The sequence below is a fragment of the Bacteroides sp. D20 genome (assembly GCF_003436255.1).
Taxonomy (GTDB): Bacteria; Bacteroidota; Bacteroidia; order Bacteroidales; family Bacteroidaceae; genus Bacteroides; species Bacteroides uniformis.
In genome coordinates, this window is the sequence record NZ_QSOO01000012.1 from 1 (window position 1) to 57,671 (window position 57,671).

General features: G+C 46.4%; 61 protein-coding genes, 2 tRNA genes and 1 pseudogene (1 of these 64 running past the window's edge). 13 read left to right on the forward strand and 51 right to left on the reverse strand.

What is annotated here, in order from left to right; all coding sequences use genetic code 11:
• Positions 1–516 precede the first annotated feature (516 nt).
• The 29 genes and pseudogenes from DXD78_RS12850 to istA form a co-directional block, all read right to left on the reverse strand.
• Entirely contained in the window at positions 517–765 is a 249-nt protein-coding gene (locus DXD78_RS12850) for a hypothetical protein (RefSeq protein WP_226790325.1), read from the reverse strand.
• Entirely contained in the window at positions 711–1,097 is a 387-nt protein-coding gene (locus DXD78_RS12855) for a hypothetical protein (protein WP_009038455.1), read from the reverse strand. The genes DXD78_RS12850 and DXD78_RS12855 overlap by 55 nt, the downstream gene beginning before the upstream one ends.
• 259 nt (positions 1,098–1,356) lie before the next feature.
• Positions 1,357–1,911: a hypothetical protein gene (locus DXD78_RS12865; protein WP_009038457.1), complete on the reverse strand. Its 555-nt coding sequence runs from the start codon at positions 1,909–1,911 to the stop codon at positions 1,357–1,359.
• A 4-nt stretch (positions 1,912–1,915) separates the two neighbouring features.
• A complete protein-coding gene (locus tag DXD78_RS12870) occupies positions 1,916–2,311 on the reverse strand; it encodes a hypothetical protein (protein WP_009038458.1) in 396 nt (131 codons plus the stop codon).
• Positions 2,308–2,604: a hypothetical protein gene (locus DXD78_RS12875; RefSeq protein WP_009038459.1), complete on the reverse strand. Its 297-nt coding sequence runs from the start codon at positions 2,602–2,604 to the stop codon at positions 2,308–2,310. Before DXD78_RS12875 ends, DXD78_RS12870 begins: the two co-directional genes overlap by 4 nt.
• Positions 2,601–2,900 carry a hypothetical protein gene (locus DXD78_RS12880; RefSeq protein WP_009038460.1) on the reverse strand — a complete coding sequence of 100 codons (300 nt, stop codon included), beginning with the start codon at positions 2,898–2,900 and terminating at the stop codon, positions 2,601–2,603. The genes DXD78_RS12875 and DXD78_RS12880 overlap by 4 nt, the downstream gene beginning before the upstream one ends.
• Positions 2,891–3,214 carry a hypothetical protein gene (locus tag DXD78_RS12885; RefSeq protein ID WP_009038461.1) on the reverse strand — a complete coding sequence of 108 codons (324 nt, stop codon included), beginning with the start codon at positions 3,212–3,214 and terminating at the stop codon, positions 2,891–2,893. Before DXD78_RS12885 ends, DXD78_RS12880 begins: the two co-directional genes overlap by 10 nt.
• Positions 3,211–3,525: a DUF6706 family protein gene (locus DXD78_RS12890; protein ID WP_022400898.1), complete on the reverse strand. Its 315-nt coding sequence runs from the start codon at positions 3,523–3,525 to the stop codon at positions 3,211–3,213. Before DXD78_RS12890 ends, DXD78_RS12885 begins: the two co-directional genes overlap by 4 nt.
• 12 nt (positions 3,526–3,537) lie before the next feature.
• Positions 3,538–3,903: a hypothetical protein gene (locus DXD78_RS12895; RefSeq protein WP_009038462.1), complete on the reverse strand. Its 366-nt coding sequence runs from the start codon at positions 3,901–3,903 to the stop codon at positions 3,538–3,540.
• Positions 3,904–3,960: 57 nt separating this feature from the next.
• A complete protein-coding gene (locus tag DXD78_RS12900; protein ID WP_009038463.1) occupies positions 3,961–4,311 on the reverse strand; it encodes a hypothetical protein in 351 nt (116 codons plus the stop codon).
• A gap of 11 nt (positions 4,312–4,322) precedes the next feature.
• Entirely contained in the window at positions 4,323–5,444 is a 1,122-nt protein-coding gene (locus tag DXD78_RS12905; protein ID WP_009038464.1) for a hypothetical protein, read from the reverse strand.
• Positions 5,445–5,455: 11 nt separating this feature from the next.
• Positions 5,456–6,052 (reverse strand): head fiber protein, encoded by a 597-nt coding sequence (locus DXD78_RS12910; protein ID WP_009038465.1) that lies wholly within the window; start codon positions 6,050–6,052, stop codon positions 5,456–5,458.
• Positions 6,053–6,054: 2 nt separating this feature from the next.
• Complete coding sequence (locus DXD78_RS12915; RefSeq protein ID WP_034529785.1) at positions 6,055–6,690, reverse strand: hypothetical protein; 636 nt, start codon at positions 6,688–6,690, stop codon at positions 6,055–6,057.
• A 169-nt stretch (positions 6,691–6,859) separates the two neighbouring features.
• Positions 6,860–7,222 (reverse strand): type II toxin-antitoxin system HigA family antitoxin, encoded by a 363-nt coding sequence (locus tag DXD78_RS12920; protein WP_009038467.1) that lies wholly within the window; start codon positions 7,220–7,222, stop codon positions 6,860–6,862.
• Between the two features lie 11 nt (positions 7,223–7,233).
• On the reverse strand, positions 7,234–7,533 hold the full coding sequence (locus DXD78_RS12925; protein WP_009038468.1) for a type II toxin-antitoxin system HigB family toxin: 300 nt from the start codon (positions 7,531–7,533) through the stop codon (positions 7,234–7,236).
• A gap of 148 nt (positions 7,534–7,681) precedes the next feature.
• Positions 7,682–9,169, reverse strand: coding sequence for a phage portal protein (locus DXD78_RS12930; RefSeq protein WP_009038469.1), 1,488 nt, complete (start codon positions 9,167–9,169; stop codon positions 7,682–7,684).
• Between the two features lie 11 nt (positions 9,170–9,180).
• Positions 9,181–10,449 (reverse strand): PBSX family phage terminase large subunit, encoded by a 1,269-nt coding sequence (locus DXD78_RS12935; protein ID WP_009038470.1) that lies wholly within the window; start codon positions 10,447–10,449, stop codon positions 9,181–9,183.
• A complete protein-coding gene (locus tag DXD78_RS12940) occupies positions 10,446–10,961 on the reverse strand; it encodes a hypothetical protein (protein WP_009038471.1) in 516 nt (171 codons plus the stop codon). Before DXD78_RS12940 ends, DXD78_RS12935 begins: the two co-directional genes overlap by 4 nt.
• Positions 10,962–10,966: 5 nt before the next feature.
• The gene (locus DXD78_RS12945; protein WP_034529787.1) at positions 10,967–11,149 is read right to left on the reverse strand and encodes a hypothetical protein; all 183 of its coding nucleotides are present in this window, start codon (positions 11,147–11,149) and stop codon (positions 10,967–10,969) included.
• A gap of 3 nt (positions 11,150–11,152) precedes the next feature.
• Positions 11,153–11,893 (reverse strand): annotated as a pseudogene (locus tag DXD78_RS21495) (ParB N-terminal domain-containing protein).
• A gap of 220 nt (positions 11,894–12,113) precedes the next feature.
• On the reverse strand, positions 12,114–12,791 hold the full coding sequence (locus DXD78_RS12955) for a phosphoadenosine phosphosulfate reductase family protein (protein ID WP_009038474.1): 678 nt from the start codon (positions 12,789–12,791) through the stop codon (positions 12,114–12,116).
• Positions 12,792–12,994: 203 nt separating this feature from the next.
• Positions 12,995–13,384, reverse strand: a complete 390-nt coding sequence (locus DXD78_RS12960; RefSeq protein ID WP_009038475.1) for an ASCH domain-containing protein — start codon at positions 13,382–13,384, stop codon at positions 12,995–12,997.
• A gap of 32 nt (positions 13,385–13,416) precedes the next feature.
• Positions 13,417–13,490, reverse strand: a tRNA-Val gene (locus DXD78_RS12965).
• A 71-nt stretch (positions 13,491–13,561) separates the two neighbouring features.
• Positions 13,562–13,771 carry a DUF3873 family protein gene (locus DXD78_RS12970; RefSeq protein ID WP_008656488.1) on the reverse strand — a complete coding sequence of 70 codons (210 nt, stop codon included), beginning with the start codon at positions 13,769–13,771 and terminating at the stop codon, positions 13,562–13,564.
• Positions 13,772–13,780: 9 nt separating this feature from the next.
• The gene (locus DXD78_RS12975) at positions 13,781–14,068 is read right to left on the reverse strand and encodes a hypothetical protein (protein WP_034529790.1); all 288 of its coding nucleotides are present in this window, start codon (positions 14,066–14,068) and stop codon (positions 13,781–13,783) included.
• The gene (locus tag DXD78_RS12980) at positions 14,061–14,411 is read right to left on the reverse strand and encodes a hypothetical protein (protein ID WP_034529792.1); all 351 of its coding nucleotides are present in this window, start codon (positions 14,409–14,411) and stop codon (positions 14,061–14,063) included. The genes DXD78_RS12975 and DXD78_RS12980 overlap by 8 nt, the downstream gene beginning before the upstream one ends.
• A 5-nt stretch (positions 14,412–14,416) precedes the next feature.
• A complete protein-coding gene (locus DXD78_RS12985) occupies positions 14,417–14,620 on the reverse strand; it encodes a hypothetical protein (protein WP_009038477.1) in 204 nt (67 codons plus the stop codon).
• Between the two features lie 168 nt (positions 14,621–14,788).
• The gene (istB, locus tag DXD78_RS12990; RefSeq protein WP_009038478.1) at positions 14,789–15,541 is read right to left on the reverse strand and encodes an IS21-like element helper ATPase IstB; all 753 of its coding nucleotides are present in this window, start codon (positions 15,539–15,541) and stop codon (positions 14,789–14,791) included.
• A 16-nt stretch (positions 15,542–15,557) separates the two neighbouring features.
• Positions 15,558–17,093, reverse strand: coding sequence for an IS21 family transposase (gene istA / locus DXD78_RS12995; RefSeq protein WP_034529844.1), 1,536 nt, complete (start codon positions 17,091–17,093; stop codon positions 15,558–15,560).
• A gap of 527 nt (positions 17,094–17,620) precedes the next feature.
• Here istA and DXD78_RS13000 point away from each other — a divergent pair.
• Positions 17,621–17,818 (forward strand): hypothetical protein, encoded by a 198-nt coding sequence (locus DXD78_RS13000; RefSeq protein WP_009038480.1) that lies wholly within the window; start codon positions 17,621–17,623, stop codon positions 17,816–17,818.
• Between the two features lie 117 nt (positions 17,819–17,935).
• On the opposite strand, the gene DXD78_RS13005 is transcribed toward DXD78_RS13000, so the two are convergent.
• A tRNA-Arg gene (locus DXD78_RS13005) sits at positions 17,936–18,009 on the reverse strand.
• 288 nt (positions 18,010–18,297) lie between these two features.
• Between DXD78_RS13005 and rpiA the strand changes: the two genes are divergently transcribed.
• Positions 18,298–19,002 carry a ribose 5-phosphate isomerase A gene (gene rpiA / locus DXD78_RS13010; protein ID WP_009038481.1) on the forward strand — a complete coding sequence of 235 codons (705 nt, stop codon included), beginning with the start codon at positions 18,298–18,300 and terminating at the stop codon, positions 19,000–19,002.
• On the opposite strand, the gene DXD78_RS13015 is transcribed toward rpiA, so the two are convergent.
• The 3 genes from DXD78_RS13015 to DXD78_RS13025 are packed head-to-tail and all read right to left on the reverse strand — an operon-like array spanning position 18,977 to position 25,499.
• The gene (locus DXD78_RS13015; protein ID WP_009038482.1) at positions 18,977–20,428 is read right to left on the reverse strand and encodes an AbgT family transporter; all 1,452 of its coding nucleotides are present in this window, start codon (positions 20,426–20,428) and stop codon (positions 18,977–18,979) included. The two genes, rpiA and DXD78_RS13015, sit on opposite strands and share 26 nt — an antisense overlap.
• Positions 20,421–21,149, reverse strand: coding sequence for a DUF5932 domain-containing protein (locus DXD78_RS13020; RefSeq protein ID WP_005829066.1), 729 nt, complete (start codon positions 21,147–21,149; stop codon positions 20,421–20,423). Before DXD78_RS13020 ends, DXD78_RS13015 begins: the two co-directional genes overlap by 8 nt.
• A gap of 3 nt (positions 21,150–21,152) precedes the next feature.
• Positions 21,153–25,499, reverse strand: coding sequence for a DUF5113 domain-containing protein (locus DXD78_RS13025; RefSeq protein WP_034529794.1), 4,347 nt, complete (start codon positions 25,497–25,499; stop codon positions 21,153–21,155).
• 124 nt (positions 25,500–25,623) lie between these two features.
• On the opposite strand from DXD78_RS13025, the gene DXD78_RS13030 reads away from it, so the two are divergent.
• Positions 25,624–26,562: a ribose-phosphate pyrophosphokinase gene (locus DXD78_RS13030; RefSeq protein WP_005829068.1), complete on the forward strand. Its 939-nt coding sequence runs from the start codon at positions 25,624–25,626 to the stop codon at positions 26,560–26,562.
• A 92-nt stretch (positions 26,563–26,654) separates the two neighbouring features.
• On the opposite strand, the gene DXD78_RS13035 is transcribed toward DXD78_RS13030, so the two are convergent.
• The 5 genes from DXD78_RS13035 to DXD78_RS13055 form a co-directional block, all read right to left on the reverse strand.
• Positions 26,655–27,818, reverse strand: a complete 1,164-nt coding sequence (locus DXD78_RS13035; protein WP_005829069.1) for a phosphatidylinositol-4-phosphate 5-kinase — start codon at positions 27,816–27,818, stop codon at positions 26,655–26,657.
• A 74-nt stretch (positions 27,819–27,892) separates the two neighbouring features.
• Positions 27,893–29,182 carry a pitrilysin family protein gene (locus DXD78_RS13040; RefSeq protein WP_009038484.1) on the reverse strand — a complete coding sequence of 430 codons (1,290 nt, stop codon included), beginning with the start codon at positions 29,180–29,182 and terminating at the stop codon, positions 27,893–27,895.
• A gap of 12 nt (positions 29,183–29,194) precedes the next feature.
• Positions 29,195–29,950, reverse strand: coding sequence for a 3-deoxy-manno-octulosonate cytidylyltransferase (gene kdsB, locus DXD78_RS13045; protein ID WP_005829071.1), 756 nt, complete (start codon positions 29,948–29,950; stop codon positions 29,195–29,197).
• Between the two features lie 82 nt (positions 29,951–30,032).
• Positions 30,033–30,398: a 2-amino-4-hydroxy-6-hydroxymethyldihydropteridine diphosphokinase gene (locus tag DXD78_RS13050; protein ID WP_005829072.1), complete on the reverse strand. Its 366-nt coding sequence runs from the start codon at positions 30,396–30,398 to the stop codon at positions 30,033–30,035.
• A 71-nt stretch (positions 30,399–30,469) separates the two neighbouring features.
• Positions 30,470–32,800, reverse strand: a complete 2,331-nt coding sequence (locus tag DXD78_RS13055) for a transglycosylase domain-containing protein (RefSeq protein WP_005829073.1) — start codon at positions 32,798–32,800, stop codon at positions 30,470–30,472.
• 611 nt (positions 32,801–33,411) lie between these two features.
• Between DXD78_RS13055 and pyrB the strand changes: the two genes are divergently transcribed.
• From pyrB to glyA, 5 genes are all read left to right on the forward strand, one after another.
• Positions 33,412–34,359 (forward strand): aspartate carbamoyltransferase, encoded by a 948-nt coding sequence (pyrB, locus tag DXD78_RS13060; protein ID WP_005829081.1) that lies wholly within the window; start codon positions 33,412–33,414, stop codon positions 34,357–34,359.
• A gap of 26 nt (positions 34,360–34,385) precedes the next feature.
• Positions 34,386–34,850 (forward strand): aspartate carbamoyltransferase regulatory subunit, encoded by a 465-nt coding sequence (gene pyrI / locus DXD78_RS13065; protein ID WP_005829083.1) that lies wholly within the window; start codon positions 34,386–34,388, stop codon positions 34,848–34,850.
• Entirely contained in the window at positions 34,847–35,413 is a 567-nt protein-coding gene (locus DXD78_RS13070) for a flavin reductase family protein (protein WP_005829084.1), read from the forward strand. The genes pyrI and DXD78_RS13070 overlap by 4 nt, the downstream gene beginning before the upstream one ends.
• Positions 35,414–35,436: 23 nt before the next feature.
• Entirely contained in the window at positions 35,437–36,207 is a 771-nt protein-coding gene (locus DXD78_RS13075) for a porin family protein (RefSeq protein ID WP_008663573.1), read from the forward strand.
• A 102-nt stretch (positions 36,208–36,309) separates the two neighbouring features.
• A complete protein-coding gene (gene glyA / locus DXD78_RS13080; protein WP_005829088.1) occupies positions 36,310–37,590 on the forward strand; it encodes a serine hydroxymethyltransferase in 1,281 nt (426 codons plus the stop codon).
• A gap of 105 nt (positions 37,591–37,695) precedes the next feature.
• Here glyA and DXD78_RS13085 read toward each other — a convergent pair whose 3' ends face one another.
• Positions 37,696–39,366 carry a formate--tetrahydrofolate ligase gene (locus DXD78_RS13085; RefSeq protein WP_005829089.1) on the reverse strand — a complete coding sequence of 557 codons (1,671 nt, stop codon included), beginning with the start codon at positions 39,364–39,366 and terminating at the stop codon, positions 37,696–37,698.
• Between the two features lie 115 nt (positions 39,367–39,481).
• Complete coding sequence (locus DXD78_RS13090) at positions 39,482–41,635, reverse strand: outer membrane beta-barrel family protein (protein ID WP_117652784.1); 2,154 nt, start codon at positions 41,633–41,635, stop codon at positions 39,482–39,484.
• 201 nt (positions 41,636–41,836) lie between these two features.
• Between DXD78_RS13090 and DXD78_RS13095 the strand changes: the two genes are divergently transcribed.
• From DXD78_RS13095 to DXD78_RS13115, 5 genes are all read left to right on the forward strand, one after another.
• Positions 41,837–43,408, forward strand: a complete 1,572-nt coding sequence (locus tag DXD78_RS13095) for a sensor histidine kinase KdpD (RefSeq protein ID WP_009038487.1) — start codon at positions 41,837–41,839, stop codon at positions 43,406–43,408.
• A gap of 73 nt (positions 43,409–43,481) precedes the next feature.
• Positions 43,482–44,201 carry a response regulator transcription factor gene (locus tag DXD78_RS13100; protein WP_008663566.1) on the forward strand — a complete coding sequence of 240 codons (720 nt, stop codon included), beginning with the start codon at positions 43,482–43,484 and terminating at the stop codon, positions 44,199–44,201.
• Between the two features lie 21 nt (positions 44,202–44,222).
• On the forward strand, positions 44,223–45,029 hold the full coding sequence (locus DXD78_RS13105) for a hypothetical protein (RefSeq protein ID WP_009038488.1): 807 nt from the start codon (positions 44,223–44,225) through the stop codon (positions 45,027–45,029).
• A gap of 100 nt (positions 45,030–45,129) precedes the next feature.
• Positions 45,130–45,726, forward strand: coding sequence for a hypothetical protein (locus DXD78_RS13110; RefSeq protein ID WP_005836999.1), 597 nt, complete (start codon positions 45,130–45,132; stop codon positions 45,724–45,726).
• A 25-nt stretch (positions 45,727–45,751) separates the two neighbouring features.
• Complete coding sequence (locus DXD78_RS13115) at positions 45,752–46,654, forward strand: SDR family oxidoreductase (protein ID WP_009038489.1); 903 nt, start codon at positions 45,752–45,754, stop codon at positions 46,652–46,654.
• A 52-nt stretch (positions 46,655–46,706) separates the two neighbouring features.
• Here the strand turns inward: DXD78_RS13115 and DXD78_RS13120 are convergent, their stop codons facing one another.
• The 11 genes from DXD78_RS13120 to galE form a co-directional block, all read right to left on the reverse strand.
• Positions 46,707–48,923: an AAA family ATPase gene (locus DXD78_RS13120; RefSeq protein ID WP_009038490.1), complete on the reverse strand. Its 2,217-nt coding sequence runs from the start codon at positions 48,921–48,923 to the stop codon at positions 46,707–46,709.
• Positions 48,924–49,090: 167 nt separating this feature from the next.
• Positions 49,091–49,981: a F0F1 ATP synthase subunit gamma gene (locus DXD78_RS13125; protein WP_009038491.1), complete on the reverse strand. Its 891-nt coding sequence runs from the start codon at positions 49,979–49,981 to the stop codon at positions 49,091–49,093.
• Positions 49,982–50,102: 121 nt separating this feature from the next.
• The gene (atpA, locus tag DXD78_RS13130; RefSeq protein WP_085929908.1) at positions 50,103–51,686 is read right to left on the reverse strand and encodes a F0F1 ATP synthase subunit alpha; all 1,584 of its coding nucleotides are present in this window, start codon (positions 51,684–51,686) and stop codon (positions 50,103–50,105) included.
• Positions 51,687–51,826: 140 nt separating this feature from the next.
• Positions 51,827–52,387, reverse strand: a complete 561-nt coding sequence (locus DXD78_RS13135; RefSeq protein ID WP_005829118.1) for a F0F1 ATP synthase subunit delta — start codon at positions 52,385–52,387, stop codon at positions 51,827–51,829.
• An 11-nt stretch (positions 52,388–52,398) separates the two neighbouring features.
• Complete coding sequence (atpF, locus tag DXD78_RS13140) at positions 52,399–52,905, reverse strand: F0F1 ATP synthase subunit B (RefSeq protein WP_005836994.1); 507 nt, start codon at positions 52,903–52,905, stop codon at positions 52,399–52,401.
• Between the two features lie 95 nt (positions 52,906–53,000).
• Positions 53,001–53,258 carry an ATP synthase F0 subunit C gene (gene atpE, locus DXD78_RS13145; RefSeq protein WP_005829122.1) on the reverse strand — a complete coding sequence of 86 codons (258 nt, stop codon included), beginning with the start codon at positions 53,256–53,258 and terminating at the stop codon, positions 53,001–53,003.
• A gap of 56 nt (positions 53,259–53,314) precedes the next feature.
• Positions 53,315–54,385, reverse strand: a complete 1,071-nt coding sequence (gene atpB, locus DXD78_RS13150; protein WP_009038492.1) for a F0F1 ATP synthase subunit A — start codon at positions 54,383–54,385, stop codon at positions 53,315–53,317.
• On the reverse strand, positions 54,369–54,788 hold the full coding sequence (locus DXD78_RS13155) for a hypothetical protein (RefSeq protein ID WP_005829126.1): 420 nt from the start codon (positions 54,786–54,788) through the stop codon (positions 54,369–54,371). Before DXD78_RS13155 ends, atpB begins: the two co-directional genes overlap by 17 nt.
• 41 nt (positions 54,789–54,829) lie before the next feature.
• A complete protein-coding gene (gene atpC / locus DXD78_RS13160) occupies positions 54,830–55,078 on the reverse strand; it encodes an ATP synthase F1 subunit epsilon (protein WP_034523421.1) in 249 nt (82 codons plus the stop codon).
• 19 nt (positions 55,079–55,097) lie between these two features.
• A complete protein-coding gene (gene atpD, locus DXD78_RS13165) occupies positions 55,098–56,633 on the reverse strand; it encodes a F0F1 ATP synthase subunit beta (RefSeq protein ID WP_005829130.1) in 1,536 nt (511 codons plus the stop codon).
• A 610-nt stretch (positions 56,634–57,243) separates the two neighbouring features.
• Positions 57,244–57,671 carry the end of a UDP-glucose 4-epimerase GalE gene (galE, locus tag DXD78_RS13170; protein ID WP_005829134.1) on the reverse strand. 607 nt of this gene lie beyond the right edge of the window, so 428 of the gene's 1,035 nt are visible here — the last part of the coding sequence; its start codon lies off the right edge, out of view; the stop codon is at positions 57,244–57,246.

Sequence of the window (57,671 nt, forward strand, 5' to 3'; positions counted from 1 at the left end):
TTAGCAAAGTTAATACTTTATTCCTTGCTGACACAGTTTAATTTACATCCTCGTTTTAAATTCTTCTGTGCTATCTTTAAACTCTTATGGAACATACTGCTTAACAAATATTTCAGATATATACCACGAGGCAGAAAAAATTAAATTCTTTGATTCAAAAGAAGATGCGGAAAGCTACATTCTACAAAATAAACTTTCCCCAGTCACCATATTGGAAATTTTCATATAATAGTAAAGCCGGATTCCTCCGGCTTTAACTTTACTTTACCCATTAGCATTTCCCATATAAGTCTTACGAGAAACCTGCTTATTCCAACTCGTTCCATTCTTGTTGAAATTTCCCAAGTACCGCCCTGTAATCCGATTCACAAGATTATTAGGATTACTTGCATCACTTCCATAACGTCTTTCTGCGATTCTATTCGCTTGTCGGGCTATTTCCCAACCTGATTTAGTTTTTCTTCTTTTGATTCAGCTTTTAATTTCAAAAAGTTAAACAATATAATTTCGCCATATCTATTTCTTTTTCCTACGATTAGCCAATTCCTTACCACTGATTCTATTCACCTTCTGACCACCATATACTGCGTGTAATTTATCCCGTTGCATCATCAGCAGATTCCGATAAGGGATAATCTCAAACACTTCTGTATAACTCAGATGCAGCGTGTCAATCAAATGGGCTATCTGCCCGAAGAACGTTGTGTTTCCTACTGTTTCGGTCTTGCTGCCAGCATCGACACGTTCCTCATCGAGCTGACACACTGAAAAGCCGAAATATCCATCATGGAAAAACACACTTCCAAAGCATTCCTAACTTCTTCAAAAGTCCCGTTCTCCAAATTATCAGCCAGTTCCTCACTGCCACAGATGAAACAAGAAATGCCTTTCAGCATATCTTCAGTAGCTTCAGGAAGCTCTTTAATAGCTTCCATGACATTATCTCCAGTCATGCCGATATTGGAAAAATGATGAATGGCACGACAGATAATTTTAATTGTAGGAGGTTTAATGGTATAAACCATCCCTCCTATCTCCACATTCATGAAATCCAGCCCTAACAAAGCATCAGAAACCGTTTTTGCTGCTTGATTCATATTCTTAAACTAAAAGGGGGAATGGTATATATCCATCCCCCGGTTATCACTCTTGTGCTTTTACCAATGTTATCTCTTTTTTAAGAGTGGTATCAACTTCAGAAGGAGTGGTTTTAATATCTCCTGACTGAGTGACGTACCCCACTTTCGACACTTCATAGTGAACGGTAGCCCCAGCATTCACCTGCTTTGACTTGACCGTTGCACCGTCCAGCTTTACGGTCGCATCGGAAGGAGTAGGTACAATGGTTACTGTAGTTCATGCCTGCAAAGCTTTAATCTGCCCCTCTTCGTAGTTATACTCAGAAGAAACGCCTTCAATTCCCGGTTCCTGCACCAAGCCTTTTACAGCGATTGCAATTGCCTTATCCGTATTGGCTTCACGGGAAACAATACGGCATTTTGGGAAGATGAACCAGACATCATCATCGGTCAGACAGAACAATGCTTTGTTGATAATAACTTTATCCAAAGCACGCTTCCAACCCACATCTTTAGATGTTGCCTGAATAACATCGCCACCCATGAACGCTTTCTTTGTCTTCCAGTCATATTGTCCGATAGAGAAAGTTGGTGACACTTCTCCCGGCACATCATCGTAACGGTAATTCTTTCCCGTTAATTGGTTCTTGTACCCAGTGACGGAGGCTTCCGTCTCCTCAATCTGCCACGTTTCCCCGTGTACATTCAAGACCTCATCTTTGGCAGCGATGGCTGCTTGAATCAAAGTTTTTGCAATTTCGGGGGTAATGTCTGCCGTTACCTTATCAATGTCGGCAAACAAGATTCTTTTAATTCCTACTGCTGAAATCATAATCTTATAGTTTTACATTTAATACTTCAAATAAAATTCTCACATTCACATAATGACATTTCAAAGCTGTGTCCGCTTCCGTACCAATTGATTCAATAGAGTAACGATAGGTTGTACTGTCATAGGTGCTTACTACATCATCAAGCAGCTTGCCAGCCTTTCTTTCAAGTTCGTTAAGCCGGATTGTGTTCGCTTCATTCTCGCTTAAATTGGGTACACATAGATTCACTTCTGCGAAAGACTTCTTCCAATACTTTCCCGGCTGTTGTTTCTTTGTGTGGATAACGATTCTTTCAGAGGCCAATTCACCCGTCAGCGTTTCTCCTGCTGGCACTATGCATATCTCGAAAGCCTTGCAATCCCGGTAGAGGATGTTTCCTATGTCGGTGGTTACTATCATACTATCAAATATTGGACGTTTTCGTCATATTCGAGAAATACGTGACAAACCAAATCTCCAAGTTGAACCGTTCCGGCAAATCTTTTTCCAGCCAAATCTGCATCTGATACGTGTTGCCCCGTTCCGTACATATAAATATCCACAAAGCACAATTCTTTCTGATATTCATCTACGATAGCCCACAAGCAAACAGTACCTCGTTGTACTTGAACAGACAATATCCTCGCCCCGATAGGCAGACATAGTTTTGAATGGTCTGCAACAATCAATTCATACTTGAATATTCTTTTCATTTTTCAAATTCTTCTTTTAATCGTTTCTCCGCATATAAAGCAGCACTACTCAAAACATCATACCCTTTAGATTCTACGAATGAAGCGTATTCCGCTTCGTTTTTCAGCGTCAAACCGTCTTTATCGACATCGTAATCATTGGACGTTCTCAAAGTGAGTGTATGGTCTTGATAATCGCCATTTTCCTCTGCGTACTTCACGGCTTCATCGCCTACATCAATCATCTTCTTTTCGACCTCCCATTCTCCTTCATCGAAAAAGGAGTCGACATCTGAGAAATCGAAATCTACATCCATAATTCCGAGTAGTTAAAGTAGTTTGTACTCTTTATCGTGTAGACTTCGCCTTGACCTCTTACGCCATCACCATCCATGCAACGTACTTCATCACCAGCCTTGACAGTAATTCTCTTCTCACACACCACATGATAATTCGGACGATACACAGAGCCGTTATCAGATGAAAACTCTTTGGTAGTGTTATCATCACAACGGCACTTGCATACCTCCTGCCAGTATTCACCACCTGTTCCAGGAATAGGTCTGCCAAACTCATCCTTATCCATCGGGGTGATAACTTTTACCTGCAATATGTGTGGAGCGAATATCATAAAAAAGTCACTTTAGGTTTGTTACTCAGTTCGTCTTTCAAGCCGTACTGCTTACACAGCCATGAGTACAATTTCATTAGGCTATCAACATAATTAGACCAAGACACAGAAAATCCGCTTTCGCTGACCGAAGATGGATTTTGTATCATCCACGGAATTTGCTTTGCACAAGCGACCTCTAATCTTGCCCGATTTTCCTCGGCAAAAGGTTCTTCACCATCCAATCCCGTTCTTGAAAGTATATTTTCAACTACAAGATTAGACGGGGTGTTCTTATCAAATACGCTTAATACAAACTCCTTGTTACTCATGGCTGATATCATTCAATATGGTGTAATCAGTTTACTATATGCGGTATAGCTATAATGCGTACAATGTTTAGATTTATAGATGTATCTGAACGGACATTTGGGAACATTAATTCGTATCCCTTGAATAGCCGCTTCCTCTTTCATCGAACACATCATAGCCGGGTTATTTGCAACCAAGAAGACGGGAGGTGTCATGGTCAGTACAACACAATCAGCCGGAGCCGTTTCCAAAGTGATAAACTGAATATCCGGCAGACCAACATCAACCGATGGATTCACGTATTCACGCTTAGGAGATTCCACACTTGATGCCTGCACGCTCAACGAAACCAAAGACATCATTAAAAAGCCACACATGGCAAAAATAAAATTCTTCATTCCTTTTCTGATTTATAAAATTAGACAATGGAAGGGTAGAAGCACTACCCTATCCTTTTACTCGATACCTAATGCTTCTTTCAGTTTGGCTGTTGATTCTTCATCTAGTTCTGCAACCTTAGCCAAAAGAGTTTCCTCTTTCATGTTGCCGGAAGCCTGCGCACCGATAGACCTCAAAGCGTCAACCAAAGTCTTCTTCTCAAACTCCTTTTCAAAGAGGGAGATTTTCACCTCCTTCTTTTCTTCAGGGGCTTTCACTTCGGGATTTTTTGCCTCAATCCGTTCAGCAAGTCTGCGGCTTTCCATATCCAGCACACGGGCTTCCTCACCGACTTCAATCACTTCACCGGGAGTATAATACTTTCCGGTGAACTTGTCGCGGAAAACTGATATAACCTTTACTTTCATATCCTACCTCCTTATGCTGATTGGATGGATGCAATTTCGCTCAGGTCGAAATTGGTAATCAAGTCCGGGTTGGAAATCTGCGGAATCCACTCGGCCGTATATTCCATGTAGCGACCGTTTTTGTCACGGTAGTTAGAGATAAGCATCTGCCCCTCTGACGGGATATAAGTACGTCCTTGTACCGGGTCTGTCGCTTCATATGGGGTATGATGGCGCATATAACCGATTTGGTCAGAAGGCAACAGAGTAATACGGTTATCCGCGTAAATCTGCACATTCTTTCCCGTCTGGTCTTTCACGTAGTCTTCCTTGATTTCGATGCGAGGCAGACCGATGCCGGTGAACACTTCGGAAGCCAAAGAAGAGGAAACCAATCCCGTACTCAACTTCATTTCGTTGCTGCCGAGAATCATCTTGTACTGCTCACCAAATTCAGATGAACCAAGAATAAGTTTGTTGAAAGATGCACGGGTCATTATCATCTTGGCATAAACGCCATAGTCCGGTGCCAAGGAATGAAGTTTCTCTCTCAAATAAGAGATAAACATATTCTTTCCGTCCACAACCACATCTCCACTTTTCGGCTTGATAAAATTGAACGGAAGGGTAATCTCCAGCAGTTTATTATTGGTCTGACCGGAAGTGATTGCAGCGTCTTTGTTGTAAACGGTGGCTTCACCAAGCATCAACAGCGCACCGACAATAATATCCATACGCTTGTGGGCGGCAAGGGTAATCTGACGGTAGTCGTCTGCCAGGAAGTTTACAATCTCTTCCATTGCAGCCTTTTGGTCGGCTGGCTTAGCTGCATTGAACTTGTCAATCAAATCCTGCAATTCGGAAAGACGGTCAATAGACATCTGATAAGCATCACCCAAATAGGCAATCTCACCATATCCGGAACCGATGTTCCGACGCTCACGGATGGGTTTCTCTCCAAAACGTGAATTGATAGAGCCGGCCATAACTCCGGTTACAGAACCGATATAATCCTTGAACACACGAGTAGTCACTCTGCGGAAAGTAAGATACTGCTGCCAATAGATTGTGTCCTTGCGTGTCTGGTTCACACGTCTGATGATAGCGGAAACAATGTTCGCATCATCGAATAATGTTTGAATCGTTAAAAACATATCCTACCTCCTTACTCGTTAAATTCAAACCATCCCTTCATGTTGGCTTTATCGTTCTCGGAGAACGGTATAACCAATTTTGAGGGTTCAATTTCTGCGGCTGTACGAAGCAATGAAACCAATGTGACTCCGTCCTCAACCTTTGTACGGTTAAACAGAGCCGAATTAGCTACATGCTTTTGTTTTAAACCATCAACTGCAACCGCATTGAATAATACAGCATCTTTGGCGATATTCTCACCAAAAGCAGCCTTGATTGTCAAGACATCATAATTTGCATTTGTCTTGTCGATAGCCGAAACTTCCGCGCCTTTCGTACCGCTTCCGAGAAACATGCCAACGTATGCAAGGGAGTTCTTTTCTACCTTGATAGATAACGCCGTGTCACCGGTTGCGTATGCTTCTACTACTCTCACATTGATTACCGTGTATGCGAACTTATTTTTCAAGTCCGCACAAATCGGTGTAAATCCGGGAAGAAAACTTCCCACTACCAGGTTCTGCGTGTCGAGTTTGAACGGGCCACGTCTACGAATACCGGTCTGGACATCGTAGCGTTCCTCTTGCTCAACGGGCGGAACCAAATCGTACTTAAATCCTGCTGACATAATTAATTCTTGTTTTGTTCAACAATAGTTTTCGTTCCCTCGTCAATCATCTTAGCGATAGATTCAGATTCTTTCTCAATCTTCTTTTCCGCTGATTCGGGAGGGGTTACGCCCTTGAAGCCGTCATTTGCGAACTCCTGCTTCAAGTCCTTGAAATATGCGTCCAAGTCCTCATCGTCCTTGATGGCGCATCGTTTGGCGTAGTTTTCGGGAATACCATACTCCTTTGCCTTTGCCATAATCTGCTCCTGCCGGGTAGCTTGTAACTTCTCTGTCTCGAATTGAGCGAGCTTATCAGAAAGAGGTTTAACGGCTGCACTCACTGCGTTAGCAATAATAGCCGCCATGTCGTCCGTCTTATCTTCCAGCTTCGGATTAGGGTTCTCAATTGGCTTACCGTCTTTAAGGTTATGTTTCTTCTCGTAGTTGGAAACTGCGGTCTTGGAAGCATCCCCGGCACGGAAATCACCATAGGAATTTAGCACGTCCGAGAAGCTGATACCCTCAACAATGGAGTTTACCTTTGTCTCGTCCGTTACACCCTCTGCCTTCTTAGTGGCAATTCGGGTTAAGATAGCAGTGTCCACCCCAGCGAATTTCTGTTGCAGCCCTGCCAAAATTTGTTCTAAGATTGTCATACCGTATGAATTTGATTTATAAATTTCTACGGTAAATTTCGTTATTAATAAAGAAGGTGAGAAATAATCAGATAGGTGATACACGACAATGAAACGATTGTCGTAAAATGGTATAAAAAAGGCGTGAAACCGAATGGAATCACGCCTAAATATTCTTCTTATGAACTAATCAGAAACCCAACATCGCGGCTGGAGGTATATTCAGCACTCGACATAGCAACCTCGCAATTTTGAGGGTCGGTTCCGAACGTCCGGAGATATAGTCATTCACTCTTGAAGGACTTATTCCAATCTCACCAGCAAGTTGCTTTTGACTCATCCCTTTCTCTTCAAGGAATAGCTCTATCAATTCCGCAACGGTCGGTTTTTCTATCGGATAATGTTCTTTTTCGTATGCTATCACAATATCGGACATAACTGTAAGCTCCACCGCATTCTTATCATTTGAAGGCGTATTGTCATCAACCAATGGCAGAAGTTCCTCCACTCTCGCCAAAGCAAATTCATACTGTTCTTTCGTTACTTTATTCATACTTCTATCTCTTAAATGGTTGAACAATCTATCTTATCGTAATCTTTATGAGTACCAACCCAGCGAATGAAGACGTACCCAATTGTAAACTTAACAACGACAACCAACCGATAGTTGTTGCCTCTGATATTGAATACATAGTGTTGATTGCCTACATAATCAACTGAAAGAAAATCCACTTTAATGTCTGATAGATTCTTCCATTCAGCTTTTTCTGCTATATCATACCAACGTTCCAAAGCTATGCGTGAATCTTCATAACCTTTCGTCTCGTAGAATTCCTTCAATTTTCTATGTGATACAATTCTCATACCTCTTTTATTTAATGCAAAAATATGAATTAATTTTGAATTATAAAATTTTTCCAGAAAATATATTCTATAATATAGAATTTAGTAATAAAAAAGCGGAACTAAATTAGCTCCGCCCAATAGTACTATAAAAACATGAAGCAATGAATTATCCCTTGGGGTTAGGAGACGCTGCATTGTTATTCTTTGCCGCTTGCTCCTCCTTGATTTCTGCAAGCTCCTCTTCTACCCTATCAGCATTCCCGGCAAACATGATTCCTTCACGCGTTGACCAGATGCCACCACTGACAGCGGAAACGGCAGTAGTTACCTTATCGTTCAAATCGTCAATCATATAGGGAACCAGTTTTGTTTCTATGTCAATGGTCTGTGATGCCTTGCTGAACTCGGTCGGATTAATTTCCCCTAAAGCAGAAACAATGAAATTTACCCTCCGTTGCAGGAACTCACCGATAACCTCGCCGTGATTTTCCACCGCCATGTGCGCTCCCATAAACATGAAGCGGAAAGCAGTGCCGGAAGCCTTGCCTATGCCTTTCAATGTCTCAAAAGAGATACGTGGAGTGTTTGACATGTCGTAAGCCATGTTAGTAAGCGTTTCCGCTTCAAATTTAATAGTATCAGGCACCTGCGACCACGTCAGATACTGCGCATCCGCACCTTCTCCCGTCAGTTTCACCATCCGGTCTTTTGTTTTCCCCATGAAGCCCTCCACATCGCCAATCAGCTTCAGCAACGGGAAAAAATGGTAGTCGATGCAGTCGGCATAATTGGAAAGAAGTTTCTCCAGCCGGACACGAAAAGTCTTAATCTTACTACAATAGGGTTCGGGACGGTAAGCATAAATAACCGGTAGCTTTCCAAATCCGTGGGCGAAAGAGGTTCTTTCCTCGTAGCCTTTAGATAAATCCCATTGATAGACCTTCTTGTCCGTGATAGTCATAAAGCAGGTGACTTCCGAACCGTCCATGAGTTTCTTCTTGTACTCACGGGAGAAAGCGACCAAATCACCCTCATCGTTGAAGAATGGATAGAGCTTGTCCCCACGGAACGGGGACCATAGTACGCTTTTCAGTTTTTTAGTAGGCTTCACTTTGCCGCCAAAAGCAGTTTTCACCTTCTTCCAAAACTTAGTCCAGAACGAATCATCATCAACCACATACCAGTATTCAGCCACCTCCTGCTCAGATAACCAAGAACGGACAACCTTCTTGTTCTGATATTTGATTTTGTTGGATTTAAATACAGCCTTTACCGCATCCAGTAGCTTCTTTTCATCATCATCAGTTGGAGTGCAATCCATAGACGGTTCTGTGCCGACCGTGAAAGCAGTTTGAATGTTCACTATATCCTGTTCCAATGGAATGGAGATACGGTTCACTGGTTCTGTTTTATACCTTGCTTCGATTTCATAAGTCTTACCAGTTTTTTCATCGAAGTGCTTCTCAGCTTCTTTTTCAAGAACCTTTCTGTCCGGATACTTCTTTTTGTCAACCATAATTTCATGGCGTTCCGGATTCCAATCGTCCCAAAGTTTACAACAGTCGGGAAGTTCAGTCTTCCTACCTTTCTTCAGGTAGTTTATCTTCTGCCCGATATCGGGTAATGCTAATATTTCTTCTAAATTCAATGGCATAGCTTATATTTTTAGTGTGTGAATATTCCAGTTAAATCTTTCGGCTTCTGAATCTTACCAAGAAGCTCACCCAATACATAGTAACGTACAGCATCTATTCCGTGATTATCATGGTCTTCCGGTTCGTTGATATAGCTCCCGTCCTTATCCTTTGCCCAAACATACTTTCTGAACTCGCTTTGCAAGTTGTACGAGCGTTTGGTTATATAAATCTCCATATCTTTCATTTTGTCAATTCCGGCATTGATAGAGCCTGCACCTTTCTCTACGGCATATATCTTGATTCCTCCGTTGTGTATCTCTTGAATCAAACGTGGGTCTGCGCTGTCGGCAATGACTTTCAATCCCCACGGGCGAAGAGTCTTGATGATGTCAGAAGAAAGCAATCCAGTACGGTAATCCACTTCATCCAAGTAAAGGGCGTTATCAACGATACCACAACGAATGGAAGCAGACGGGTCATGCGTATAACCGAAGTCTTGCCCGAAAGCAACTTTCTTTGCCCAAGCCGGGAACTCGTCAACAATTCCCCACTTCTTGAACACAGCACCTTCTGCAACGTCAGCCCAGCGACCGATAACCACATGAGCATACTTTTCAGGATTACTCACCTTCATATCTTCCACCTCTTTCAGGAACTCAGGAGAAAGGTTATCCAAGTTATCAAAATACGTAGTATGGATATGGAGCACATTCGGATGAGTGGAAATCTGAACCTGCACACCGTCAATCTCTACCAGCTTGTGAGTTTTCTCAATGTATTTCTTGTAGATGAAGTGATTGGAATCGCATGGGTTCATTATAATGATAATCCGGTTCTGAATACCCTTCTTGCGAATGGAGAGCATTATCTTGTCGAACTCATCTTCGCTTGTCCACTCTTCCGCTTCATCGCAGACGAAAGTCGTAATGCCTTGAATGGATTTCAGTTTTGCTGTCTGGTTCCCGGAAGAAGTCTTGATACCCCGGAACATGATACGGCTCTTAGTCATCTTATTGACTATATCCGTCTTTGTGGTCTTGAAATATTTCGTGGTTCCGTCCAAATCTATCTTCTCCATCATTTCGGGGATGATAGACATACCGGCAGAAACCATCGTGTAACGGGTGTAAAGAATCTGATGAACTATCTTCTCTACGGGAGTCATTTCAAAAGTCAACCGCTCAATAAAGGTAGAAGCATTGAAAGACTTTCCGCTACCACGCCCACCGGTGATAAGAATTATAAATTTTTCCTTATCCTCGTATAATGGATGGTAAATTTCTTGAGGTACTATCATTTCAGCTTGTCTTTAATCCAGGAATCAATGTTGATGCCATGCTCTATGTCTGTTGGAATATCAGCGTCTTCATCTTGTTTGCGTTCAATCTTTCTCCAATCTTCATCATGGTGGTACAGCCAAACGGACATTGCTTGCAAATTAGGAGCCAACTCGCTTTCGCTTACTTGTAATTCATCTTCGCCCGTCAAATTCCCTTCTGAATCACGGAGCTTTCTTACCACGGTGCTTTTGGTTTTTATGCCACCGAGAGCCATTGCAAGGAATTTAGCCCTTACAGTGGCATTGATTGTCGCACGCCCACGCGCTAAGACTTCGGATATTTCGGTGTACTCACTTTTCTTTTCGCAGAAAGTTTGTGGTAAAATCCCTATGGCATAAGCAATTTCCTTGTCAGTGAGCCCCTTTTTGGCATACGACTCTACGAGAGAAAGAAAGTCCTCGCTTGTGTAGTCAAACTTGGGCTTTCTTCCTCCTTTGCCTTTTCTGTTTTGAGATTCACTATTGCTCATATTACTTATTCACTCCAAGGATTTTCATCTTCTTCCTCAACGTAAATCCGTTTTAGTCTATCAGATACTTCTTTCAATTCATGTTTCATCTGCTTTACATGAAATTCGGCAGGCATGGGAATTTTCATTGCGCCTAATAGGTTATCTATCGTGTCGACAACTTCCGTAAATTCATCTGGTGCAATCACATATCAATCTATTCTTTCTATTTGTTCATCAAATACTTCTCCCTTTATGAACTTCATATCCGGTCCATAACCGAATCGTTCACAGAAAGCGGCTTTCGCCTCATAGGTATCAAAAGACAACATCACATAGGCATCCATGTTCTCGGCTTGCTTCTGTGCATTCTCCTTTACCTGTTGTTTGACTTCCTTCATGTGGGCTACCTTTTCGGCACGTTCCAACTGTTTGGCGGCCTTATCGGCTTCTTTCTGTTCGGAAACCGGGGTCATCATATCAGACAAAGCATCCGCAATAGAGTTTTCCCCTTCGGTCTGCAAAAGATAGTCGACACCAATCATATTCAAGTCTGCATCGGTCAGACCTGCATCTTTCCAGTCAATATCAGGAACAATACGGGCAAGAGCGTCAAAATCCCATGTCCCTTGTGCATTAGGGTTGTTCATTAGAATGTTTAACTCCTTTTCCTGCTGCTCGTCCACGTCTATGACATCGACACGAATGCGGTAGTCGTTATCGGGAAACTTTTACAATTCGTCCATGACAGACAAACGCTGGTGCCCGCTGACTACGGTAAGACCTGTACGCTTGTTCACGACAATTCCACCGACTAAACCAAACTTCTTGATGCCACGTTTCAGTGTCTTACGTGATTCATCGGAAAGTTTCCGGGGGTTATAATCTGCAAAGTGAATGGCAGAACGATTAAGTTCCATCGATTCACTCTTTATGTATTTTGACAATTCCATATCATCCATTAGTTAAACCCATATAAATTCTTCGAGATACTTTTCTTGCGCCATCTTGTTGTTTCCCCTCGTTATACCCAAAGGTTCGTTCAATGTATCGAATATACTTTCTTGCAATAGAGTTTACTCTGTTCAGCCTATTACCCGTTAAAGTACGAGATAGTCTGTATCTTTGCTCTGCAATATCATCAATTGATTTTCTTCTGACTCGGCTTTCCTTCTATTGCTTTTGTTGATTATTATACTCCCAAAGCACCCTTTCAGCCATTGGGAAAACTTTGTAAATTCTCTGTAAATCTTGTGGGTAATTATTCTCCATCCAAAGCATACAATCAAGATTGAAACCTACTCCCGAACTGGCTTTCAATGAATATCGAACTGGTTCGGGTAAATTGTGCTGCCTCATATAAGCAAGAATATCCTTTTGTGTCCAATCAGCCAAAGGATAAACCATACCGTTATTCTCGTAACCGTTTACCTCATACCCTTTCAGCATAAGCCTGCGGTTCATACCATCGGCTTTTTTCATGCCTAAAAATGTGTAATAAAGCCCATAAGTAAGCTGCATAGCCTTTACCACATCTGCCAACTTCAATAGTTTCACTTTCGGATTAGGCACGCAATACATACCTCCACGAAGAATATAAGTAAGATTCCAGTGAGGCACTTGCACAAACTCAATCTTTGGATATTTGACTTTAGTCCAGCCAATCCATCGGTTAATGTGCTCCAATTTCTTGACGAAGTACATGAACACACAAACAATCCGGTCAAACTTCGGATAGATTAAATCAAGCAGAACAAGCGAATCTTTGCCAAGTGATAAAAACAGTAAAGCCTCATTCGATTTTACCCGAATGAGGTCTATATACCGGTTCGCTTGTTCTACCTTGCTCATAGCTAACCACCACTTAAACCAAATGAAGTACGAAGGTCACTATAACGCTGTCTGCGTGACCCCAACTGTGATGTACCAGCTTCACCGCCACGTCTGGCAACCAATCTACCACCAGCCCCTGCACCGTTCATATTTCTGCGAGGCCCGGCTACTCTGTTAATTCTTCTTGCGACTCTGCTTTTTAATTTTAAAAGTTAAACAAATCAATCTATATGTCTCTCTAATATCTTGCCCAAAGTATAATCCATTTGTGCAGCAAGATACTCTTCGCCTTGATGTTCGTAAACAATATCATTACCGTTTTCATCTGTGAGAATAACTGCTTCTGCTACTTTCACTTCAACGATAATATAAGGACGTTTACCTGTATATGCACCTGTCAGAAGCTTGATTGCATCGTACTTGATAGGCTTTAATTCTATTTCACCTTCTTCAGGCAGTTCTGCATCAGCCGGATATTCTTTGCCGCCACATAGGTAAGTGATATACTTCTTAGCGTTAGTTGGTCTGATTTCACGGTATTCGTGGGTTTTCTTTCCTGCCAAGATTTCATCGAAATACTTCTGTTTGATACTTAATGTAAGAATGTTCATAATCGTGTCAAATTTAAATTAATACTCAATAGTTGCGGAAACAGGACTCGAACCTGTGACCACCGCCAAGTCAAAGCGGTAAGCTAACCAACTGCTCCATTCCGCGATAGTACCCCAAAGATACTACCACAACCAAAGATAACGAAATATCTTCAATCGTTATACACGACAATCGGCTTATTGTCGTGAACTAAGCCATTTATCCCGTCTTTCTCTGCATGCCTCTAAGGTAGGCGCACAACAAGCAAACAGTTCGCCACTTTCAGTACGATAGTCATATTGGTACATTCTTACTCTCTTACCTTTCAATTTGGTAGTGTAAGTGCAATAGTTCTCTTTACCGGGCTGGCATACGCTACAACCTCTTTCGTCGTTAATTGAGTTCATAATCATTTATCAATACTTACTTAGTAATTTGTAAAACATTCGCCTTTTCTCTATGTATTTAAGACCATTTCGTCTAAGACCTCGCTTTGATTTTGATACAGTCATTTGGCAACCTGCAACGCCAACGCAGATGTAATTTGAATGATGCCTTTTAGCTTCTTTGAAAGCCCACCAAATCGCTTCACGACAATATCTATAGCTATCATTTTGAACACCCTCGTATCCTCTACTCAAAATGAAGTGGCCTATTTCATTTGCTTCTTCTTCTGAATAGCATATTGTGAATATATTATTCATCCTTTCTTTGTTTTACTTGTTCAACCAAAAACTTTTTAAAATCATTCTTGTACTGGCTGTGAATGATTTTATACTGGTGGGATAGGTTAGGCAATTGTTTGTAACCTTTGCTATACAAGAATTTGGCTACAAGCTCAATTTTTGCACGGTTACTAAATCCTCTGTCTTTGCACATGTTAGTTATACAGACATTCGCCTTGCTGGTAGGCTTCTTTTCAACTGGTGGCATGTATTCATGTCTGTCATAAGCGTGCGTTCTTGGATAGCCAACTTCTTCACCTAAATATTCACCTGTGATGCAATCAAATTCACCACTAATTAAACTATCTGCTATTTCACCCATAATAATCAATATTTATGTTTCACATTCAATCTTTCTTCACTCGTATAAGCCACTACAAGCCCAGTTTCATCATGCTGTATGGTGATGTACTTTTCGCCCCTCTCTATGGTGGTAAAATCGCACATACTACATAGCTTACCTAACACTTTGCCCAGTTGCTTCATTAGTGGGGCTTCAGGACTGATAACTAAAACTAAATCTGCTTTCATAATCGTGTATATTGTGGTAGCCCGAAAGCTGGAAAATCCACTCAAAGTAGCCCCCTTAATTCAGAGCAATTTGACCCCTGTTAAATTTTTCCATTCTTTCATTCTGTTCATTCTTGTTTTCTTCGTATTCTTCCTGTCAGTTATGCCGGGTTCTACATTAAATTTCGTTTATAAATATAACGATTCTTTTTTACTTTTACATTTGCGTAGCGACTCTCCGAAGAGCTCTATACGTATAGCCTGATGTACAATTCTGTCCAGAACGGCATCGGCAATCGTCTTTTCTCCAATAACGTCATACCAATCCCTTACCGGGACCTGTGATGTTATGACGGTGGATTTTTTACCATGCCTGTCCTCTATGATATCCATCAGGTTCATCCGCCCTTGGGAATCGAAGGGTTGTATGCCAAAATCATCCAGTATAAGCATGTCTAACCTCTCGATTTTCTTGAGTTCTTGCAGGATTGTACCTTTCGCCTTGGCAACCTTAAGCATCCCCATAAGTCTGGATGTGTTGGCGTATAGTACTTTATATCCTTTCTGGCAAGCCTGGAAGCCAAAAGCGGTTGCCAGATAACTTTTTCCTGTTCCGGCACTTCCGGTAATAAACATGTCTTTGCGTTCCCTGACAAACGTCAGGTCAGCCAAACGCTGGGTAAGATTCTTGTCCAGCCCCCTTTCCACTGAGAAGTCTATTTCTTCAATGGTGGCCTTGTATCTGAAGGAGGCCTGACGGATAGCTCTCTCTACCGCGCGGTTTCTGCGGTCATCCCATTCACTTGAGACCAGCCATGAGACGAACTGGTCGGTAGTCATGCTCTCTGTCCGATGTGTTTCCAAACTTGTTTTAAAGGCATAATACATACCTTTAAGATTCATTCCTAACATCTTTTCCAATGTGTCCTGATTCATTTCCATATTGCATCTGGTTGGTTTATTGATAATATTCTTTTCCTCTGATATTCTCATGGGAAGGCATCTCCGTTTCTTGCCCGGCACTGTCTTCCAACGGGAACTCATCCTGCCGGTTGTTAAGGATGCGCTCGATGATGGGATAATTGTACAGCCCGTAACTTGTAGCCCAACGGCAGGCATTGGTCAACCGGGTGTTGCCGACCCTGCGTGCGAAGCTAAGAATGCCCTGACACGATTTATAGGCTTGTTCCGGATGCTTTTTCTCTTCCATAACCTGACGGATATATGCCTCCACATCCGGATGGATAGCCGCCGCTTCACGTATAAATTTGTCCGGGTTCCATTCCGTGATATAGCGATGGTGTGAAGCCAGGTGCTCTTCCAGGGTCGTGTACCGGCAACGGGCCCTGTTGCGGGTATGGGAAGCAATCAGCTCGTAACCGTAATAGATGCATACCTCGCGTGAGGTATATAACAAGATGACCTTCTTGCCTATATAGCCGCAAGGCACACTGTAGTAATGGGCATCTTCCCCCAGGCGGACATGGCCGTTTTTCATCACGGTAGCCCTGTAATGCTGTTTGAGTTCAAAACGGATGGGATTGAGCTTGCGTAAAGAATCACGTTCTATCTCCTCGAACTGTTCCCGCCGACTGTATTTACGGTCTGTGAGCGGAGTGTTGTTGTGGAGTTCCAAGGCGACACGGATAGCCGCGTTCAGTGAATCAAGGTCATAAAACTCTCGTTCCTGTATCTTTGGATAGATACTGCGATAGATCAGTTTAACGGCACCCTCGACCAGTGCCTTGTCACGTGGCTTGTAAGCCCTGGCGGGAATTACGGTACAGCCGTAATGTTCGGCAAAGGCTGCAAAGTCCTCATTCAGGATGGCCTCGTATTTACTGCTCTTGGTAACGGCGGACTTGAGATTGTCCGGGATGATGGCAGAGGGAGCCCCCTGGTAGTATAACAAGGCGTTTTCCGAAGCACAGATCAAGTCCTCCTTTTTCTGGCTCATGACCGCTTCCACATAGGTTAACTGGCTGCAGGGCAGAATTGCGACAAAAACCTCCACCGGGATGATTTCGCCCGTGTCAAGGTCGATGATGGAGAGTTTGTCACCGGCGAAGTCTATGAACACTTTATCACCGGCCTTGTGTTCAAGATACATGATGGGACGGCTGCAGGCTATATGCTGCTGAATCAGAATATAGAAGCGGGTGCGTCCGTAACCATCCGGATGGGAAGAGAGGTACTCGCGATGTAAAGCCTCACGGGTAACACCTTTCTTCTGAAGCCGCTTGCAATATTCGGGCAACAACGACTTTAGTTCTTCCATCCGTTCGCTTTCTGTCTTTACTCTGGTCTTTTCGTGGAATAACTCCGAGAGTTCCTGGTCCGATAGAGACAGTACTCCTTCATAATCCAAACCGCTGCGCTGAAATACCTGTAAGTATTTCTTGACCGTGTTGCGCGAAACGGTTAACATACTACTGATACTTTTGGTCCCATAACCCTGAGAGTAACAGCGTAACACTTGACGAATCTTTTCCATTCCTAATTGTTTATTGGACATAACTGACTTTTATTTGTTTTTAACAAACAAAATAGAATTATAAACCGGGTAAACAAGAATGAAACTCACTTTTTAGGGGGGCATTTTAAAGTGAATTTAAGGGGTCACTTTCGAGTGAATTTGGGGGATCACTTTAAAGTGAACGGAGGGGGGCAATGGTGAGTGAATTTTCCACAAAAAGGTCATAAATAAAGCAACTACAAGAGAACAAAAGCTCTATCAAAGAGACAAAAATAGAATAGCTGAATATTATACTCAAAGCATCAAAGAAGATGCTAAAGTCATAGATATTCAGCTGAATCTTCATGGATATACTAATCTAAAAAAATAATCAAAAACTCATTTTGCTAAATTTGTTTTTATCGTTTTATACAATAAGATATGCCCCTTTATTTATATGAAAAAGCAGAGCTTTGACCGAGACAGTTATAAGAAATACTACTGGGGAGAACTTGAAAATCCCGATGTGTTCAACGAATTAAAGAACAAACTAAATATCTAAGATTATGATTGACTTTCTAACCATCATACTCCTAATATTCGGAGTACTGCAAATCATCCTCTTCTTCAAGGTATGGGGAATGACGAATGACATCAAAGAGATAAGGAACAAGTACCTTAAAGACGAGGATGAGAAACGAAGACAAAAAGCAGAATACGACCCAACTCCCAAAATCAGCGGTGGGGTTAAAACAACAATATAGCCGGAATTATTTCCCGGCTTTTTCTTTCCCTATTCGCGAGTTGTGCAAATGTTGTGCAACTATCATAAAAAGAAAATGCTAACAAGTTGTCAATGAACCTATTAGCATTTTTTCTTGTGATTCCGTTGCGATTCGAACGCAAGACCCACGCCTTAGAAGGGCGTTGCTCTATCCAGCTGAGCTACGGAACCAGCCTTAATTGCGGTGCAAAGGTACGCTTTTTTACGAATATTGCAAATTTTTGTATCACCTTTTTTCGTTACCTATGTATAAAAGGCTCATTTGCTACATAAAAAGTAATGATTAGTTACCTTTACAAACAAGATACACGGTATTTATATACAGATGTATTAAAACATTTTGCAAATTATCAATGTTACTAATTATAAAAAGTAAAAATATGGAGGAATATTCAAGTAGGAAAAGTAGCATTGACCCGAAAATGAATGAAAGAGTAATAACAACTAAATTTTAAAGAGATGGAATGGGAAAATCAGTTGATACAGGAATTGCAATGGTCAAATAAAATCAGCAATAAGGCGAGTAAGGAATTGGTAGCCCAGGAGATTGCCGGACTGGCCAAAGACGGTGATGTCATAGGAGCAGGCTCCGGCTCTACCGTTTATCTCACTTTGTTTGCATTAGCTCAACGAGTTAAACAAGAATCTTTGCATATAGAAATCATTCCGGCATCTGCCGAAATTTCGATGACATGTATACAGCTTGGCCTGCCGCAAACTACTCTGTGGAATAAGCGTCCGGATTGGACATTCGACGGTGCAGACGAAGTGGATCCGCATAATAACCTCATCAAAGGACGTGGTGGAGCCATGTTTAAGGAGAAGCTCCTAATTAAAAGCAGTGGTAAGACTTACATCATTGTCGATGAGAGCAAGCTTGTCAGCAAACTGGGGAGCAAATACCCCATACCGGTAGAAGTATTTCCACATGCTCTCTCCCATGTGGAAAACGAGATACGCTTATTGGGAGCTTCAAAAATCAGCCTACGTCTTGCAGAAAGAAAAGACGGTCCGGTATTTACCGAAAACGGTAATTTCATTCTTGACATTCATCTCAGCAACATTGTTCCTGATTTGGAACAGAAACTGAAAGCCATTACCGGGGTTATCGAAAACGGGCTGTTCATCGGTTATGATATTACAGTCCTAATGGCAAACCGCTGATGTACCAAAGTACAAATAAGGCAGTCCATGCCAATAGAATGACTAAAGAATATCTCCAAGTATACTTCAGCAGTGAACCATAAGTGGATTGCCTATCATATTGCTGCATATAGGTCAAGACAAGTGGCATGTAGAACATAAAAGGTGTTATGGCATTTGTTGCACTGTCACCTATACGGAACGCACATTGGGTCATATCCGGCGAAATGCCCATACTTGCCAATACCGGAACAAAAATGAAAGACATGAAAGCCCATTTAGCTGTGGCAGATACCATAAAGAGATTGACCAGCGCCGTAAAAAGAATGAAGAGAATCAATATCCATAAACTACTCAAAGAGGCGGAGGACAGCAGATTAGCGCCTAAAATGGCAATGCACTTGTCCAAGTGGGAATATTCAAAACAAGCAAACATCTGTGAGGCAAAGAAAGCTATCACAAAATAAACGCCCAGCAGTTTCATCGGCTGCGTAAGTCCTTCTATCACATCACCGTCCGTACGGTATCGGCCGGAGGCAAAACCATAGACCATCCCCATCAAACCTATTCCAAACGAAAGCAAAAACAGAATACCAACTATAAACGGAGAACGAATCAACCCACCATTGACACTCCGCAATATCCCCCATGAAGAGAATGTAGCCCACAGAATAATGGCAATATACAGCAAGCCTGCAAATACAGCTCCCAACATAGCTCTCCGTTCCTTGCGGGACAGTTGTTTGTAGCCATTAAAATGAATATCCCCTGCATACATTCCCAAGTGCGGCAACAAGCTCCTGCGGGTAATATGATAAATGATGAATGCAAGCAGGAACGTGGAAACAAAGAGAAAATAATAATTGCACAGCGGTCCAGTCTGCCCCGGAGCAATATTCATCCTATCAGCCGCTTCTTGCGTTACAGAGGCAATCATGGGGTCTAATGTACTCAAAAACACATTAGCGCTATAGCCACAAGAGACTGAAACATAAGCTGTAATTATACCTCCAATGGGGTGCAGACCGACAGACTGGAACAAAGTTGCAGCTATCGGCAACAGAATGATATATCCTGCATCTCCCACTATATTGGACAACACTCCTAAGACAATGACCAGCAGAATAATGCGCCAAGGATCACGTGGACGTCGTACCCCCCTGCGAATACATGCATCGATGAAACCCGAATGCTGTGCCACCCCTATTCCGAACATAGCCACAATCACCAGCCCTAATGGAGCGAATCCCGTAAAATTGGTTATGACATGGCGCAGCAGCCAGCGTATGCCCTCCGGACTCAGCAGGCTCTGCACCCGTATTTCTTCTCCAGTCTGCGGTTGCAGCACGCTCAGGCCATAGACATCGAATATCCATGAAAGGAGGATGACTGCCAGCGTCAGCAGGAAGAACATCGTAGCGGGATGTGGCATTCGGAGTTTACTCATCGTCGGCTTCCAGATTGTCTATATTCAAGATTCGAAGTTCCAATGCACGCACCACCAGACGAGTGGCATTCACCCCCACCCGTTCACTAGGCGGGAAAAGACGGCCGACCAAGTCATTCTGCCGTTTCTCCAGCGACTTGACTCCAAAAGGCATTCCCCTAAGATTGGCAATCATTTCTTTGGTATAGCCCAATGCCAAATGACGGAGGAAACGCTCGTCATACTCATCAATATCATAGCTTATGATTGCTTCCTGACGTTTTGCATCATTCAGGACAGATTTCTTGAAGCGTTCCACTATCTTCTCCAGTATCGGATAGTTAAAGACCAGCTTCTTGCCGTCCATCACTGCCTGCACATCGGTTTTGGTCAGCAACTCTCCGGTTTTCAGGATAATGCCGTCGGCACCGGCCTCAAGTACGTCCACCCATAACTTCTCATTCAATATTTCTCCCGTGAATATCAGCACATGTACTCCCGGATAACGCTTGAAGATATTCCGGCAGATGTCCACCCCGATTGTGGTCGAACCTCCCAGTCCCAAGTCCAGCAGAACAAGATCCGGCACGCCGGCTTCAATCAATGTCCAGAACTCCTGCTCAGTCATAGCAGTACCTATTACCTCCGCATTGGGAATTTCATGGCGGAAAATCTCTTCCGTCCCTTTCAGCTCCAACTTGACATCTTCAACGATGATTACTTTAAATTTTTTGTCTTCCATATTTCATTTTTTCGGTAGCGTAAAATATATTGTAAAACCTCCTTCCTTTCCCGGTTCGGCATTGATACGGCATCCCCGGCGTCCGGCAAACTCGTCATGGTCGCGGATAATCTGCTTGCACACCAGATATTCCGTACCATACAGTTCTCCTTTCTCACCGGCCGTCATGCGGGACAAGTCGGGATAGAACAATTGGTTCAATTCTTCACGGGTCTTTTCCCTGCGCATATCTGTAAACAGAAAACGTATAAATTCCCCATCTTCCCGGGCCGACAGACAGACAGCTCCATCCAGAGTTACGGAGCAAGCCTCGTCTATCAGGTTTTCAAGCAGGAAACGCAACTGGTTCCAGTCACCGGTAATCCGTCCTTCCAACGGTTGTATCTTAAAATCAATATGCGCCTTGTTTCCCTTATACACTTTGCGGAAATATTTCCCGGCAGTAGCCATAAGTTCCGGCACAGATATTGTCGCACGCCTGAAAGTCACCTCTTCCAACTGGCGGGAAGCGCATGAACTGAGTGTCGTAAAGATACCTTTGTAATACTCTATCAATTCGCTGATGGCAACCACCGTTTCCCGCTCCTCCGCTTCTGTCTGTTTGCCGGACCGCAGTTTCCCTATCAGCTGCTTTATCTTGTTCGGATAATAAATCGTTTCATGCTTGATGGTCGAGAGACAATTATCCAGCACCATGTTCTGTACATGCAGCAAACTGTCTTCCCAGGAAGCTCGCCGGGCTTCATCTTGAGCCACTTCGATGTCCCGGTATTTCGTAGCCAACTTAACCACTGCATTGAAGATTACAATGGAGACATAACGGGCTATCAGTTCCAAAAGCAAATGGTCGGTCTCCTGCTCCGTACCTTCCCTGCGTTCCAGACACAGCACACCTATGCAACGACACATATTTCCCGCATCCACAACAAGCGGCAATGTTTGTATACCCTTTTCCGATATGTACTCTTGCTGCTCAAAGCAATTCTCCATATATTTCCTCCAGATAGGCAACTCGTCCACGGCGGTATCTTCCACTGGATTGGAAGTGTATTCCAGCTTATGTGTAGTCTCGTTGTATACAGCTATGCTTAACCGGTCGATACTCAAAAGTTCGTTCACTGCATCAAAAGCGGAACCTACAATCTGCCGCGGGATTTCCTTCAATGTATCCTCCTCACGCTGCAACATTTCCTCCGTATCCGAAACCGGCAACAAGGAGGCATTGAACACCTTTCCATTAATTTCCAGTACTTGCTCCAGATTCCAGCGGTTCACCAGACGTTTACGGAAGTAGAGTATGTAATATCCCAACAGCAATACGAACAGCAAAATCACCGCCAGCAAAATGCCCACCATCTTGTTGTTGGTGGAACGCTCCAGCTGCCGGCAATATTCTTCCAAGGATTGGTCTTCTCCCAACAGTTTGTACAAGGTGGTGTAGGCAGCATTATTATAACTATAGTCATCCCATTGCTTCAATGCAAGAAATGAGACTGCCGCTTCATTCCTGATATCCAGAATTACATGGAAATCCGAATTGAACATCTGGTTCCACCAATCCAGTTCCGCAGGCGTCCCGTCTCCGGTCAGCGTCATATAGCGATGTATAGGATGGGCGTATTGCTTGTAATGTTCGTTCAGGCAATACATTGCCGAATCTATGTATTGTAAAGCCAGTTCGTATTCTCCGTCCACATTGCAGTAATAAGCTTCATTGGCATAATCGGAGGCTTCGTCCAGCAAAGCTTCGTATTCATTCTGTGCAAGCAGTGCCAAAGAATCCGGCAACACCTCTCCGGAAGCAGTCTGTTCCACAGCATGCCGGCAGGATGACATGCACAAAAACAACACGACGAGCAACACCGACACGGACTTACGGATACCGGCAGGCAGACGGAAATAAAAACGGCTGCCTTTTCCCAGCCCGCTCTCCACATTGAACAGACAGACCTTGAACAAATCATTCGTCTTGCGATATTTTTCAATGATGCCCTTACAGTTCATCAGTCCAAAGCCACTTCCTTTGTTCTTCCTCAATTCCTCCTTGTCGGGAGCGTCACTCATACCGATGGCTTTCGAGTCATATACTTTTTCTCCCACGATGCGGGCTACATCTTCCGGTGACAATCCACAACCATTATCCTCTACCGAGATTTCCACGTAATCCTCCTCCTGCCGTGCATATACTTTCACCATACCGCCCTGAGGGGTATATTTACGGGCATTCTCTGCCAGTGTATTTATCATAAACAATGTAAGGGCTTTGTCTGCCTTCACCCGGATATCCGTAGGCTGCACCTCCAACGACTGTCTCTTCATCTCGAATGTACGGCTTCCTTTCCTGAGCAGCTCGAAAAGTTCATTCAATTCGAACGTCTCTATGTTCAGGCTAAGGCTTCCTTGCTTCATCTTTATCCAAAGGGCAAGAATATCATTGTATTCGTTGATGGTAGTAACCAACTCGTCGATATACTGGTATTTCTCCTCCTTTATCCGTTCCTCTTTGATGAATCCTTTTTGAGTCAGTTTCTGCACTTCGTTGATGATACGGTCTATGTACGGATGAATCCCGTTGACAATAGCCATACATGCTTTCTTTATCAGATTTTGCCGTTTGTTCCCCGCGATGTGCTGCTCGTAAATGTAGCGTTGCTTTTCCAGTCTGCGGCGCTCATCCCCAAGGGAGATGGACGTCATGCCGTTGTCGATTGCCCATTGGATATAGGGGGTTATCACCCGTACCATCGCCTGCTCATCCTTGCTCATCCGACGCGGGAACACTAATTGCCCGTTGTCTATGCGGATGTCCTTCACTCCAAACAGCTTTTCCAATTCCGGGCAGACAGCCGTCCGGATAGAGTCGATGATTTCCTCCTCAGTCTGTGCATCTGCCGGAATGGATGCCGTTATCTTCTGACAGATATCCAGCATCAGCTGCAGACGGCGGAGATGCACTCTGTTCCGGTCTTTGGAACGCTTGTTGAAAAACCAGAAAAAGAGGGATACAAGCACGAAGCCCACAATGACCAGTGACAACACGACGTTGAGCTGCCCCGCCTCCTTTTCCAATGCTTGATAGCGGCTTTCCAGCTCTTTATCCTGGCGTGTATCTTCAAGGATATCCAGGTAAATATTGCGGTTATAGTCTGATTTTTCTTTCATCCCGAGTCCTGCATACGAAACGCTCAACTGTTCACGAATACGTGAAATCCACTCGGGCACGGTTTTCAGTTTCTGCTCCATCCATGCCTTCTCCGCACAAATCGTATCTCGACGGTCAAATGCTTTCAGCCAGTCCAAACTATCGTGGCAGTCATAGAAAAGGCGGTGATGGTCATTTACACATTCCAGAGCAAGTTTTAGCGTGTCAAGAGCTTCTGTATAGTGACTGTGGGCATTCAGGTATTTGCCGATAGATACATATGCACCTGCTATCTGATACAAATCCTTGTATTGGCTGAATTTTTGCAATGCCAACTGCCCCAGACGCATGGGAAGCAGCGAATCTACCGGTACTCCAAAACGTGTCAAGGCATGGGAGCGGCGGTCTTGAAAAAATGCGTAATTATCCGGTGAAGCCATCAAGTTGGCAAGTCCCTGCACTCCATTGCCCTCAAAGTAAAGATAGCCCTTGCGCGAAGCCAACTGCCATGCGGTATAGAGCTCATCAAATTCTCTCAGTCTTCGCTCATCCGGTGTCTCACCCTCGCATAAGGCAGCAGAACCTTTGATGTAGTGATAATACAACAGCTGATTGGTATCTGCCAGCAACTCTTGTTTTTTAGTAACTTCATTAATAGAGGCTACAGCTTCCGGACGCTGTTGCAAATAATAATAATACACAGCAGATACAATATAAAATTCCGAACGGGCATAATTCAAACGCATTTGCTCGTGTTGGTCCACAAACAGATTGTCATCCTCCGCTATTCTTTTCATACGGTGCAAGGCACTATTGCGATAATCGTAGAACTCCTTGTTCAACGCCGTCCGCTGATAAATCTTCATCAAACCGATGTCGGCAATAAGGAGTTCCAGTTCATTCTTGGTCAGATTATAGACATCCATATGAAACTTTTCGGCCTGCTCAAAATCCATGCGCATAAAAGCACAAAAGCCCAGATTATTGGATGCTTCCGCTTTTCCTTGTTTATAGAGGCTGACTTCACGGTAGGCCCTTGATGCCGCATGGCAGGATGAATCCAGGTTTTTATAACGAAAAGCATAAGCCACCTGGTTTAGAGAGTCGATAAGGCGTACTTCCTTCATGGGTGCCGTTCCCACACACGAAACCATTGTTGTACAAAGGCACAACAACCCCGCAAACCATATAAAAGAAAGTCGTTTCATAAAGCAAAGCTACGAATAAATCCGGGAAAGAAAAATAATTTTTATACAATAACTCTTGTTTTATGTAACGGGAAATTCCTACCTTTGCATGCAAATTAACAAATAGGTAACATCTATTACACAAATGAGCGAAAAAGCACCCTTTATGGTATTCTCCGGAACAAATTCGAGATACCTTGCAGAGAAAATCTGCGCTAGCCTTGATTGCCCTCTGGGAAAGATGAACATCACCCATTTTGCAGATGGTGAGTTTGCAGTCTCTTATGAGGAATCTATCCGTGGCTCGCATGTATTCCTGGTTCAATCAACCTTCCCTAATTCTGACAACTTGATGGAACTTCTGCTGATGGTTGATGCTGCTAAAAGAGCATCGGCAAAAAGCGTTGTAGCCGTTATCCCTTACTTCGGTTGGGCACGTCAGGACAGAAAAGACAAACCCCGTGTTTCCATCGGCGCCAAGCTGGTGGCCGACCTGCTCTCTGTTGCAGGTATCGACCGTCTGATTACGATGGACCTTCATGCAGACCAGATTCAAGGTTTCTTCAATATTCCGGTGGATCATTTGTATGCATCAGCAGTATTCCTCCCCTATATTGAATCCTTGAAACTGGAAGACTTGGTAATCGCCACCCCGGATGTCGGCGGTTCAAAACGCGCCAGCACATTCTCCAAATACCTCGGTGTACCCCTGGTATTGTGCAACAAGACACGCGAAAAAGCAAACGTGGTTGCCACCATGCAAATCATCGGTGATGTAAAAGACAAGAATGTAGTATTGGTAGACGATATTGTAGATACAGCAGGAACCATTACCAAGGCTGCCAACATCATGCTGGAAGCAGGAGCCAAATCTGTCCGTGCCATTGCCAGCCACTGCGTAATGTCCGACCCTGCTTCTTTCCGTGTACAAGAATCCGCACTAACGGAAATGGTATTTACTGATAGTATCCCCTACTCTAAAAAATGTGACAAGGTTAAACAGTTGAGCATTGCCGATATGTTCGCCGAAACCATCAAGCGGGTGATGAACAATGAATCAATCAGTTCACAATACATTATCTAACCGCGGAGCGGTTAGAAATTAAAAATTAAAGGCTGCGCAATGTTCACTTCAGAACCGCGCAGCCTTTAATTTTTAATTTCTAATTTTTAATTCTAATTCTCCAGCCTTCCCATCTTGTAGGTTCCTTTTCGTATCACCTTTCCGTTCTTGTCTGTTTCTACAAACGGACCGTGTTTCTTGCCTTGTTTGAAGAAGCCTTCATAACGGTTTCCGTTCTTGTCCTCCTGGATACCGCTACCTTCTTCCATACCGTTCACAAAACCGCCTTTATATTTGGTTCCATCGGTCTGAATCAGGGTACCTTGGCCGTTGAACTTATTGTCTTTCCATTCACCTTCGTAAGAGTCACCTACATTCCATTTGTAAGTACCGTATCCGTCACGTTGGTTATCTTTCCAATTACCTTCGTAAACGGCGCCGCTTGCCCACGTAAATGTGCCGTGGCCTTCCTGCTTTCCATCCTTGAAGCTGCCCACATACTTGTTGCCGCTGGCATGGTAATAAATGCCCTCTCCGGTACGTTCACCTTGAACATAAGAACCTTCGTAACGGTCGCCGGTATGGAAAAAGTAAATACCTTTGCCATGCTGCATGTCGTCCTTCCAGTCACCTACATATTTGTCGCCGTTGGCATATTCAAAAGTTCCTTTACCGTCCCGGACATCATTTTTCCACTCCCCGTCATATTTGGAACCGTCATTCCAGGTCAGTGTTCCTTTGCCGTCTTTCTTGTCATTCTTCCACGAGCCTACATACTTGGAACCGTTCTTCCAGGTATACGTTCCTTGGCCTTCGCGTTTATCATTCACCCAGTCGCCCTCATAAATATCACCATTGTAATAGTACATGGTTCCTTTACCGTGCTGGTAATCCTGAAACCACATGCCGTCATAACGGTTGTTATTCATAAAATAGTAGATACCCCTGCCATGCTGCTGGTCTTGAAACCATTGCCCCTCATACTTTTCACCGTCGGGAAACATATATGTACCGTAGCCTTCACGCTTGCCCTTCACATACTCACCCTCGTAGACGTCGCCGTTCTTGAAAACGGTCTTCCCCTTTCCATTGGGCTTGCGGCCTTTTATTTCACCGGTATAGACGGCCCCGTTATCTTTGAACGTATAGGTACCTATCTTTATCTCCGAAGAGAATGTACTTTTCACTTTATCGAAAAAGCCGCTTTTTTTTTCCTGGGCAGTGGCTCCACCTTGGCATAAGAAAGCCAGAATGAGTGCAGTATATAGATATTTCATTAATTGATAATTGATAGTTGATAATTGACAAAGGTAGGATTTATCCGGTAAAATGATGCGATAACTCCCGCTTTTTATGACATTTTTTTGCCGCACACTATTTCTTTTAATTTCTCTTTGCATAAATGCCGCCCTGCAAGTTCACGGATTTCTTGTGGAGTAACCTCCTTGACAGCATCCAGTGCTTCGGCAAAGTAGGTATCCTGCAAGCCCGATACCTGCACAAAAATCCAGGCATCTGCCAACGAGAATGCAGATTCATAACTACGGCACATGTCTCCCAACATATAGTTCTTCACCATGGAAAGCTCTCCATCGGAAGCCAGCTCGTTCTGAAGGCGGTCTATTTCATGATAAACCTCACCGATAAGAGGCTCCACAAATTCGTTGGCGGCTTCGGCACTGACCGCCAACACTCCCTGCCCCGGATAGGGCATGATGGCTGCGGAGATACCGTATGTGTATCCTTTATCTTCCCGGATATTGGACATCAGGCGACTGCCAAAATAACCCCCGAACAGTGTGACCAGTACGCGGGCCTTCAAGTAGTCCGGATGATTACGGTCCAGGGAAAGCATGCCCATACGGACGGCACTTTGCAGGGCGTCCGGACGTTCGATGAAGATACGTTTTCCGGAGGTGGTAACCGGATGGAATTCAGTCTTCTCCGGTTTGCGGAAATCCGTACCGAAAGCCTCGCAGCCAAACAAGGACTCTATCCTGTGGATGCAATCACCGGTTACCTTACCCGAGAGATAGATGCTGCAATTATTGGAATGATAGTAACGGTCATAAAACTCGCGTAGCACCGCAGGAGTGATGCGCCGATAATCCTCTTCCTGCACCAGACGTCCACCGGGATGCTGCCCGCCGTACAGAGCCTTCACCAATCCGCGGTGCGCCAGAAAGTCCACCTTGGAAGAGTTGACAAGAAACTGCTGGATATTGTTGTCTACAATCACTCCCAGCTCTTTCTCGGGAAATACCGGCTCTTTGACGATAGACTCCAATATGTCAAGCGTTTGGGGAAGGTATTTATTCAGAGAATAAAGGGTGACATAGGCATACTCGGATGCACTGGACAATTCCAGCCAGGCTCCGTAATAGTCCAGCTTTTCCGCTATCCGGGCGGCATCGTAGCGTCGGGTGCCCTCGCGAAGCATGCGGTTCGTAAACAACGCCTGCAAGGGCTGTTTCTGTTGCCATCGGCCGCCTGCCATGAGGAGATCGATACGTGTCACTTCATTGTCACCGGCATTGAGCACACTCAATGGCACGCCATTAGGCAACTTGATACGTTCCGGCCTTTGCACCACCAGTTGTTCCGGTTCAAGAATCCGGGGTTGGTCACTTCGGTTCAGCATGGGCTTTCTAGTTTACAGCCCATGGCTTTTAAGAAATTCTTCTGCCCGTTCCAAATCTTGAGGAGTATCTATGCCGATAGTTTCTACATCCGTGATACCTGCTTTGATAGTGTATCCGTTTTCCAACCAACGAAGCTGTTCCAATGATTCGGCAATCTCGAGGGATGACTGCGGAAGGGCGGTTATCTCTTTCAGTACCTCTACGCGATAGGCATAAAGGCCGATATGCTTATAATATGTATGATTCTCCAGCCAGTCTTCCTTCGCCGCATTGCGCTGGTAGGGAATGATGGAACGGCTAAAATAGAGGGCATTCCTGTTTTTGTTGAGCACAACCTTCGGAGAGTTCACATTTTCCAGTGCCTCGAAACCATTATCTACCGTAAAGGGTTTCACCAGAGTGGCTATCTGGGTGGCCGGATCGTCGAAACATGCTTTGACGGCTTGTAACTGCGAAGGCTGGATGAAAGGCTCATCCCCCTGGATATTCACCACGACATCAAACTGTCCTCCTATTTTTGTACAAGCTTCCTGACAGCGGTCGGTGCCGCTTTTATGTTCGGTGGAAGTCATTACCACCTTTCCTCCGAATGCTTTTACTGCGGCTTCAATACGCTCATCGTCCGTAGCCACGTATGCATCGTCCAAGATTCCTGCCACTTGCTCGTATACTCGCTGTATCACGGTTTTTCCACCTAACACCGCCAATGGTTTGGCTGGAAAACGCGTAGATGCGTAACGGGCAGGTATGATTCCTAAAAATTTCATTTTCAATCTTCGTTTTTTAAAATGAGAGTGTGTCCGAAAGTGTTCATATACTATCGACCCATCTCCTTATATTCTTTATTAATTATAACAGTTGTTTCAATCCTCGCAGGATATAATCACGTTTCAAATCTTTTGGCTTATAGACAGTCCCGTCACAAGACAACAAGTCTATATCCAGCCGTACAATTTCCTGCTCCTTCTCCTCGGGCTTCCTTCCGGCTTCCCGTTCGATGGCTTTCAGGCAGGCGGTGACTTCCTCTACCGGATTATCGGAAGCAAAGCATGCCACCTGATTGGAGAACAGATTCGGACGGTGAAAGAACAAAGGTACCGTCTCCTCCTCTTCCGAGAAACGTATTCCCGAAAAAAGTTCCGTCAAGCGTCTGCGAGCCAGTTCCATGTTCTCCCTCCGCTGCTCGTTGCTCCCAATACTAATCGTATAATCCATTTTTTTAAGGTGAAAGGGGAAAAGGGGAAAATTGAAAGTTTACCTTTCCACTTTCAATTTTCACCTTTCAACTAATTAAACAGTTCGTCGAGTCCCTCTATCGGTTCTTCTATATGGGTGTCTCCTTCCAGATTCACATCATCCTTGCACGGGTCATAGCCTTCGGGCAACTGGAATGTTTCATTTTCATCATATCCCAGAGATTTGTCACCGAGCACTTTCACCATGTATTTGGTCCAGATAGGCAATGCCATGGAAGCACCTTGTCCGTGAAGCATCGTATCGAAGTGGATGTCGCGGTCCTCACCGCCCACCCAGCAACCGGACACAAGCGAAGGCGTGAAGCCCATAAACCAGCCGTCGGCATTGTAGTTCGTCGTTCCGGTCTTGCCGCCCATGTCGGCTTTCACACCTAGACGGCGCACACGGCCTCCGGTACCTTCGTTGACAACGGCACGCAGCATGACCAGCATCTTGTAAGCGCTGGATACACTGATGACTTCCTGCATTTCGGGAGCAAAGGTCGCCAGCACGTTTCCATCATTGTCCTCGATGCGGGTCACGAACAGCGGAGCTACCCGGATACCCTTGTTGGGGAATGCGGTATAGGCACTTACCATCTCGCCGACGGAAATCTCGCACGGGCCCAGACAGAGTGAAACGGAAGGTACTATATCACGGTTGCGGACACCGAAAGTATGTATAAGACGTTTCAGATTATAGGGATTCAGCTTGCTCATGAGATAGGCCGTAATCCAGTTGTCCGAGTTTGCCAGCCCCCACTTCACAGTCACCATGTCACCAATCAGCTTTTTGTTGGCATTACGCGGCGTCCACGGTTTTCCGTTTTCATCAATCAGCGTGTATTCCACGTGGCGCACTTCGTCGCAGGGAGAAAAACCGTTCTCCATAGCCAATGTATAAAGGAAAGGCTTGATGGTAGAACCTACCTGGCGGCGTCCCACCATGGCCATATCGTACTGGAAGTAATGGTAGTTCGGTCCGCCTACGTATGCCTTGACATGTCCGCTGCGCGGGTCCATGGACATGAAACCGGCACGAAGGAAGAACTTGTAGTAACGGATGGAATCCATCGGGGTCATAATGGTGTCTTTCTCCCCTTCCCAACTGAATACGGACATCTCCTCCGGGGTATCGAAGGCTTTCTTTATTTCAGCTTCGGTGGCTCCGGCTTTCTTCATAATGCGGTAGCGGTCGGACAACCTCATGGCACGTCCCAGAATCTCGTCCACCTGCTCCTGGGTCAGACGGAAGGTGTAGGGAGCTTTCTTGGCCCCTTTCTTTTCCTTGAAGAAGTAACCTTGCAGTTCCTTCAGATGCTCTGTCACGGCATCCTCGGCATACTGCTGCATACGCGAGTCGAGCGTGGTATAGATTTTCAGCCCGTCGGTGTAGAGGTTGTATTTGGTACCGTCTTTCTTGGTGTTCTTTTCGCACCATCCAAAGAGCGGGTTGTTCTCCCAGTCGAGTGAATCCTCGTAGTATTTCTGCATCTGCCAACCGCGGTAGTTGGCCTTGTCGGGCTTCTTGGCGGTGAGCACGCCGCGCAGGTATTCGCGGAAATAAGTGGCCAACCCTTCCTTGTGGTCCACACGGTTGTACTTCAGTTTCAGAGGCAATGCCTGGAGGGAGTCGCGCTCGGCTTCCGTAATATATCCCGCTTTCCGCATCTGGTCGAGCACCACATTGCGCCGTCCGCGGGAACGTTCATTGTAGCGCACCGGATTATAGAGAGACGGATTCTTGCACATGCCCACCAACGTAGCCGCTTCCTCAATCTTCAAATCTTTCGGTTCGCAACCGAAGTAGGTAAAGGCAGCAGTCTTGATGCCTACCGCATTGTTCAGGAAATCGAACTTGTTGAGATACATGGTGAGGATTTCCTCTTTTGTATAGTAACGCTCCAGCTTTACGGCAATCACCCATTCGATGGGCTTCTGGAACAGACGTTCCATCACATTGTCGGCACTGGGAGAATAAAGCTGTTTGGAAAGCTGCTGGGTGATGGTACTGCCACCGCCGGCATTCTTCTGCATCAGGATACCGCGCTTCACTACGGCACGCGTCAGGGCGTAGGCGTCAATGCCCGAATGTTCGGCAAAACGTACATCTTCCGTAGCTATCAAGGCGTTGATGATATTGGGCGACAAATCATTGTATCCCACAAACACGCGGTTTTCCTTACTATAGGAATAAGTACCCAATACTTTTCCGTCCTCGGAAAAGACTTCTGTGGCAAATTTGTAATTCGGATTTTCCAGGTCTTCCACCGGAGGCATATAGCCTATCCAGCCCTTGGCTATGGAAAAGAATATAAAGACACACACCAGCGAAATCAGTGCGATGAAAATCCATAGGATTTTGACGACTTTCCTTATCATGTTTCAGTTGCTAAAATCAAAGTTCAATAATAGGGCAAAGGTACGGAAATATATTGGATGTGCCTATGCTTTTTATATCTTTTTCAGGATAAGATTTCCGGCATTCACAAAAAAAACGCCCGTTTATTTTAATGGAAACTGTCAGTGAAATGCAAAACGATTGCAAAATAATTAGAAAACTTGAAGAAAAAATCGGAAAGGAAAAACACATCGTAATGAGCTATAATACAGATTGAAACAATGAAAACTTGCCCTCGCGCGCGTAAGAGGAGATAAGATAAGAAGAGAAGAGAAAAAAACGACGTTGTCGTTAAAAAGAACGACGGCGACGGCGTAAAGAGATACCACACTTCACTGTCCGGAATGCCACACTTCGACAAGGCAAACGCCGCACTTGACTAAGGCAAATGCCACACTTGAACATTCGCGAAATGCGGCATTTACTTTGTCGAAGTGTGGCATTTCGGATGATGAAGTGTGGCATTCCGGACAACAAGCCACACGGTTAAAAAAACAGCCCATATTTCGCAAAAAACTTCCCCGCATATTTCCGTAGCCCGCATATTTTCCGTAACTTTACACTCTCGAAAAGTATAAATGAATTCAACGATATGGAAAACAGAAGTTTAGTCACCATTGCCGAGCATAGCCGGGAAAAAATCCTCTATATGCTCGAGATGGCGAAAGAGTTTGAAGCCCATCCCAATCGGCATATATTGGACGGGAAAGTAGTTGCCACCTTATTTTTCGAGCCTTCCACCCGTACACGCCTCAGTTTCGAGACTGCCGCCAACCGGCTTGGAGCACGTGTCATCGGGTTCAGCGACCCAAAGGCCACCAGCTCATCCAAGGGCGAGACGCTGAAAGACACCATCAAGATGGTGAGCAACTATGCCGACATCATCGTGATGCGCCACCACCTCGAAGGGGCCGCACGCTATGCCAGTGAAGTCACCACCGTGCCCATTGTGAATGCCGGAGACGGTGCCAACCAGCATCCCTCACAAACCATGCTCGATCTCTACTCCATCTACAAGACACAAGGCACACTGGAGAACCTGAACATTTTTCTGGTCGGCGACTTGAAGTACGGCCGTACCGTCCACTCCCTGCTGATGGCCATGCGCCACTTCAACCCCACTTTCCACTTCATCGCTCCCGACGAGTTGCGGATGCCCGAAGAATACAAAATCTACTGCCGCGAGCACAACATCAAGTACGTGGAACATACGGACTTTACGGAAGAAATCATTGCTGATGCCGACATCCTCTACATGACCCGTGTGCAGCGCGAGCGCTTCACCGACCTTATGGAGTACGAGCGGGTGAAGAATGTCTACATCCTGCGCAACAAGATGCTGGAACATACCCGTCCCAACCTGCGCATCCTGCATCCGCTGCCCCGTGTCAACGAAATAGCCTATGATGTGGACGACAATCCCAAGGCATACTATTTCCAGCAGGCACAAAACGGACTGTATGCCCGTGAAGCTATTCTGTGCGATGTACTGGGCATCACGCTGGATGAGGTGAAAAAGAGTAAAGGAGTAATTCAGTAGAATCGTCTAATAACTAATATTTCAAGATGTTAAGCGAAAAGAAACAGGAATTGCAGGTTGCTGCTCTGGAAAACGGCACTGTAATAGACCATATACCCTCCGAGAGACTGTTTACCGTAGTCTCCCTGCTCGGACTGGAACACATGAGCAACAATATCACCATCGGCTTCAACCTCAAGAGCAAGAAGCTGGGCACGAAAGGCATCATCAAGATTGCCGACAAGTTCTTCTGCGACGAAGAGATAAACCGTATCGCCGTGGTGGCTCCCAATGTAAAACTGAACATTATCCGCGACTACGAAGTGGTGGAGAAACGCGAAGTCCGCCTGCCCGAAGAGCTGCGCGGAATCGTGAAATGCGCCAACCCGAAGTGCATCACGAACAATGAGCCTATGCCTACGTTGTTTCATGTCGTGGATAAGGACAATTGCGTCATCAAATGTCACTACTGCGAAAAGGAGCAGACCAGAGAAGATATTGAGATTATATGAAAGAAGACTGGAAACCCGGAACCATGATTTATCCGCTGCCCGCCGTACTGGTGAGCTGCGGAAGCACTCCGGAGGAATATAACATTCTGACTATCGCATGGACGGGGACGATTTGTACGAACCCGCCCATGTGCTACATCTCCGTACGCCCCGAACGCCACTCCTACGACATCATCAAGCGGAATATGGAATTCGTCATCAACCTCACCACGAAAGATATGGCACGGGCCACGGACTGGTGTGGCGTACGCTCCGGAAAGGACTACAACAAATTCGAGGAAATGCATCTGACACCGGGGAAAAGCACCGTAGTCAGCGCGCCTCTTATCGAGGAATCACCGCTTTGCATAGAATGCCGGGTAAAGGAGATTATGGCTCTCGGTTCGCACGACATGTTTATAGCGGATGTGGTAAATGTACGTGCCGATACCCGTAATCTGAACCCTGAAACCGGCAAACTGGAACTGGCGGAAACGAATCCCTTGGTCTATGTGCACGGTGGATATTATGAGCTGGGAGAAAAGATAGGCAAATTCGGATGGTCAGTAGAGAAAAAGAAGTAATAATGCGATAAAGGTTTTAAGAGATGGAGTTGCGACGAATCTTGATGGGCTTATATCTGTTGGCCTTCCCCGCCATGATGTGGGGACAGACTCCGGTTGTGCCCGGTACTGCCGACGAAGAGCATTCCGGACACCGCAAGGAAACTCCGGTCAATTTCGGTTTCAAAGGCGGTTTCACCTCTTCCTTGTTCCTTGTATCCCAGTTCAGTGTCAACGGAGTACCCATTGACGAAGTGCAGAACAATTACAAGATAGGATATTTCGGTTCCCTTTTCATGCGGATAAACTTCGACCGCCACTTCCTGCAACCGGAAATATCCTACAACATCAACCGGTGCAACATCACCTTCGAGAAACCTCTGCCCGAAGACGCCGCATCAGGAGCCCGGCTGGAGGAAGCCTCCATTACATCGTCCATCCACAGTATAGACATCCCCGTCATCTACGGATACAACTTCATCAAGGAGGGGCCGTACAGCCTTGCCGTCTTTGGAGGACCCAAAGTGCGCTATATATGGGACAGGAAAAGTGACATCGACTTCGAGAATTTCGACCAGGTGAATATCCGTGAAAGGCTGCGTCCGCTCAATCTCAGTTTCACCGTCGGCGTATCCGTCACCATCTCACGCGTCTTTTTCGACTTCCGTTACGACATGGGGCTGCACAACATCTCCAAGAGCGTGACATACGATATTCCGGCCGACAACAACGCTGCTGACGAAAACACGAAAAACGAAATCCGTTTTCACCGCAGGGACAATGTGCTGAGTTTTTCTTTCGGAGTGTTCTTTTGACAGTAAATTTCTTCCTTTTCTTTCAATTTATTCATTTATTTCCCGTAAATTTGTGCGCTTAATAAGAGAACACAGATTTATCAAACTTATCTAATAAGCAGAATGAAAAGAGATGATTTAATTTTCGAACTTATCGAAAAAGAACACCAACGTCAGCTCAAAGGCATTGAACTGATTGCATCAGAGAACTTTGTAAGTGACCAGGTTATGCAGGCAATGGGCTCCTGCCTCACCAACAAGTATGCTGAAGGATACCCCGGCAAGCGTTACTATGGTGGTTGTGAGGTAGTGGACCAGAGTGAGCAGATTGCCATCGACCGCTTGAAACAGATTTTCGGCGCAGAATGGGCCAACGTACAGCCGCACTCCGGTGCACAAGCCAATGCAGCCGTATTCCTCGCCGTGCTCAATCCGGGCGACAAATTCATGGGACTGAACCTTGCACACGGCGGTCACCTCTCCCATGGCTCACTGGTCAACACTTCCGGTATTATCTATACTCCCTGCGAATACAATCTGAACCAGGAAACCGGACGTGTGGACTATGACCAGATGGAAGAAGTTGCCCTGCGCGAGAAACCCAAAATGATTATCGGCGGCGGTTCTGCTTATTCCCGCGAATGGGACTACAAGCGCATGCGCGAAATCGCGGACAAGATAGGTGCCATCCTAATGATTGACATGGCTCATCCTGCCGGACTGATTGCAGCCGGTGAACTGGATAACCCCGTGAAATATGCCCACATCGTGACCTCCACTACCCACAAGACTCTGCGTGGTCCTCGCGGTGGCGTTATCATGATGGGTAAGGACTTCCCCAACCCCTGGGGCAAGAAAACTCCGAAGGGAGAAATCAAGATGATGTCCCAGTTGCTGGATTCAGCCGTATTCCCCGGTATCCAAGGTGGTCCGCTAGAACATGTCATCGCAGCCAAAGCCGTTGCCTTCGGCGAAATCCTGCAACCGGAATGGAAAGAATATGCCAAGCAGGTGAAGAAAAACGCCGCTGTCCTGGCACAAGCCTTGATAGACCGTGGCTTCACCATCGTTTCCGGCGGTACGGACAACCACTCCATGCTGGTAGACCTGCGCAGCAAATATCCCGATTTGACCGGTAAGGTTGCCGAGAAGGCGTTGGTATCTGCCGACATCACCGTAAACAAGAACATGGTTCCGTTTGACAGCCGCTCGGCTTTCCAGACTTCCGGTATCCGTCTGGGTACTCCTGCCATCACAACCCGTGGTGCCAAGGAAGACCTGATGCTCGAAATTGCCGAGATGATTGAAACCGTTCTGTCCAACGTAGACAACGAACAAGTCATCGCAGAGGTACGTGCACGCGTCAATGCGAAGATGAAAGAATACCCGCTGTTTGCTTATTAATAAGCAAACAGAATTAAAAATTAAGAATTAAAAATTAAAGGCTGCGCAATGTTCGCTTTGAACTGCGCAGCCTTTAATTTTTAATTCTAAACGCGCTCCGCGCGTTTAGCTCAGCCCTTCTATATTTCCGTCCACAATATCAATGTGTTCGGCTTGTGGTTTCTTGGGTAATCCCGGCATACGGAGAATTTCACCGGCGATGGCTACAATCATTTCCGCACCGTTATTGACCACAATATCCTTGATGTGGAACTCAAAGTTGTTGACTGCACCGTATATCTTCGGGTCGGCAGAGAAGGAGTACTGCGTCTTGGCGATACAGACGGGGTAATGGCTGATACCCATCTGCTCTATCAGTTTGATAACCTTGCGGGAGTGGAGACTGTAAGTCACTACGCTTGCCCCGTAGAGGTTGCAGGCTACCTTTTCTATTTTACGTTCCACGCAATCGCTCTCTTCGTAGGTGAAGGTCAGCGGTTCGGATGGTTTGTTCTCGATAGTATCTACTACCAGATTGGCAAGGTCAACGGCTCCCTCTCCTCCTTTGGCAAAGGCGTTGTTCACGGCAAAACCTACCTCAAGCTTTTCTTCGCAATGGCGGCGGATAGCTTCCACCTCCTCGTCCGTATCACTGGCAAAACGGTTGAATGCCACGATGACCTGCTGGCCGAATGAACGCAAATTGCGTACATGCTTGTCCAGATTGCCGAAGCCCTCTTTCAGTCCTTCCATATTGGGTTCCTTGATGCGGTCCAGACTGACACCGCCATGCATCTTCAGTCCTTGTGCGGTAGCAACGATTATCGTCAGCTTGGGCTGTAGGCCGCTCTTGCGGCACTTGATGTTGTAGAACTTCTCCGCACCCAGGTCAGCCCCGAAACCGGCTTCCGTCACTACATAATCGCCGAATGTCATGGCCATTTTTGTGGCAAGAATGGAGTTGCAACCATGGGCAATATTTGCGAACGGTCCTCCATGAACAAAAGCAGCAGAGCCTTCGGTAGTCTGTACCAAGTTGGGGTTGATAGCATCTTTCAACAGTACGGTAATGGCACCGGCTACTCCTAACTCCTTCACTGTGAAAGGAGTACCATCGAAACGGAATCCCAGAATAATATTTTCAATACGGCGACGGAGGTCGTCGAGGTCCGTTGCCAGACAGAGAATAGCCATAATTTCGGAAGCCGGGGTAATATCGAAGCCCGACTCCTCGGTAATGCCGTTGGTGCTCGGTCCCAATCCGGTGACAATGCTCCGCAAGGAACGGTCATTCACATCAAGTACGCGCCGCCAGATGATTTCTTTCAGTCCGAAGCCGTCTGCCTGATGCTGGTACAAGTAATTGTCGAGCAAAGCGGAAATCATGTTGTGTGCGGAGGTAATGGCGTGAAAGTCGCCCGTAAAGTGCAGGTTTATCTTCTCCATGGGCAGCACCTGGGCATATCCTCCACCGGCAGCACCGCCTTTCATGCCGAAGCAAGGACCTAACGAGGGTTCGCGTAAAGCCACAATCGCTTTCTTGCCAATCTTGTTCAGCCCCAATGCCAGCCCGATGGACACGGTTGTTTTACCGATACCCGCTTTCGTAGCCGTGATAGCCGTCACCAGTATCAGATTGCTCTTCTTCACTTTCTCTTCATCAATCAGATGCGTAGGAATCTTGGCTATGTAACGGCCATAGTTCTCTACTTCGTCACGCGGGATATCCACACTTTCAGCCACCTGCTTTATCTTCTTCAGCTCTATGCTGCGGGCTATTTCAATGTCCGATTTCATACAGAGTCTTTTCTTTAAATAACAACTTTAATGTTTTGAAAGTTGCAAAAGTACGAAAGATGTGGCAAAGTACAAAGGAATACCGTATTTTCACCTGACCACCTGCATCTTCTATCTATTTGAACCGCGACGTATCCACTGCCTCCCGTTGCTTCTCCTTATATCCACCGAATTTATAGGTGAACGATACGCCGAATTCGCGGAAGCATGAGTAATGATTCGTCACATTCTGCGTCTTGAAACGGATGCGGGGAGAAATCTGTCCCGTCTCAAAAATATCGTTGCAATAGAGGTTGAGAATGGCTTTGTTCTTGGCGAAGCCGTAGCGCAGGGCAATATTCACATTGCCCGACGTAGGCAGGTCGTAGATGCCCTGAATGGCTTTACTATGCACAAATCCGGTCACCGTCAGCTTCAAGTCGGGTTTGGTGGAGAGAGTAAAAGTATTGTTCATCTGGGCAATGCCATAGCATTGCTTTCTATCGAAAGGAATATCCCAGAAATCACCATCCTTTTCGCGATGCCACAAGCCGATGAGGGTAAGACGAGAATTCAACCAATTCTTCACCTTAAACGGTATAGAGGCTTGTATACCTGCTTGTTGCTGATAATCAAAATTGAGTGTCTTGTAGATTTCAACCAGACGTTCGGAAGATTGGTAGAGCGTCTGTACGGAGTAGTCCTTGGTATGGTTGAACCAAGCGCTGAAGATGTATTTGCTCTTCAAAATATAGGTCATTTTAAGCTCATACTCTTGCGCCGGTTTCAGCAACGGATTACCATGCAGCTCAGAGTATCCGCCACCGATGTAAGAGACGGCATCCTGCACCGCCCAGTAGTCGGGATAGTCCTTGTCGCTGCTCAGAGAGAGCTGAAGGATATGTCCCGGTGACGGCATATAGTTCAAGTTGACGATGGGATACCAGTCCCACTGGTTCCAGACGGGAGTCTTGTAATGCTCCACAGCCAGGGAAGCGTCCAAAGCGAGTTTGTCGCCGAAACTCTTGCTGAAACCTGCATAGATATTCCAGGTCTGTTCGCGGCGGCGGGACTTCATATTGCTTAAGGCATCTGAGGAGGTCAGTTGTTCGCCGGTTTCGGGGTCGTAATAATATTGGTAGCTGTTGTCGATGCTGGTAGTATAGATGGCTCCGTAATTCAAATCCCAACCTTTTCCCAGACTGTGCTCCTGGGCCAGAAAGAATTTCCATCGGTTGATGCGTTGGCAATCTTCGGTGTAGAAGTCAAGTTCCTCATCCTGCATGCGGCTATGCAGCAACTGGTCGGACGGGGAACGGTAGTAGGTCAGTTCGGCACCGGCTTTGAGGCCGAAAGGGGTACGATAGTCCAGACGGCCGTTGTGCAGCCAGTCGGTGCTATTGCCATGAGTTGTGGACACCTGCGTGCCCGTCACGCCCGTCCAGTTGTGGGAGGTGGAATAGCCACCGTTATAGACGAAACTCAGCTGATGGTCCTTGGCGATGTTATAGTCCGCCCCTACCCTGAAATTATGGGTATGGCTGCGGCCACGGCCCACCTCATATGTTGTCATGGGGTGAACCGAGCCGTCTGCCAGGGTGTGCACAGCCTCTTTGTCGGTAGTAGAGTAGCCCCGGCCATGGCTGTGCGAGTAAAGAAAATCTGCTGAGAATTTATTTTTGCTGAAGAGCAGGCTGGCGCGTTCCTCAAAGCCTTCGTTATGCTTCTGGCGATACTTGGCATAGAGTTCGCCTTGCCAGGAGTCTGGGCCGCCTGCCGATTGTTTCAAGGTGATATTGATCAGTGCGCCACGCACCTGGTAGCGTGCAGGGGCGTTGTACATCACTTCCGCCTTCTCTATGCGGCTGGCAGGGATGCTGCGCAGCAAGGAATAGAGCTGCTCGGTGCTGAGGGTGGTTACTTTGCCGTCCAGGATAACGGTGACTCCCTGGCCTGCCAACTGCAGCCCTCCATTCATCTCGATGACGCCAGGAAGCTCTTTCACGGCATCGTAGGCATTGTCTACGGGGAGGTTCTGGATAAGGCGGGGCAGGTCGTACACCAGCTTGCCTTGCGCTGCCTTAACGATGGGACGTTCACCGGTAATCATCACTTCCGGCAAGGTCTGATAAAGACTGTCCAGACGGGCATCGGTCGTGATAAGGCTGTCGGCGCTGAGGATGCGGTTGTCGTCCGCACCGGAGGTGGTTGCAGTACCGTTGTTCTCTTGTGCCGAAAGGCTGATGCTCAAAGCACAGCATACAATAGGGAGTAAATAGAATCGTTTCATGTTCTTCTTTTTATTTATGTTTATATTCTTCTTCTGCAAATCTTCGTCTGCAAAGTACGGCAGAATCAGCAGAAACTTGTGTTATCAGCGGCTTACCAAGTGTTATCCAGTGTTATCGGGAGTGTTATTTAGTCTTATCGGATGATAGGGTTCACAATATTAATCTTACCTTTGTATGTATAAAAGTAACCGGAAACAAACATGAAACTGCCATTCAAATATATTGCCATACTTGTCATCGTCTCCCTGGCCGGCATCTTCGCCTACCAAGCCTACTGGCTGACGGGGCTCTACCATACCATGCACAGTGAAATGGAAAGGGACATCACCGAAGCCATGCGCATGAGCGACTATAACGAAATGATGATACGCGTGGATAAAATGAAGCAGGACGACATAAACCACGGTGAAGTCAGCGTATCAGCCGGATACAGCGATGACGGAAAATCATTTGTCCGTAGCAGTACCACCATCTCCCGTGAAGATTCTTTGGACAACACCACCCTGCACGAAACCTTCATGCCCAAAGGAGACAGTGTTTACGTGACCCACCCGAACGATTCAACCCGCGTGGAAGTCAGTGTCAGGGACTCAGACAGCTCTCCCCAATCCGCATTGAGTGCCAAAGGGGGACTGGATGTGATTTTGCGCGACCAAAACAGTATGCTGGAACTCGCCACCTACTTCCAGCGCGGACTGCATTCGGGACTGGACATCATTTCCGACCCCGACGTAGTGCTTTATGACAGCCTGCTGACTTCATTCCTGCATGACCGTAACATCAATCTTCCCCATAGGCTGCTACATCTTCACAAAGGCAGCAAATGGGACTCTACCATTCTCTATATAGATACATTGGTAAACATCGGTACCCCCGGCTATGTGCCTACCTCAAAAGCCGTGGAATATAATTATTCTTTCGACATCAATACAAATCAAAGCTACCGTCTCATCATGGAACCGGCCGGCATGTTGGTCTTGCGACAGATGTCGGGCATTCTCACCACATCATTCGTTATTCTGATCGTACTCGCTTTCTCCTTCTGGTTCCTGATACGCACCATCCTGAAACAGAAGACACTGGAAGAGATGAAGAGCGATTTCACCAACAACATCACCCACGAACTGAAAACCCCCATCGCCGTAGCATATGCCGCCAACGACGCTCTGCTCAACTTCAACCAAGCGGAGGAAAAGGCCCAACGCGACAAATACCTGCGTATCTGCCAGGAACAGCTTCAGCGCCTCAGTGGACTGGTTGAACAGATACTTTCCATGAGTATGGAACGCCGCAGGACTTTCCGCCTGCACCCGGAGGAGTTTGCAATACGTGATATTCTGGAAACGCTCATCGAACAACACAAGCTGAAAGCGGAAAGCTCCGTCCACATATCGGTGGACATCGAACCGGAAGATCTGAGCGTACTTGCCGACCGTACGCATTTCAGCAACATCATCAGCAACCTGATAGACAACGCCATCAAATATTCGCACGGAGAAGCCGAAGTGACCATCCATTGCCGCAAGATGGCCGTCGAAGGGCAGAATGAACAGACCGAAATCTCTGTCAGCGACCACGGTATCGGTATTGCTCCCGAGAAGCAGAAGCACATCTTCGACAAATTCTACCGCGTACCCACGGGTAATCTGCACGATGTGAAAGGCTATGGGCTAGGATTGTTCTATGTGAAGACCATGATAGAGAAGCATGGTGGCAGCGTATCGGTAAAGAGTGAGTTGGGAAAAGGAAGTACCTTTACGATAAGGATATGATAACATTATTTGTTAGGGTACTTTACATTACTTGTTAAGGAGCTTTACATTACTTGTAACAAAAGCGACAATTATGGAAAAGATAACCGTACTTTTGGTTGAGGACGAACAGACCCTCGCCATGATTATCAAGGACACATTGGAAGGGCAGAACTTCATCATCCACACCGCAGCAGACGGTGAAGAGGGATTGCGCAAGTTCTTCGACCTCCGTCCCGACGTGCTGGTGGCAGACGTGATGATGCCCCGCATGGACGGCTTTGAAATGGTGCGCCGCATCCGGCAGACCGACAAACAGACCCCGGTACTGTTCCTTACCGCCCGCTCCACCATCAACGATGTGGTGGAAGGGTTTGAGCTGGGTGCCAACGACTACCTGAAAAAGCCTTTCGGAATGCAGGAACTCATTATCCGCATAAAGGCCCTGGTAGGCAAAGCTTTTTCCTTTACAGAGGAAAAGCCCAAAGAAACTACCGTTTTTGAAATCGGTGACTACCGTTTCAATTCCGTCACTCAACGACTTGCTTTTGCAGGCACCCCGACTTCACCTAACGCGGATACGGAAGTGGAACTCTCCCACCGCGAGTCCGAGATACTGAAACGTCTTTGCGAGAACCGTAACCAGGTGGTCAACACCCAGAATGTATTGCTCGACCTCTGGGGAGACGACAGCTTCTTCAACTCCCGCAGCCTGCATGTGTTCATCACCAAACTGCGGCATAAACTGGCCGGAGACGAGCGCATCCGTATCGTCAATGTGCGGGGAATAGGATATAAACTAATAGTGAACTAAACTAAAACTAAACTACTATTTATGAGAAAGTTATTATTCATTACTTTTATCTGTTCCTCACTCTGCGCCTATGCACAGAGCGAGATTCCGGAAGACACAATAAAGAACCGGCCTCCCGTAAAGAAAGAGCAGATTCCCTTTTCTCCAAAAGAGAACAAGCGTACGGGCCTTGATGAAAGCCAGCCCCAACAAAGTCTGCAAGACGAACAGCAGGAAGAGATAAATCTCCATCTCCCTCCCTCCGACTATGTGGAGCCCCTGCCCTGGACGGACATGAAGAAGATACACTTTCAGAAGAACATCTTTGAATGGGACTTCCAGCGTTTCGCCGATTTCCTGCTCTCGCCGGAAGTCGTACTGACGATGTACGGCAGCCATAACACCTATCCTGCAATGGGCTCCATCATGCAGGCTGGCGCAGGAGTCACTTATTACAGTCCCGACGGACATTGGGAATTGAGCGGAGGGGTATATGCCGCCCACTATTCCATCTCTACCCCCTCCTCCATTGCTGGCGCCCGATATGCCAAAAGGGATGCCCCCCGGGGTACCCAATGGGACGTAGGTTACAATGCCTCCGTATCCTACCGCATCAATCCCTACATGCGCCTGCATGCCTTCGGCCAGTATTCGGGCTACGGGAGAAGTAACTCCTTTCATGGATATATGAACCCGATGTATCCGCAAAGCGGTTATGGCATGGTACTGGAACTGAAAGTGACGGACTGGCTCGACCTCAACGGAGGGATGGAACGAAGATACGACCCCACCAAAATGAAATGGGTAAATTCGCCCATTTTCGCCCCTACCATTCGTATAAAGAAATAGAAATAATACAAAGATATTTCCGGAAATAGAGGGAAACGAGTATCTTTGTTCAGTCTGCCCCTATGCGGCAGACAGCAACTGAAATTGTGAACAAAGAACTATGAAACGAATCTTCTTCTGCATCATCATTTTACTTGCAGGCATGTCATCCGTCAGCGCACAGAGCGAGATGCCTGCCGATACGGTACGTACTGCAGTACATGGCGAAGCGTCTCCCGAAGGCATGTCTCCGTCTGAAAAGGAGCTTCTGCCGGACGTGAAGAATTACGACGGCTTCCTGCTGGATATGGGGCTGATGAATCTGTCTGCCCCCACTCTTCCCAAATTCACCTTGGAGATACCGGATGCCAGCAAGGACTATAGCCGCATCTTCCAGTTGAACCCGAACGTGACTTATTCACAAGGCCTTTCGAACATATTCTCACTCAGCAACTCCCGGTATTTCAGTTCAAACCCCTTCGGACTGACGGGCTTCTGGGGCTCTACCGACAACCTGCAAATGGGAAGTTTCACTTTGAAGAACGGCATGCGCATCCATACGTACGGCGAATATGACAAGGACGGCTGGAAAGTGCCCAACCCTTCCGCACTGCCTTGGGAAAAGAACAATTTCAAAGGGGCGTTCGAGCTGAAATCAGCCAACGGAGCCTTTGGCATACGCATCGAGGTACAGCAGGGCAGACACGTGCCCTATTGATGCCCATCACTTAACAACAGAATCAATGACAAGAAAGAAAATACTGGTGATAGGCGCCAACGGTTTTACCGGCAGACGCATCCTGGATGATTTGTCCCGCAACTTGTCTTACCAGACAACGGGCTGTTCCCTGCACGACGACATTTGTCCCCATTCGGGCAACTATCGCTTTATCCGCACGGATATATGCAACCGCCAGGCGGTGGAAAAGCTTTTCCAGGAAGTACAGCCGGATGTTGTAATCAATACCTCCGCCCTCTCCGTCCCCGATTATTGCGAAACGCACCATGCAGAAGCGGATGCCGTCAACATTACTGCCGTGGAGCATCTGGCAGAATGCTGTGAGGCGGGAGGCAGCCGTTTTATCCATCTTTCCACCGACTTCGTTTTCGGTGGTGATACGGACCGACCCTATACGGAGGAGGATATTCCCGCTCCCGTTAATTATTACGGCTACACCAAACTGGAAGGTGAGAAACGTATCGCTGCCGTTTGCAGGGATTATGCCATCGTGCGCGTAGTGGTGGTGTACGGTGCCGCCCTGCCCGGACAGCATGGAAATGTGCTCCAACTGGTGGCAAACAGATTAAGGAACAATGAGGAAGTGTTCGTCGTATCCGACCAATGGCGTACGCCCACCTTCGTGGGAGACGTGTCGCAAGGAGTGGAGAAGCTGATAAGTCATCCGCAAAACGGTATCTATCATCTCTGTGGCAGCGAGTGCCTGACCATTGCAGACATCGCTTATCGGGTAGCGGACGTATTGGGGCTGAATCGCTCGCTCATCCGTCCCGTCACCACGAAGGAGATGAACGAAAAGACACCACGTCCCCGTTTCAGCGGGCTGAGTATAGAAAAGGCACACCGGGAACTGGGGTATCAGCCGCGCACGCTGGAGGAAGGAATAAAGCAGATGTTCGGATGGTAAATGATGCAGTCGGATGGTAAATGATGCAGGTTGAGGATGGCAGCAGATTCGACTACAGCAACTCCGGCTCTGCCAGTCCTTTCTCTTTGCGATACACACGTACCATCTCCAGAATCACATCTCCATATTTCTCCGCCCCTTTCTTTCCGAAATACGGAATGCGTACAAGCATAGCCTTATCCGAAGGAAGCAGATTGCTGATACCCAGAATTGCCTTCTGCTGAATGACGGTGTATACGGGCAACCCCAACGCGGAAGCTTCTGCATTGCGCCATGCCACCAAGCGGTTGTAAAGTTCCGGATGCAACACATCCGTGGGTACTTCAACAGCCGCAGCATCGCGTTTCCGCTCACGCGGACGTTTCTCTTTATCAGCCTGCTTACTGCTTCCCTGCCCTTCTTTGGCAGCGGCACTTCTCCCTTTGCCTTTACCCTTCTGCAAAGCCGAATCATCAATGGAAAGCAGTGCTTTCTGCTTCAAGTATTCTGCCACATGGAAACCATTCTCCAGCACATAATCCAGCAAATCAGTCTTCAAGTCAAACATTTCCTCCAGCTCCTCCATGGCATCCCGGAGCTTCTTCTTCAACTCTTTATTATCAGAAGTTACCGCACTCGCCATCACCGCATCCAGCGGTTGCAACTGCTCTTGAAAATAAGTGGCGGCAGCGTGTATGCGCCCCTGCAAAGTCGGGTCGGCTGCATAGTCCTGCGCAGTATCAATCAGGCGGGTATACTGGATACCGAACTTCTGGGCCACTTTCGTCACTTTGTCGTGAAAACGTTCCACTTCCTCCTTGCAGGCTGCGAGTTGCTTGGGAAAGAGCTTGTACAAGTGTTCGTCTATCAGCCGCACATACCGCCGCAAAGCCTGCTCCATGGGCTGGAAATCGAACAAGCCCGACAGCAGTTCCAGGAAATAGGTCTGCTGCAAGGAACGGAAGCGTTTCTCGTCCGGCTCGTTTCTCCGTGCCTCCATCGTGAAGGTATCTACTGCATGGTCACTGATAACGGCCTTTGCAGAAAGCGGGGCACTGAGCACCACTCCCTCCAATGTCTTGCAGCGGCTCAGAGCCACATAGGTCTGCCCATGCGCAAAGGAGGCACCGGCATCAATCACGGCACGTTCAAACGTCAGTCCCTGGCTTTTGTGAATGGTAATCGCCCACGCCAGCTTCAGCGGATATTGCCGGAATGTTCCTTCAATATCTTCTGTAATCTCCTTGGTTTCCTCATCAAGCACGTATTTGGCATTCGTCCACTCTTCCTCCTGAAGTAAGAAGGTAGCGTCGCTTCCCTTACTGCGCACTTCAATTCCATCTGCCGACACGGCTGTCACCTCTCCAATCATGCCATTGTAGTAACGGTGCTCACCGGAGGTGTCGTTCTTCACAAACATTACCTGGGCACCGCGTTTCAGTTCCAGTACTTCATCCGTGGGATAGGAATATTCGGGAAACTTTCCGTCAATCTTGGCACGAAAGGCATACGAGCGTCCCGGAAGTTGTTCCAGCTCATGGTCATTAATCCGTTGGGCCTGATAATTGTGGGTCACCAGGCGGATGTATCCTTCTTCTTTATCTGGTACGAAATTGGGAATATACCGGCGGTTCAAGGCTTCCAGCACTTGCCCGTCACAACGGTTTTCGCGAATGCGGTTCAGTAATTCAAGAAAAGTCCCGTCGTTCTGCCGATAGACTTTCTTTAGCTCTATGGTGCAATATTCCGTCTGCTTCAAGGCCTGGCTGGAGAAGAAATAAGGCGTGTCATAGTATTTGCGCAGCATCTGCCACTCATCGTCTTTCACTACGGGAGACAGCTGCTGTAAGTCGCCAATCATCAGCAGTTGCACGCCGCCAAAGGGTTTGTTCCGGTCGCGGAACCGCCTCAAGACGGCATCCACCGAATCGAGCAAGTCGGCACGGACCATACTGATTTCATCGATGACCAATAAATCTATGCTGCGTATAATGTTGATTTTCTCTTTCCCGTAACGAAAACGGTAGGTTGCCTTGCCATCTGCGCTGAATGAGCTTTCGGGCACATAAGGAGCGAAAGGTACTTGGAAAAAGGAGTGGATGGTGACACCGCCTGCATTGATAGCGGCAATTCCCGTCGGTGCAAGTACAATCATCCGTTTCGGACTCTCTGCCCTCAGTTTTCGCAGGAAAGTTGTCTTACCGGTACCTGCCTTGCCGGTCAAAAAAAGATGAGTGCCTGTGTTTTCAATGAATTGCCATGCAAGCGCTATTTCGGGATTATTCTCCATTGATATGTTTATTATTCAACCAATCCGCTCTCTCTCAGAATGATACGGATTTCATCAGTAGCCATATATGATAATAGGACAAAGATAGCGGTTATTTCGTTATCCTTGTCCTATTATTCCATTTATTTGTACCCATCCTGAGAAAGCCCTTTACGGGGCGATCCGGGCTATTTCAAGCTACCGCCGATAATATCGAGCAGCTCATTCGTAATGGCCTGCTGACGGCTCTTGTTATACTGTTTCGTCAAATCTTGAATCAACTCGTTGGCATTATCTGTCGCCGTCTGCATGGCAAGCATACGGGCAGCATGTTCCGAAGTATTGGAATCGAGAAGCACGGTAAATATCTTCTGACTCAACACTTTTGGCAGAAGTTCCGCTATCAGTTCGCCGACGGAAGGTTCCACAATGTAATCATTATTAAAACTGCGGGCATCCTCCGGTACATCTTCTGCCGCCTCCTGCGCTACTTGCGTCAGGTCAATGGGCAGATAATTCTCGCGGAGCAGCACCTGCGAACCCATCGATTTGAAGTGATGGTAAATCAGCTCCACATGGTCAATCTGCTTTTCCACAAACTCATGCATCAACTTCTCTGCCAGCTCATACGCTTCAACGTACGAAGGCTTGTCTGCCATCACCTGGTAGCTGCCTTGCGGCACATATCCCATTTTCTTGACGGCTTCCTCCACCTTTCTCCCAACGGGATATATCAGAATATTCTCCTTGCCCAGCGACTGGTAATCTTCCAAAGCCCGTTCCAGCATCTTCGCCACATTCGAGTTGAATGCACCGCACAAGGAACTATTGGACGAAAACGCCACGACCGCTACCCTTGTCACGGGTCTTTTCTCGGTATAGGGCGACTCGAAAGAAGCATCCGTACGCAGAAAGTTCGTCAGAATCTCACTCAGCTTCCGTTGATAAGGCAGCATATTCTCAATCCGCCCCTGCGCCTTATGCAGTTTGGCAGATGCCACCATCTTCATAGCCGATGTTATCTGGCGTGTACTCTTGACGGAGCTTATTCTATTTTTTACCTCTTTCAGTGAAGACATATATCTATTTACGATTTAATTATTTACGATTTACGATTGAGGTAACTTCTGCCTGCGTCCGATTTACAACTTACCATATAGAGTAACTCCAATCGTAAATCGTAAATCGTCCAATCGTAAATCACATGAATTGCCTTGCAACCGCCTCTGCCGTCTCCTCAATCTTCTTGCAGACATCGTCATTGATGGCACCCGTCTTTAAAACGTCGAGTACCTCCATGCGATAGTTCATCTCAAGAGACTCAAGGAAGTTGCGTTCAAACTCGCTGACCTTGTCCAAAGGAACATTCCTCAACAAGCCGTGCGTGCCGCAATAAAGAATGGCAATCTGCTTTTCTACCGGCATCGGGCTGTATTGGGGCTGTACCAGCAGGCGTGTATTCTTCTGTCCCTTGTCGATGGTCAATGCCGTCACGGGGTCCATATCGCCACTGAACTTGGTAAACGCTTCCAGCTCCCGGTACTGTGCCTGGTCAATCTTTAATGTACCTGCCACCTTCTTCATAGCCTTGACTTGGGCATTACCACCCACACGGCTCACAGAGATACCCACGTCAATGGCCGGACGGTTACCCTGGTTGAAGAGGTTCGTATCAAGGAATATCTGCCCGTCAGTGATTGAAATCACATTCGTTGGGATATAGGCGGACACGTCTCCTGCCTGAGTTTCGATAATGGGCAATGCAGTCAGCGAACCGCCACCTTTCACCTTGCCTTTCAGACTGTCCGGCAGGTCGTTCATCTCGCGTGCCACTTCCTCCTGGCTGATAATCTTCGCCGCACGTTCCAACAAACGGGAGTGCAGATAGAAGATATCACCCGGATAGGCCTCACGTCCTGATGGACGGCGCAGAATCAGAGACACTTCACGATAGGCCACCGCCTGCTTGGACAAGTCGTCATAGACCACCAGCGCATGACGGCCGGTATCACGGAAATACTCTCCGATGGCAGCCCCTGCAAAGGGAGCGTAATACTGCAATGCAGCCGGGTCTCCCGCCGTAGCAGCCACCACAATGGTATAGTCCATCGCACCGTACTGGTGCAGGGTATTCACGATAGAGGCAACGGTAGAACCTTTCTGGCCAATGGCTACATAAATGCAATATACCGGATCACCAGCATCAAAATTGGCACGCTGGTTGATGATGGTATCGATGGCAATGGCCGTCTTACCGGTCTGGCGGTCACCGATAATCAGCTCACGCTGTCCACGGCCGATAGGTATCATGGCATCCACAGCCTTCAGACCGGTCTGTAGCGGCTGATTCACCGGCTGACGGAAGATAACTCCCGGCGCCTTGCGTTCCAGCGGCATTTCATAAAGTTCTCCGCCTATCAGTCCTTTGCCATCGAGCGGCGCACCCAGAGGGTCTATTACACGGCCCAGCATACCCTCTCCCACCATGATGGAAGCAATACGCTTGGTACGCTTTACAATGAAGCCTTCCTTGATTTTATCCGTAGGGCCAAGCAACACAGCACCCACATTATCCTCTTCGAGGTTCATCACAATGGCCTTGATGCCGTTGTCGAACTCCAACAACTCGTTGGCTTCGGCATTGCGCAACCCATAGATACGGGCTACACCGTCACTGACTTGCAGTACCGTGCCAATCTCGTCCAACTGTACGCGGGTGTCAATCCCTTCCAGTTGCTTGCGGAGAATATCGGAGACTTCGCTTACTTTTATATTTTCAGACAACATCTTAGTATTTACTATTTTACAATTTACAATTTACTATTTACTATTTGAAAGAACCCGAATCATATACTGTTTGACCTCTACAACTTACGCATCACAAGACTATTAAATAAGTAAATTGTAAATTGTCAAATCGTAAATCACACGATTCTTCTATTCTTATCAATGAACTGCTGTTTCACTTTCTTAAGCTGCGTAGCAATACTGGCATCCAGACGGAAGTCGTTGATGTCGAAGATAAAACCACCTTCAATGGAGGGATCCACTTCAGTCTGCAGCTCCATGCTGGCATGCAGCAGGGAGGAAGCACTGTCATGGATGCGCTCCCGCACTTCCTGGCTGACGGGAACGGCTGTTATCAGCTTTCCTACACCGATATGCTTGTCTTTCCGGTACAAATCCAGAAAACTCAGGCAGATGTACTGGAGAAAGTTTTCCCGCCGGTTCTTCAACACCAGGGTCATGAAACGCGCAAACTCACGGCCCGCAGGAGCATCCCCCACAGCAGCGGTACAGATAAGTGTTAACTTCTCACGTATCGTCAGGATGGGGTTTTCCAATGCCATGCGCAAATCGGGATGTTTCCTGAAGCTACGGTCGAGCATACAAAACTCCTTGTACAGAGTATCTTCTGCCCCCATGCTCTTGGCATATTCCATCAATGCTTTCGCATAACGCATCGAAACGATTCCTATATCCATTTCTTTGAGAATTAATTGTTTTTACTTGCGGCCAGCACTTCATCCAACATCCGGTCTATCATCTCCATCTGCTCATGTTTCTCGTCCAGATTCTTGCGGATAATTTTCTCGGCTATATCTACGGACAAGACTGCCACCTGGCGGCGAATATCGCGGATGGCCTCTTCCTTCTCTTGCTGTATCTGCTTTTTAACTTCGTCCAGCTCCTTCTGCGCGGCGGCTTCCGCCTGCTTGCGTGCTTCGACGATAATCTTGTCACGCTCATGCATCGCCTCCCGCAGAATACGTCCTTGTTCTTTGTTGGCAGCAGCAATCAACGCTTCACTCTCCTCTTTCAGTTTGGAGAGCTGGGCATTTGCTTCGCGTGCCACTTCCAAAGACTGGTCGATGTAGGTCTTGCGACCTTCCACCATCTTGGTGATAACGGGAAAACCGTACTTGGCAAGCACCACAAACACCACACCGAATGAAAGGAGCATCCAGAACAGCAGACCACTATCGGGTAATAACAATGACATAATTTTATTTACTATTTGACAATTTACGATTTACAATTTGGCTGCGCGGTGATGCTGCACGGACAAATTGTAAATGGTAAATGGTAGATTGTACATTATAAAAAGAATACCAATAAACACACAACTACTGCCAACAAAGCAACACCTTCAATCAAGGCAGCGGCAATAATCATGTTCATACGGATATCTCCGGATGCTTCCGGCTGGCGGGCAATGGCCTCCATAGCAGAACCGCCGATTTTACCAATACCTACACCAGCACCAATAACAGCCAAACCAGCACCAATGGCTGCACCCAGTTTACTAACTCCCACACCTGCCGCAGCAGCTTGCAATAATACAGATAGTAACATAACTTTCAGTTTTTAAATGGTTATTTTTATTAATATTTATATTCCCAATAATCGTATCACTTCACCGCCTTCTCCTTATGCTCTTCCTGCGCCAGACCGATGAACACGGCTGACAGCATGGTGAACACATATGCCTGGATAAAGGCAACCAACAACTCAAGTGCATTCATAAAGATATTGAACAACACCGATGCCACGGTCAGCGTTCCGTTCAAAGCAGGTCCCATACTGGCCGAGATGAATATCAGGCAGGTAAGCACCAGCATTGCCATGTGCCCTGCCAGCATATTGGCAAAAAGACGTATCATCAAAGCAAACGGTTTGGTGAAAATACCGAAGAACTCGATAAACGGCATCATGGGGACCGGTACCTTCAGCCACCAGGGCACATCCGGCCAAAAGATATCTTTCCAATAAGTCTTGGTTCCAAAGATATTCACGGCCAAGAAAGTACAGATGGCCAATACCATCGTAATGGCTATATTTCCCGTCACGTTGGCCCCTCCGGGAAAGAAAGGAATCAGCCCCATAATGTTGTTGATGAAAATAAAGAAGAAGGCCGTCAGCAAGTAAGGTGCGAATTTACGGTACTTCGGACCGACACAGCTCTTTATAATATCATCGTTCACCATCATGATAAACATCTCCATAAACCCGATGAAACCACCGGGAGCGGCACTTCCCTGCGGGTGCTTGCGATACCAGTGCGCCACACTCAAAATGATGAGAAGCAGCAATGCGCTGTTGATGAGCAAAGCCAGTGTCACCTTCGTGATGGAGATGTCCAACGGGCGTATTTCGTTTCCGGTGGCATCATACTCCACCAGCTTGCCTTCGTACTTGCTTCCTGCGGGAGCGATGGAAAAGCCTTCATAACTTCCACCGTTCTCCTCCAGACGTGAGGATAGAAAGGCATGCCATCCGGTGGTAGAGCTATGCACTATTACCGGCAAAGGAATCGTAACGTGAGTTTCGCCCCACGTCGTGATGTGCCATTCGTAAGAATCGCCGATATGCCCGAAGACAATCTCCTTCACGTCCACCGTATTCTCGGCCCGCACCGTGGCGGGTAGCAACATGCCCAGTGCCAGCAGAATTACAGTCAGTATGTTACGCAATCTTTTCATTGTTACTTTTCTTTTTCAGTTTCCGATTCGCCTCAAAAGTGAAGAAGAACCAGGAATCATAAATCAAATATATCAGATAGTTGGCTATAAACGTCAACAAAAACGCCCTGGCTTCCTCACGTACTGCAACGCAATAAACCAGCATCACAATCATGGAGACCAGCATTCTCATCACACGCATCAGCAGATAAATCTGCAACATTCGTCCTGGCATCCGGTGACGGCAGCTTTCGGTCATATTAATCATGAATACTCCGAAAACAAAGAAGAAAAGCGGAATCAGCGGATAACCGCCGAAATAGTGATGCGGATTTATCGAAAAATACGCCCAACCGCCTACAATTCCTATCAATACCGTCAAGAGCGCTGTATGCAATAAGTAGTTTCTCTTAGTAATAGTCACGCCAACAACCTCTATTTTTTAATTTTTAATTTTTTAATAGCCTATTGCTGTTCTATACAGACGGCAACCCTTCCGTTACTCATCTCCACGAATCCGCTTTGAATATCCAACTCATGTTCCTCACCGTCCGTTGCGTAAATCAATTTCCCCGTTCCCAACGATGATACAATCGGTGCATGCTGCGGCAGGATAGAAAAAGAGCCCATAGTGCCCGGCAATGTAACACTTTCCACTTCCCCGTTGAAGAGTTCCTTCTCCGGTGAAACAATATTCAAATGCAACTTTTTCATCATCAAAGCTCCCAGACTTTTAATTTTTAATCGTTTTTCCCCCTGCCTGCTCCAGTAGTTTCTTACCCTTCTCAATGGCTTCTTCAATGGTTCCCACATTCAAGAAAGCAGGTTCGGGCAGGTAGTCCACCTCCCCGTCAAGAATCATCTTGAAGCCTTTGATAGTGTCCTCAATGGAAACCATTGTACCTGGGACACCCGTAAACTGCTCGGCAACGGCAAACGGCTGTGAAAGGAAACGCTGCACACGACGTGCACGGTTCACCAACGTACGGTCGGCATCAGAGAGTTCCTCCATACCAAGGATGGAGATAATGTCTTGCAATTCCTTGTTGCGCTGCAATATTTGTTTTACACGTTGTGCCACTTCGTAGTGTTCTACCCCCACGATGTGTGGGTCGAGAATGCGTGAAGTAGATTCCAACGGGTCCACAGCAGGATAAATACCAAGTTCAGTAATCTTACGACTCAACACCGTGGTGGCATCGAGGTGGGTAAACGTTGTGGCAGGTGCCGGGTCCGTCAAGTCATCGGCAGGCACATATACAGCCTGCACGGAAGTGATGGAGCCGTTTCTTGTAGAGGTAATACGCTCCTGCATGGCACCCATTTCCGTTGCCAGTGTCGGCTGATAGCCTACGGCAGAAGGCATACGGCCCAGCAAGGCCGAAACCTCGGAACCGGCTTGGGTGAAACGGAAGATATTATCAATGAAGAACAGAATGTCACGCGGACCGTCCGTCTCCGCTCCCATGTCACGGAAGGACTCGGCCACCGTCAACCCAGACAATGCCACGGACTGACGCGCACCGGGAGGTTCGTTCATCTGACCGAATATCAAAGACACTTGTGATTTGGCCACTTCGTCATAATCTACTTTGGACAAATCCCAATGGCCTTCCTCCATACCTTTCTTGAATTCTTCTCCGTAACGGATAACGCCGGATTCAATCATTTCTCTCAGCAGGTCGTTGCCTTCACGTGTACGTTCTCCTACACCGGCAAACACAGAGAAGCCGTGCTGCTTCTTCGCAATATTATTAATGAGCTCTTGGATAAGCACCGTCTTGCCTACACCGGCGCCACCAAACAGACCGATTTTACCGCCCTTGCTATATGGTTCCAGCAAGTCGATAACCTTGATGCCTGTATAAAGCACCTCTTGTACGGTAGTCAAATCTTCAAACTTAGGGGGGTCGCGATGGATGGGATAAGCACCGGTACGGTCCAACTCCTTCATGCCGTCGATAGAGTCGCCCACTACGTTCATCAGGCGGCCTTTGATTTGTGTACCTATCGGCATGGTGATGGGGCCTCCCAGCGGATGCACTGTCATTCCTCTCTGCAGGCCGTCCGTACTGTCCATAGCAACAGTACGCACCGTGTTTTCACCAATGTGCTGCTGTACCTCTACAATCAGTCTTTTGCCGTTCGACCTTTTTATTTCCAGTGCGTCGTGAATACTCGGCAACATCATTTCTGCCTCCGTTCCTTCGAAATAGACGTCTACTACAGGCCCGATTACCTGTGAGATATGTCCGACAATCTGTGACATAAGCAATCTTTTTATTCTATATTTCCTTAATTATTTTTCCCAATACTAAGTTGTAAGTCGCGTGTATCCTCATTAACAAGTCAGCCAAGTCGCGTCTTTCATCAGCTATGTACTCGTACCTATTAACGTTTGTCAGCTATGGTTTGTTCATCCCAATAGTTACATAAACAACAACGCAAATGTATAAACAATTTGCATGTAGTTGTTACCGTGTATAGCATTTTTTGAACAAAAAAGACTATTTTGAACGATTAATACTACAATTGGAACAAATTGTTACAGACATGATAACGTCAGTTAACAATTAGTAAGAAAAAGGAATTGCCTACCCATCTTATGAAAAAACACTGAATTGACAACAGAGATTCTGTATATAATATACAAAAAATAAGCCTTGTCTCTCGACAAGGCTTATTCACAACACAAACACAAAATAAAACACGACAAAACTACTATGCAATCTTACCTGTCTATGCCGGGGAGGCATACGTACTAGTTACGGATATTCACATATACATAAACAGCTTCAGGCTGATTTGCACATTATAAACAAATGCGGGGAGGCATTTGTTTATTGCCTATTTGTTAAAAAACACAAATTCAAAGTTTGTCATTGAATACCTCTTTCACGAAGCTTCAACTGCCATTTCCATGCAGAAAGTAAAGTATCTTCAATACTTGTTTCTGCCTTCCAACCCAGTTCATTGTTTGCCAATTCCGGGTTTGCCCATACCTTCTCAATATCACCGGCACGCCGACCTACTATCTGATAGTTCAGTTTTACACCGGTAGCCTTTTCGAAAGCATTAATCAGTTCCAATACGGAAAGTCCACGACCTGTACCGATATTGAATACTTCCACTTTTTCCTTCTGCTTGTTCTCCAAGATACGGTGGATAGCCACTACGTGTGCTTTGGCCAAATCGACTACATTGATGAAGTCGCGGATACAAGAACCGTCGGGAGTATCATAATCGTCACCAAACACGCTCAGTTTCTCACGGATGCCGATAGCGGTCTGGGTAAGATAAGGAATCA

Bases quoted from the DNA above. Each gene is read 5' to 3' on its own strand.
- DXD78_RS12855 (WP_009038455.1), bottom strand. From the start codon at position 1,097: ATGAATCAAGCAGCAAAAACGGTTTCTGATGCTTTGTTAGGGCTGGAT.
- DXD78_RS12865 (WP_009038457.1), bottom strand. From the start codon at position 1,911: ATGATTTCAGCAGTAGGAATTAAAAGAATCTTGTTTGCCGACATTGAT.
- DXD78_RS12870 (WP_009038458.1), bottom strand. From the start codon at position 2,311: ATGATAGTAACCACCGACATAGGAAACATCCTCTACCGGGATTGCAAG.
- DXD78_RS12875 (WP_009038459.1), bottom strand. From the start codon at position 2,604: ATGAAAAGAATATTCAAGTATGAATTGATTGTTGCAGACCATTCAAAA.
- DXD78_RS12880 (WP_009038460.1), bottom strand. From the start codon at position 2,900: ATGGATGTAGATTTCGATTTCTCAGATGTCGACTCCTTTTTCGATGAA.
- DXD78_RS12885 (WP_009038461.1), bottom strand. From the start codon at position 3,214: ATGATATTCGCTCCACACATATTGCAGGTAAAAGTTATCACCCCGATG.
- DXD78_RS12890 (WP_022400898.1), bottom strand. From the start codon at position 3,525: ATGAGTAACAAGGAGTTTGTATTAAGCGTATTTGATAAGAACACCCCG.
- DXD78_RS12895 (WP_009038462.1), bottom strand. From the start codon at position 3,903: ATGAAGAATTTTATTTTTGCCATGTGTGGCTTTTTAATGATGTCTTTG.
- DXD78_RS12900 (WP_009038463.1), bottom strand. From the start codon at position 4,311: ATGAAAGTAAAGGTTATATCAGTTTTCCGCGACAAGTTCACCGGAAAG.
- DXD78_RS12905 (WP_009038464.1), bottom strand. From the start codon at position 5,444: ATGTTTTTAACGATTCAAACATTATTCGATGATGCGAACATTGTTTCC.
- DXD78_RS12910 (WP_009038465.1), bottom strand. From the start codon at position 6,052: ATGTCAGCAGGATTTAAGTACGATTTGGTTCCGCCCGTTGAGCAAGAG.
- DXD78_RS12915 (WP_034529785.1), bottom strand. From the start codon at position 6,690: ATGACAATCTTAGAACAAATTTTGGCAGGGCTGCAACAGAAATTCGCT.
- DXD78_RS12920 (WP_009038467.1), bottom strand. From the start codon at position 7,222: ATGAATAAAGTAACGAAAGAACAGTATGAATTTGCTTTGGCGAGAGTG.
- DXD78_RS12925 (WP_009038468.1), bottom strand. From the start codon at position 7,533: ATGAGAATTGTATCACATAGAAAATTGAAGGAATTCTACGAGACGAAA.
- DXD78_RS12930 (WP_009038469.1), bottom strand. From the start codon at position 9,169: ATGCCATTGAATTTAGAAGAAATATTAGCATTACCCGATATCGGGCAG.
- DXD78_RS12935 (WP_009038470.1), bottom strand. From the start codon at position 10,449: ATGATAGTACCTCAAGAAATTTACCATCCATTATACGAGGATAAGGAA.
- DXD78_RS12940 (WP_009038471.1), bottom strand. From the start codon at position 10,961: ATGAGCAATAGTGAATCTCAAAACAGAAAAGGCAAAGGAGGAAGAAAG.
- DXD78_RS12955 (WP_009038474.1), bottom strand. From the start codon at position 12,791: ATGAGCAAGGTAGAACAAGCGAACCGGTATATAGACCTCATTCGGGTA.
- DXD78_RS12960 (WP_009038475.1), bottom strand. From the start codon at position 13,384: ATGAACATTCTTACATTAAGTATCAAACAGAAGTATTTCGATGAAATC.
- DXD78_RS12970 (WP_008656488.1), bottom strand. From the start codon at position 13,771: ATGAACTCAATTAACGACGAAAGAGGTTGTAGCGTATGCCAGCCCGGT.
- DXD78_RS12975 (WP_034529790.1), bottom strand. From the start codon at position 14,068: ATGAATAATATATTCACAATATGCTATTCAGAAGAAGAAGCAAATGAA.
- DXD78_RS12980 (WP_034529792.1), bottom strand. From the start codon at position 14,411: ATGGGTGAAATAGCAGATAGTTTAATTAGTGGTGAATTTGATTGCATC.
- DXD78_RS12985 (WP_009038477.1), bottom strand. From the start codon at position 14,620: ATGAAAGCAGATTTAGTTTTAGTTATCAGTCCTGAAGCCCCACTAATG.
- istB (WP_009038478.1), bottom strand. From the start codon at position 15,541: ATGGAAATGAATCAGGACACATTGGAAAAGATGTTAGGAATGAATCTT.
- istA (WP_034529844.1), bottom strand. From the start codon at position 17,093: ATGGAAAAGATTCGTCAAGTGTTACGCTGTTACTCTCAGGGTTATGGG.
- DXD78_RS13000 (WP_009038480.1), top strand. From the start codon at position 17,621: ATGATTGACTTTCTAACCATCATACTCCTAATATTCGGAGTACTGCAA.
- rpiA (WP_009038481.1), top strand. From the start codon at position 18,298: ATGGAATGGGAAAATCAGTTGATACAGGAATTGCAATGGTCAAATAAA.
- DXD78_RS13015 (WP_009038482.1), bottom strand. From the start codon at position 20,428: ATGAGTAAACTCCGAATGCCACATCCCGCTACGATGTTCTTCCTGCTG.
- DXD78_RS13020 (WP_005829066.1), bottom strand. From the start codon at position 21,149: ATGGAAGACAAAAAATTTAAAGTAATCATCGTTGAAGATGTCAAGTTG.
- DXD78_RS13025 (WP_034529794.1), bottom strand. From the start codon at position 25,499: ATGAAACGACTTTCTTTTATATGGTTTGCGGGGTTGTTGTGCCTTTGT.
- DXD78_RS13030 (WP_005829068.1), top strand. From the start codon at position 25,624: ATGAGCGAAAAAGCACCCTTTATGGTATTCTCCGGAACAAATTCGAGA.
- DXD78_RS13035 (WP_005829069.1), bottom strand. From the start codon at position 27,818: ATGAAATATCTATATACTGCACTCATTCTGGCTTTCTTATGCCAAGGT.
- DXD78_RS13040 (WP_009038484.1), bottom strand. From the start codon at position 29,182: ATGCTGAACCGAAGTGACCAACCCCGGATTCTTGAACCGGAACAACTG.
- kdsB (WP_005829071.1), bottom strand. From the start codon at position 29,950: ATGAAATTTTTAGGAATCATACCTGCCCGTTACGCATCTACGCGTTTT.
- DXD78_RS13050 (WP_005829072.1), bottom strand. From the start codon at position 30,398: ATGGATTATACGATTAGTATTGGGAGCAACGAGCAGCGGAGGGAGAAC.
- DXD78_RS13055 (WP_005829073.1), bottom strand. From the start codon at position 32,800: ATGATAAGGAAAGTCGTCAAAATCCTATGGATTTTCATCGCACTGATT.
- pyrB (WP_005829081.1), top strand. From the start codon at position 33,412: ATGGAAAACAGAAGTTTAGTCACCATTGCCGAGCATAGCCGGGAAAAA.
- pyrI (WP_005829083.1), top strand. From the start codon at position 34,386: ATGTTAAGCGAAAAGAAACAGGAATTGCAGGTTGCTGCTCTGGAAAAC.
- DXD78_RS13070 (WP_005829084.1), top strand. From the start codon at position 34,847: ATGAAAGAAGACTGGAAACCCGGAACCATGATTTATCCGCTGCCCGCC.
- DXD78_RS13075 (WP_008663573.1), top strand. From the start codon at position 35,437: ATGGAGTTGCGACGAATCTTGATGGGCTTATATCTGTTGGCCTTCCCC.
- glyA (WP_005829088.1), top strand. From the start codon at position 36,310: ATGAAAAGAGATGATTTAATTTTCGAACTTATCGAAAAAGAACACCAA.
- DXD78_RS13085 (WP_005829089.1), bottom strand. From the start codon at position 39,366: ATGAAATCGGACATTGAAATAGCCCGCAGCATAGAGCTGAAGAAGATA.
- DXD78_RS13090 (WP_117652784.1), bottom strand. From the start codon at position 41,635: ATGAAACGATTCTATTTACTCCCTATTGTATGCTGTGCTTTGAGCATC.
- DXD78_RS13095 (WP_009038487.1), top strand. From the start codon at position 41,837: ATGAAACTGCCATTCAAATATATTGCCATACTTGTCATCGTCTCCCTG.
- DXD78_RS13100 (WP_008663566.1), top strand. From the start codon at position 43,482: ATGGAAAAGATAACCGTACTTTTGGTTGAGGACGAACAGACCCTCGCC.
- DXD78_RS13105 (WP_009038488.1), top strand. From the start codon at position 44,223: ATGAGAAAGTTATTATTCATTACTTTTATCTGTTCCTCACTCTGCGCC.
- DXD78_RS13110 (WP_005836999.1), top strand. From the start codon at position 45,130: ATGAAACGAATCTTCTTCTGCATCATCATTTTACTTGCAGGCATGTCA.
- DXD78_RS13115 (WP_009038489.1), top strand. From the start codon at position 45,752: ATGACAAGAAAGAAAATACTGGTGATAGGCGCCAACGGTTTTACCGGC.
- DXD78_RS13120 (WP_009038490.1), bottom strand. From the start codon at position 48,923: ATGGAGAATAATCCCGAAATAGCGCTTGCATGGCAATTCATTGAAAAC.
- DXD78_RS13125 (WP_009038491.1), bottom strand. From the start codon at position 49,981: ATGTCTTCACTGAAAGAGGTAAAAAATAGAATAAGCTCCGTCAAGAGT.
- DXD78_RS13135 (WP_005829118.1), bottom strand. From the start codon at position 52,387: ATGGATATAGGAATCGTTTCGATGCGTTATGCGAAAGCATTGATGGAA.
- atpF (WP_005836994.1), bottom strand. From the start codon at position 52,905: ATGTCATTGTTATTACCCGATAGTGGTCTGCTGTTCTGGATGCTCCTT.
- atpE (WP_005829122.1), bottom strand. From the start codon at position 53,258: ATGTTACTATCTGTATTATTGCAAGCTGCTGCGGCAGGTGTGGGAGTT.
- atpB (WP_009038492.1), bottom strand. From the start codon at position 54,385: ATGAAAAGATTGCGTAACATACTGACTGTAATTCTGCTGGCACTGGGC.
- atpC (WP_034523421.1), bottom strand. From the start codon at position 55,078: ATGAAAAAGTTGCATTTGAATATTGTTTCACCGGAGAAGGAACTCTTC.
- atpD (WP_005829130.1), bottom strand. From the start codon at position 56,633: ATGTCACAGATTGTCGGACATATCTCACAGGTAATCGGGCCTGTAGTA.